General features: G+C 68.0%; 50 protein-coding genes and 1 riboswitch (1 of these 51 cut by a window edge). Of the genes, 25 read left to right on the forward strand and 25 right to left on the reverse strand.

What is annotated here, in order from left to right:
• Positions 1-2,170 (reverse strand): thiamine pyrophosphate-dependent enzyme (locus AC6LJ5_RS10705; protein ID WP_498140448.1); only part of this gene is annotated, 2,170 nt, incomplete at its 3' end.
• Between the two features lie 394 nt (positions 2,171-2,564).
• On the opposite strand from AC6LJ5_RS10705, the gene AC6LJ5_RS10710 reads away from it, so the two are divergent.
• The 6 genes from AC6LJ5_RS10710 to AC6LJ5_RS10735 all read left to right on the forward strand — a co-directional run bounded on the left by AC6LJ5_RS10710 (position 2,565) and on the right by AC6LJ5_RS10735 (position 8,807).
• Positions 2,565-3,068 (forward strand): MarR family winged helix-turn-helix transcriptional regulator, encoded by a 504-nt coding sequence (locus AC6LJ5_RS10710; protein ID WP_103272646.1) that lies wholly within the window; start codon positions 2,565-2,567, stop codon positions 3,066-3,068.
• Positions 3,069-3,290: 222 nt separating this feature from the next.
• Positions 3,291-4,862 (forward strand): ABC transporter substrate-binding protein, encoded by a 1,572-nt coding sequence (locus tag AC6LJ5_RS10715; RefSeq protein WP_103272647.1) that lies wholly within the window; start codon positions 3,291-3,293, stop codon positions 4,860-4,862.
• A gap of 59 nt (positions 4,863-4,921) precedes the next feature.
• A complete protein-coding gene (locus AC6LJ5_RS10720) occupies positions 4,922-5,911 on the forward strand; it encodes an ABC transporter permease (RefSeq protein WP_103272648.1) in 990 nt (329 codons plus the stop codon).
• Positions 5,911-6,825 carry an ABC transporter permease gene (locus AC6LJ5_RS10725; RefSeq protein ID WP_103272649.1) on the forward strand — a complete coding sequence of 305 codons (915 nt, stop codon included), beginning with the start codon at positions 5,911-5,913 and terminating at the stop codon, positions 6,823-6,825. The genes AC6LJ5_RS10720 and AC6LJ5_RS10725 overlap by 1 nt, the downstream gene beginning before the upstream one ends.
• 9 nt (positions 6,826-6,834) lie before the next feature.
• Positions 6,835-7,809 (forward strand): ABC transporter ATP-binding protein, encoded by a 975-nt coding sequence (locus AC6LJ5_RS10730; RefSeq protein WP_103272650.1) that lies wholly within the window; start codon positions 6,835-6,837, stop codon positions 7,807-7,809.
• The gene (locus AC6LJ5_RS10735) at positions 7,806-8,807 is read left to right on the forward strand and encodes an ABC transporter ATP-binding protein (protein WP_498140449.1); all 1,002 of its coding nucleotides are present in this window, start codon (positions 7,806-7,808) and stop codon (positions 8,805-8,807) included. Before AC6LJ5_RS10730 ends, AC6LJ5_RS10735 begins: the two co-directional genes overlap by 4 nt.
• 64 nt (positions 8,808-8,871) lie before the next feature.
• On the opposite strand, the gene AC6LJ5_RS10740 is transcribed toward AC6LJ5_RS10735, so the two are convergent.
• The 10 genes from AC6LJ5_RS10740 to AC6LJ5_RS10785 form a co-directional block, all read right to left on the reverse strand.
• The gene (locus tag AC6LJ5_RS10740; protein WP_212320568.1) at positions 8,872-9,501 is read right to left on the reverse strand and encodes an ANTAR domain-containing response regulator; all 630 of its coding nucleotides are present in this window, start codon (positions 9,499-9,501) and stop codon (positions 8,872-8,874) included.
• Between the two features lie 2 nt (positions 9,502-9,503).
• Positions 9,504-10,655, reverse strand: coding sequence for a transporter substrate-binding domain-containing protein (locus tag AC6LJ5_RS10745; RefSeq protein ID WP_212320567.1), 1,152 nt, complete (start codon positions 10,653-10,655; stop codon positions 9,504-9,506).
• Positions 10,656-10,683: 28 nt separating this feature from the next.
• Positions 10,684-11,676: an acetamidase/formamidase family protein gene (locus tag AC6LJ5_RS10750; RefSeq protein WP_498140450.1), complete on the reverse strand. Its 993-nt coding sequence runs from the start codon at positions 11,674-11,676 to the stop codon at positions 10,684-10,686.
• A 25-nt stretch (positions 11,677-11,701) separates the two neighbouring features.
• Positions 11,702-12,412 carry an ABC transporter ATP-binding protein gene (locus tag AC6LJ5_RS10755; protein ID WP_498140451.1) on the reverse strand — a complete coding sequence of 237 codons (711 nt, stop codon included), beginning with the start codon at positions 12,410-12,412 and terminating at the stop codon, positions 11,702-11,704.
• A complete protein-coding gene (locus AC6LJ5_RS10760; RefSeq protein WP_498140452.1) occupies positions 12,409-13,125 on the reverse strand; it encodes an ATP-binding cassette domain-containing protein in 717 nt (238 codons plus the stop codon). Before AC6LJ5_RS10760 ends, AC6LJ5_RS10755 begins: the two co-directional genes overlap by 4 nt.
• The gene (locus tag AC6LJ5_RS10765) at positions 13,122-14,168 is read right to left on the reverse strand and encodes a branched-chain amino acid ABC transporter permease (RefSeq protein ID WP_498140453.1); all 1,047 of its coding nucleotides are present in this window, start codon (positions 14,166-14,168) and stop codon (positions 13,122-13,124) included. Before AC6LJ5_RS10765 ends, AC6LJ5_RS10760 begins: the two co-directional genes overlap by 4 nt.
• Positions 14,169-14,178: 10 nt before the next feature.
• Positions 14,179-15,048 (reverse strand): ABC transporter permease subunit, encoded by an 870-nt coding sequence (locus AC6LJ5_RS10770; protein ID WP_498140454.1) that lies wholly within the window; start codon positions 15,046-15,048, stop codon positions 14,179-14,181.
• A gap of 58 nt (positions 15,049-15,106) precedes the next feature.
• Positions 15,107-16,342, reverse strand: a complete 1,236-nt coding sequence (locus tag AC6LJ5_RS10775) for an urea ABC transporter substrate-binding protein (protein ID WP_212319653.1) — start codon at positions 16,340-16,342, stop codon at positions 15,107-15,109.
• A 184-nt stretch (positions 16,343-16,526) separates the two neighbouring features.
• Entirely contained in the window at positions 16,527-17,054 is a 528-nt protein-coding gene (locus tag AC6LJ5_RS10780; protein WP_498140455.1) for a hypothetical protein, read from the reverse strand.
• A 179-nt stretch (positions 17,055-17,233) separates the two neighbouring features.
• Positions 17,234-18,031, reverse strand: a complete 798-nt coding sequence (locus tag AC6LJ5_RS10785; protein ID WP_103272653.1) for an AraC family transcriptional regulator — start codon at positions 18,029-18,031, stop codon at positions 17,234-17,236.
• Positions 18,032-18,123: 92 nt separating this feature from the next.
• On the opposite strand from AC6LJ5_RS10785, the gene AC6LJ5_RS10790 reads away from it, so the two are divergent.
• The 5 genes from AC6LJ5_RS10790 (at position 18,124) to AC6LJ5_RS10810 (ending at position 22,283) form a co-directional block, all read left to right on the forward strand.
• A complete protein-coding gene (locus AC6LJ5_RS10790; protein ID WP_392412235.1) occupies positions 18,124-19,077 on the forward strand; it encodes a DMT family transporter in 954 nt (317 codons plus the stop codon).
• Positions 19,078-19,186: 109 nt separating this feature from the next.
• On the forward strand, positions 19,187-20,857 hold the full coding sequence (gene ettA / locus AC6LJ5_RS10795) for an energy-dependent translational throttle protein EttA (RefSeq protein WP_498140456.1): 1,671 nt from the start codon (positions 19,187-19,189) through the stop codon (positions 20,855-20,857).
• A gap of 154 nt (positions 20,858-21,011) precedes the next feature.
• On the forward strand, positions 21,012-21,221 hold the full coding sequence (locus tag AC6LJ5_RS10800; RefSeq protein WP_498140457.1) for a type II toxin-antitoxin system VapB family antitoxin: 210 nt from the start codon (positions 21,012-21,014) through the stop codon (positions 21,219-21,221).
• Between the two features lie 110 nt (positions 21,222-21,331).
• Entirely contained in the window at positions 21,332-21,865 is a 534-nt protein-coding gene (locus AC6LJ5_RS10805) for an isochorismatase family protein (protein WP_103272656.1), read from the forward strand.
• Positions 21,866-22,055: 190 nt separating this feature from the next.
• The gene (locus tag AC6LJ5_RS10810) at positions 22,056-22,283 is read left to right on the forward strand and encodes a YMGG-like glycine zipper-containing protein (RefSeq protein ID WP_103272657.1); all 228 of its coding nucleotides are present in this window, start codon (positions 22,056-22,058) and stop codon (positions 22,281-22,283) included.
• A 133-nt stretch (positions 22,284-22,416) separates the two neighbouring features.
• Here the strand turns inward: AC6LJ5_RS10810 and minE are convergent, their stop codons facing one another.
• The 4 genes from minE to AC6LJ5_RS10830 form a co-directional block, all read right to left on the reverse strand.
• On the reverse strand, positions 22,417-22,689 hold the full coding sequence (gene minE, locus AC6LJ5_RS10815; RefSeq protein ID WP_103272658.1) for a cell division topological specificity factor MinE: 273 nt from the start codon (positions 22,687-22,689) through the stop codon (positions 22,417-22,419).
• Between the two features lie 3 nt (positions 22,690-22,692).
• The gene (minD, locus tag AC6LJ5_RS10820) at positions 22,693-23,508 is read right to left on the reverse strand and encodes a septum site-determining protein MinD (RefSeq protein ID WP_103272659.1); all 816 of its coding nucleotides are present in this window, start codon (positions 23,506-23,508) and stop codon (positions 22,693-22,695) included.
• A gap of 117 nt (positions 23,509-23,625) precedes the next feature.
• Positions 23,626-24,492: a septum site-determining protein MinC gene (minC, locus tag AC6LJ5_RS10825; protein WP_103272660.1), complete on the reverse strand. Its 867-nt coding sequence runs from the start codon at positions 24,490-24,492 to the stop codon at positions 23,626-23,628.
• A gap of 228 nt (positions 24,493-24,720) precedes the next feature.
• Complete coding sequence (locus AC6LJ5_RS10830; protein WP_498140458.1) at positions 24,721-26,517, reverse strand: glutamine--tRNA ligase/YqeY domain fusion protein; 1,797 nt, start codon at positions 26,515-26,517, stop codon at positions 24,721-24,723.
• A gap of 153 nt (positions 26,518-26,670) precedes the next feature.
• Between AC6LJ5_RS10830 and AC6LJ5_RS10835 the strand changes: the two genes are divergently transcribed.
• On the forward strand, positions 26,671-28,014 hold the full coding sequence (locus AC6LJ5_RS10835) for a cytochrome ubiquinol oxidase subunit I (RefSeq protein ID WP_498140459.1): 1,344 nt from the start codon (positions 26,671-26,673) through the stop codon (positions 28,012-28,014).
• Complete coding sequence (locus AC6LJ5_RS10840) at positions 28,011-29,066, forward strand: cytochrome d ubiquinol oxidase subunit II (protein ID WP_103272663.1); 1,056 nt, start codon at positions 28,011-28,013, stop codon at positions 29,064-29,066. Before AC6LJ5_RS10835 ends, AC6LJ5_RS10840 begins: the two co-directional genes overlap by 4 nt.
• Positions 29,067-29,151: 85 nt before the next feature.
• On the opposite strand, the gene recQ is transcribed toward AC6LJ5_RS10840, so the two are convergent.
• The gene (recQ, locus tag AC6LJ5_RS10845) at positions 29,152-30,981 is read right to left on the reverse strand and encodes a DNA helicase RecQ (protein ID WP_103272664.1); all 1,830 of its coding nucleotides are present in this window, start codon (positions 30,979-30,981) and stop codon (positions 29,152-29,154) included.
• A gap of 94 nt (positions 30,982-31,075) precedes the next feature.
• Positions 31,076-32,413, reverse strand: coding sequence for a fimbrial protein (locus AC6LJ5_RS10850; RefSeq protein WP_498140460.1), 1,338 nt, complete (start codon positions 32,411-32,413; stop codon positions 31,076-31,078).
• 229 nt (positions 32,414-32,642) lie between these two features.
• Between AC6LJ5_RS10850 and AC6LJ5_RS10855 the strand changes: the two genes are divergently transcribed.
• From AC6LJ5_RS10855 to AC6LJ5_RS10875, 5 genes are all read left to right on the forward strand, one after another.
• A complete protein-coding gene (locus AC6LJ5_RS10855; RefSeq protein ID WP_103276329.1) occupies positions 32,643-33,344 on the forward strand; it encodes a response regulator in 702 nt (233 codons plus the stop codon).
• 149 nt (positions 33,345-33,493) lie between these two features.
• Positions 33,494-35,029, forward strand: a complete 1,536-nt coding sequence (gene risK / locus AC6LJ5_RS10860; protein WP_498140461.1) for a sensor histidine kinase RisK — start codon at positions 33,494-33,496, stop codon at positions 35,027-35,029.
• A gap of 87 nt (positions 35,030-35,116) precedes the next feature.
• Positions 35,117-36,190 (forward strand): Holliday junction branch migration DNA helicase RuvB, encoded by a 1,074-nt coding sequence (gene ruvB / locus AC6LJ5_RS10865; RefSeq protein ID WP_103272667.1) that lies wholly within the window; start codon positions 35,117-35,119, stop codon positions 36,188-36,190.
• A gap of 86 nt (positions 36,191-36,276) precedes the next feature.
• Positions 36,277-37,254 carry a threo-3-hydroxy-L-aspartate ammonia-lyase gene (locus AC6LJ5_RS10870; RefSeq protein ID WP_103272668.1) on the forward strand — a complete coding sequence of 326 codons (978 nt, stop codon included), beginning with the start codon at positions 36,277-36,279 and terminating at the stop codon, positions 37,252-37,254.
• A gap of 81 nt (positions 37,255-37,335) precedes the next feature.
• Positions 37,336-38,247, forward strand: coding sequence for a complex I NDUFA9 subunit family protein (locus AC6LJ5_RS10875; RefSeq protein ID WP_103272669.1), 912 nt, complete (start codon positions 37,336-37,338; stop codon positions 38,245-38,247).
• 27 nt (positions 38,248-38,274) lie between these two features.
• Here AC6LJ5_RS10875 and ruvA read toward each other — a convergent pair whose 3' ends face one another.
• The 6 genes from ruvA to AC6LJ5_RS10905 form a co-directional block, all read right to left on the reverse strand.
• Positions 38,275-38,847 carry a Holliday junction branch migration protein RuvA gene (ruvA, locus tag AC6LJ5_RS10880; protein ID WP_103272670.1) on the reverse strand — a complete coding sequence of 191 codons (573 nt, stop codon included), beginning with the start codon at positions 38,845-38,847 and terminating at the stop codon, positions 38,275-38,277.
• 96 nt (positions 38,848-38,943) lie between these two features.
• Positions 38,944-39,489 (reverse strand): crossover junction endodeoxyribonuclease RuvC, encoded by a 546-nt coding sequence (gene ruvC / locus AC6LJ5_RS10885; RefSeq protein WP_212315136.1) that lies wholly within the window; start codon positions 39,487-39,489, stop codon positions 38,944-38,946.
• Entirely contained in the window at positions 39,489-41,078 is a 1,590-nt protein-coding gene (gene purH, locus AC6LJ5_RS10890; RefSeq protein ID WP_103272672.1) for a bifunctional phosphoribosylaminoimidazolecarboxamide formyltransferase/IMP cyclohydrolase, read from the reverse strand. Before purH ends, ruvC begins: the two co-directional genes overlap by 1 nt.
• Before the next feature lie 105 nt (positions 41,079-41,183).
• Entirely contained in the window at positions 41,184-41,423 is a 240-nt protein-coding gene (locus tag AC6LJ5_RS10895) for a helix-turn-helix domain-containing protein (protein WP_006217670.1), read from the reverse strand.
• A gap of 36 nt (positions 41,424-41,459) precedes the next feature.
• Positions 41,460-42,485, reverse strand: a complete 1,026-nt coding sequence (dusB, locus tag AC6LJ5_RS10900; protein WP_103272673.1) for a tRNA dihydrouridine synthase DusB — start codon at positions 42,483-42,485, stop codon at positions 41,460-41,462.
• A 125-nt stretch (positions 42,486-42,610) separates the two neighbouring features.
• On the reverse strand, positions 42,611-43,774 hold the full coding sequence (locus AC6LJ5_RS10905; protein WP_498140462.1) for a UbiH/UbiF/VisC/COQ6 family ubiquinone biosynthesis hydroxylase: 1,164 nt from the start codon (positions 43,772-43,774) through the stop codon (positions 42,611-42,613).
• A 71-nt stretch (positions 43,775-43,845) separates the two neighbouring features.
• Between AC6LJ5_RS10905 and AC6LJ5_RS10910 the strand changes: the two genes are divergently transcribed.
• The gene (locus tag AC6LJ5_RS10910; RefSeq protein ID WP_103272675.1) at positions 43,846-44,310 is read left to right on the forward strand and encodes a TM2 domain-containing protein; all 465 of its coding nucleotides are present in this window, start codon (positions 43,846-43,848) and stop codon (positions 44,308-44,310) included.
• A 9-nt stretch (positions 44,311-44,319) separates the two neighbouring features.
• Here AC6LJ5_RS10910 and AC6LJ5_RS10915 read toward each other — a convergent pair whose 3' ends face one another.
• A complete protein-coding gene (locus AC6LJ5_RS10915; protein ID WP_498140463.1) occupies positions 44,320-45,663 on the reverse strand; it encodes an aminopeptidase P N-terminal domain-containing protein in 1,344 nt (447 codons plus the stop codon).
• Positions 45,664-45,855: 192 nt separating this feature from the next.
• A riboswitch (yybP-ykoY riboswitch) is annotated at positions 45,856-46,006 on the forward strand.
• Between the two features lie 97 nt (positions 46,007-46,103).
• Between AC6LJ5_RS10915 and AC6LJ5_RS10920 the strand changes: the two genes are divergently transcribed.
• The 5 genes from AC6LJ5_RS10920 to AC6LJ5_RS10940 all read left to right on the forward strand — a co-directional run bounded on the left by AC6LJ5_RS10920 (position 46,104) and on the right by AC6LJ5_RS10940 (position 53,377).
• On the forward strand, positions 46,104-47,108 hold the full coding sequence (locus AC6LJ5_RS10920; RefSeq protein WP_103272677.1) for a sodium:calcium antiporter: 1,005 nt from the start codon (positions 46,104-46,106) through the stop codon (positions 47,106-47,108).
• Between the two features lie 504 nt (positions 47,109-47,612).
• A complete protein-coding gene (locus AC6LJ5_RS10925) occupies positions 47,613-47,945 on the forward strand; it encodes a hypothetical protein (RefSeq protein WP_103272678.1) in 333 nt (110 codons plus the stop codon).
• A gap of 501 nt (positions 47,946-48,446) precedes the next feature.
• Complete coding sequence (mgtA, locus tag AC6LJ5_RS10930; protein WP_103272679.1) at positions 48,447-51,245, forward strand: magnesium-translocating P-type ATPase; 2,799 nt, start codon at positions 48,447-48,449, stop codon at positions 51,243-51,245.
• A 49-nt stretch (positions 51,246-51,294) separates the two neighbouring features.
• A complete protein-coding gene (locus tag AC6LJ5_RS10935) occupies positions 51,295-52,410 on the forward strand; it encodes a porin (RefSeq protein WP_498140464.1) in 1,116 nt (371 codons plus the stop codon).
• A gap of 97 nt (positions 52,411-52,507) precedes the next feature.
• Positions 52,508-53,377, forward strand: coding sequence for a cytochrome c oxidase assembly protein (locus AC6LJ5_RS10940; RefSeq protein ID WP_498140465.1), 870 nt, complete (start codon positions 52,508-52,510; stop codon positions 53,375-53,377).
• A 49-nt stretch (positions 53,378-53,426) separates the two neighbouring features.
• On the opposite strand, the gene galU is transcribed toward AC6LJ5_RS10940, so the two are convergent.
• Entirely contained in the window at positions 53,427-54,278 is an 852-nt protein-coding gene (gene galU / locus AC6LJ5_RS10945) for a UTP--glucose-1-phosphate uridylyltransferase GalU (RefSeq protein WP_103272682.1), read from the reverse strand.
• 72 nt (positions 54,279-54,350) lie between these two features.
• On the opposite strand from galU, the gene AC6LJ5_RS10950 reads away from it, so the two are divergent.
• A protein-coding gene (locus AC6LJ5_RS10950) for a M48 family metalloprotease (RefSeq protein ID WP_369869759.1) crosses the window boundary here: on the forward strand, positions 54,351-55,459 show its 5' portion. 400 nt of this gene lie beyond the right edge of the window; only the first 1,109 of its 1,509 coding nucleotides appear in the window; the start codon lies at positions 54,351-54,353; its stop codon lies beyond the right edge, outside the window.

A 55,459-nucleotide genomic window follows, 5' to 3' on the forward strand; every position in this document is an offset into this window, starting at 1 on the left:
CCGCCCCGCGCACGCGGGCCAAGAACCTGTCGCCGCCGGTGGGGTTGTGGACGATATCGGCGCGATAGAACGAGGGGCACAGCACGGCGGCATGGGCCACTTCACCGCAGTTGCCGCAGCCCACGCAGCTGCTTTCCACGTGCGCGACCGGGTCTTCCTTTAGCGGATCGCCGTTGTCCTTGACGGTCAGCGAGGGGCAGCCGGACAGCCGGATACAGGCGTGGTCGCCGGTGCAGACGTCGGGGTCGACGCCGAAGCGTTCCTTGACCGCGCGCTTGCCTTCCTTGACCGCCTTGTTGAACAGCGGCTTGATGCGGCGCTGCTTGTTCAGCATGCACTCGGACTGCGCGATGATGACCTTGGGGCCCTTGACGTCGGTGGTGAGCGCTTCCTCGATGGTGGCGCGCACCTTGGCCACGTCGTAGGTGCGATCCAGCGTGCGCACCCATTGCACGCCCACGCCGCGCACGGCGCGGTCGATGGGGTTGTTGGTGGAGCGGTCGGGGTTCTCGGCGCGCGAGGACAGGATGTCCTGGCCGCCGGTGGCCGACGCGTAGTAGTTGTCGACGATGACGATGACGCCGTCGTACTTGTTGAACACGGCGTTGCCGATGCCCGAGGACAGGCCGTTGTGCCAGAAGCCGCCGTCGCCCATGATGGAGATCGGGCGCTTGGCCGCCGGCACGTTGAAGGCCGCGGCGCTGGACGCGCCCAGGCCGTAGCCCATGGTGGTGGCGCCCAGGTTGAAGGGCGGCAGGATCGAGAACAGGTGGCAGCCGATGTCGCAGGAAATATGGTGCTGGCCCAGCGTTTCCTGCGCCAGCGTCAGCGCCGAGAAGATCGGGCGCTCGGGGCAGCCGGTACAGAAGCCGGCCGGGCGCGGCGGCACCACCGCCGCCAGCCCCTCGACATGCTTGTGGAAGGTGATGGGCTGCTCGACGGGCCTGGCGGGCCGCGCGCGCGCGATCTCGACGATCTCGGGCTGGGCGGCGCTGGCGGCGGCTGCGTCGGCGGCCACGGCCGGATGCGTCTGCAGCAATTCGGGGCGGTTGCGGCGCAGGAATTCGCGCAGGCCCTCGCGCATGACCTGGGTGGTGTACTCGCCGGCCATGGGCAGCACGTCCTTGCCCGAGAGCTGCGTGGCGATGCCGGCCTTGCGCAGCACCGCGTGCAGGTTCTGCTCGATGTAGTCGGGCTGGCCTTCCTCCAGCAGCAGCACGGCGCGCTTGTCGCGGCAGAAGTCGATGACCTCGTCCTCGATGACGGGGTAGGTCACGTTCATGACGTACAGCGGGATGCGGCTGTTGCCGAAGTGGTCGGCCAGGCCCAGCAGCTGCAACGCGCGGATGACGCCGTTGTACAGGCCGCCCTGCAGGATCAGGCCGATGTCGGACTGGTCGCCGTCGAAATGCTCGTTGAGCTTGTGTTCCTTGATATAGCGGATGGCGGCGGGCCAGCGGTCCTTGATCTTTTCCTGCTCGTGCAGGAAGGACGCGGGCGGCAGCACGATGCGGCTGGTGTCGCGCGCCGGGCTTTCCAGCGCCTGCGCCAGGCTGAAGGCGGGGCGCTTGTTTTCCTTGGCGATGAAGCGGCCGTGCACGTGGCAGCCGCGGATGCGCAGCTGCAGCATCACCGGCGTCTTGCTGGCCTCGGACAGCGAAAAGCCGTCTTCCACCGCCTTGACCATGCTTTCCAGATTGGGGCGCGGGTCCAGCAGCCAGATCTGCGATTTCATGGCGAACGCGTGCGAGCGTTCCTGCATGATGGACGAGCCTTCGCCGTAGTCCTCGCCCACGATCACCAGCGCGCCGCCGGTGACGCCGCCGGATGCCAGGTTGGCCAGCGCGTCCGAGGCGACGTTGGTGCCGACCGTGGATTTCCAGGTGACGGCGCCACGGATCGGATACATGACCGAGGCCGCCAGCGTGGCGGCGGCGGTGGCTTCCGAGGCGCTGGCCTCGAAGTGCACGCCGAGTTCCTGCAGGATCTCGTTGGCGTCGGCCAGCACGTCCATCAGGTGCGAGATGGGCGAACCCTGGTAGCCGGCCACATAGCCCACGCCGGACTGCAGCAGGGCCTTGGTGACCGCGAGGATGCCCTCGCCGCGGAACTCTTCGCCCGCGCCGATGCGCAATTGCTGGACTTCTTTTTTGAAGGACCTTTCAGCCATCTCGAACCCCTAGTCGCGGACCGCTGCGCGGGTCCTTGCGCCTTGCTGCTCCGCAACATCGAATGGTCGCGGATCCATGTTCTAAAAAATACTTTAGAAGTCAACTTTTTAGCTGTCAACAAAAAAGATGAAATTTCATGGAATCAAAAAAATATCACGCTAAAACAAGGGTGTATATACTGGCTATCCTTTAGGTGTTGACCCGCCAATCCGCCCCGATACTGTGCAAAAACGGGTTGCGATTCCGGGTATACCCTGTGCTGCGCAACAGCATTGCGGCACATCATGGCGCGGCCGCGCATCGCCGTGGTGCAATGCGCGTGCCGATGGTCCGCGGCAAGCATGCGGGACGGGCATGACAATCTCGAACAATCGGGCGCGGGAGCGTACAGACATGGCGTGGCAGAAGCAGAAGAGCATTCAGGCCGGCGCCGGCGGCGGGCGTTTCGTCGACGGTTATCTGGCCTATCTGCTGGCGCAGGCCAGCCAGCGCATTTCCGCCGAGTTCCATCTGCAGGTGCGCGCGGCCGGCCTGTCGGTCACGGAATGGCGGGTGCTGGCCAGCCTGGAAGGCAGCGCCGGCGAGACCATCGGCACGCTGGCCGTGCTGGCCATCACCAAGCAGCCCACGCTGAGCAAGGTGGTGCAACGCATGGAGGCTGACGGCCTGGTCGAGCGCACCGGCGTGCGCGCCGACCGGCGCCAGACGCGCGTGTGCATCACCACCAAGGGCCGCAATCTGATCGCGGGCCTGTGCGAACAGGCCTTGCAGCATCAGAAGGCCGTGCTGGCGCCGTTCGGCGAAGAACGGGCGACGTTGCTGATAGAGATGCTGGAAGTGTTGATGACCGAGCACGTGCCGCTGGAGATGGCGACGGCCGAAACGGACGAGGATTGAGCGTCCGGATGCCGGCCGAGTTCCGCTTTCCGGGAATGTCGCGCGTCGCGTGTTTGATCGAACGCTGTTCGCTTCAATTATTTTGTTACGAGCATATGCGTCCCTGTTTTGTTCCTCTCTCTGAAAACCGTCTCCGGTACGCATAAACCCTGAATTGACGCGGGTTCCGGCGCTAGGCAATATCGCGCCGGTATTTTCAGACTACAGTCAGGAGTTGAACCTATGCGCCGCACTTTGATTGCTATCGCGATCGCCGCCGCCGTGGCCGTGCCCTCGATCGGACAGGCCAAGACTTTCCGCTGGGCCGCCCAGGGCGACATCCTCACCTTCGACCCGCACTCGCAGAACGAAGGCATGACCATCGCCGCCAACAGCTATGTGTACGAACCGCTGGTGGACTACGACAAGTCCTTCAAGGTGGTGCCGCGCCTGGCCACGGAGTGGGAGCAGGTCTCGCCCACGCTGTACCGCTTCAAGCTGCGCCCCGGCGTCAAGTTCCACGACGGCGCGGCCTTCACCGCCGACGACGCGGTGTTCTCGATCCACCGCGCCATGGCGCCGACCTCGAACTACAAGGCCTACACGACCGGCATCAAGGAAGCGCGCAAGATCGACGACCTGACCCTCGAGGTCGAAACGTCGGCGCCGAACCCGGTGCTGCTGCGCCAGCTGACCAACGTGTTCATCATGAACAAGGCCTGGGCGGAAAAGCACAACATCGCTAAGCCGCAGGATTACGTCAACAAGGAAGAGACCTACGGCGCCCGCAACACCAACGGCACCGGCCCCTACAAGCTGAAGACGCGCGAAGTCGACGTGCGCACCGTGTTCGAAGAGAACAAGGACTGGTGGAACAAGGCCGGCAAGGTCGGCAACGTGACCGAGGTGGTGTTCACCCCGATCAAGCAGAACGCCACCCGCACCGCGGCCCTGCTGTCCGGCGAGATCGACTTCGTGCTGGACCCGGCCGCCCAGGACCTGGACCGCCTGCGCCAGTCGGCCAAGGTGGTCGAGGGCAACGAATACCGCACCATCTACCTGGGCCTGGACCAGAAGCGTCCCGAGCTGCAGTACTCGAACATCAAGGGCAAGAACCCGTTCCAGGACATCCGCGTGCGCGAGGCGCTGTACCGCGCCATCGACGTGGACGCCATCAAGCGCGCCGTGATGCGCGGCCTGTCGGCGCCCACCGGCACCATGATCGCGCCGCAGGTGCACGGCTGGGCCGAATCGGTCCACAAGCGCGTGCCCTACGATCCCGAGAAGTCGCGCGCCCTGCTGAAGGAAGCCGGCTATGACGGCACGCTGAACTTCACGCTGGACTGCCCGAACAATCGCTACATCAACGACGAGGCGATCTGTCAGGCGGTGGTGGGCATGTGGGCCAAGGTCGGCGTGAAGGCCACGCTGAACGCGATGCCGCGCTCGACCTACTTCCCCAAGGTGCAGTCGTTCGACACCAGCGCCTATCTGTTCGGCTGGGGCGTGCCGACCTTCGACGCCATGTACACGCTGCAGAACCTGATCCGCACCAAGGGCGAGGGCGCGGACGGCATGTACAACCTGGGCAACTACAGCAACAAGGAGCTTGACGCCGTCATCGACAGCATCAAGACCCAGACCGACGCCGCCAAGCGCGACGCCGACATCATCAAGGTGCTGGAAGGCCACGCCAAGGACTTCGGTCACATCCCCCTGCATGACCAGGTCATTCCCTGGGCCATGCGCAAGAACGTCACCGTCATCCATCGCGCCGACAACCGTCTGGTCGCCGATTGGGTCAAGGTCGACTGATTCAGGCCAACCCGCAGGCGGCGCGCTGAGGCGCGCCGCCTGCCTGCCTTTTTCCGCCTATGTTCGCTTTCATACTCCGCCGCCTGCTGCAGGCTGTGGCGGTGATGCTCACCGTCGCGCTGCTGGCATTCGTGCTATTTCAATACGTCGGCGATCCCGTCACCATCATGCTGGGCCAGGACGCCACCGACGCCGAACGCGTCGAGCTGCGTGAGCGCCTGGGCCTGAACGAGCCCGCCGTCGTCCAGTTCGGCCACTTCGTCGCCAACGCCGCGCAGGGCAATTTCGGCATCTCCCTGCGCCAGAGCGAACCCGTTTCCTCGCTGCTGAAGTCGCGCCTGCCGGCCACGCTGGAACTGTCGCTGGTCGCGGCGGTGCTGGCGCTGGTGGTCGGCGTGCCGCTGGGCGTGTATACCGCGCTCAAGCGCAACAGCATGCTGTCGCAGCTGCTGCTGGCCGGCTCGCTGCTGGGCGTGTCGCTGCCTACTTTCCTCATCGGCATCCTGCTGATCCTGGTGTTCTCGGTGCAGCTGGGCTGGCTGCCCAGCTACGGACGCGGCGAGACCGTCAGCCTGGGCTGGTGGTCGTCGGGCCTGTTCACGGCCGATGGCTGGAAGCACCTGATCCTGCCGTCGATCACGCTGTCGCTGTTCCAGATGACGCTGGTGCTGCGCCTGGTGCGCTCGGAAATGCTGGAAGTGCTGCGTTCGGACTACATCAAGTTCGCCCGTGCGCGCGGGCTCAAGCGCCGCGCCATCCACTTCGGCCACGCGCTCAAGAACACGATGGTGCCCGTCATCACCATCACCGGCCTGCAGCTGGGCGGCATCATCGCCTTCGCCATCGTTACGGAAACCGTGTTCCAGTGGCCGGGCATGGGCCTGCTGTTCATCCAGGCCGTGCAATTCGCCGACGTGCCGGTCATGGCCGCCTATCTGTGCCTGATCGCGCTGGTCTTCGTGGTGATCAACCTGATCGTCGATCTTCTGTATTTCGTCGTGGACCCGCGCCTGCGCGCCGGGATGACCCGCGCCGGGGGGGCTCACTGATGCGCGCCGTACTCAAACGCTGGTGGGACAGCGACCTGGCCTGGGCCTGGCGCCGCGCCCCGGTCGCCATCGCCGCCACCATCCTGCTGGCGCTGCTGCTGATCGGTTCCTTTGGCGCCGGCTGGGTGGCGCCGCACAATCCCTTCGACCTGACCAAGGTGGAACTGCTGGACGCATTGCTGCCGCCGGCTTGGCAGGCCAATGGCCAGCCGACCTACCTGCTGGGCACCGACAGCCAGGGCCGCGACCTGTACTCGGCCATTCTGTACGGCACGCGGGTGTCCCTGCTGATCGGCCTGGCCGCGGTGGCGCTGTCCATGGTCATCGGCATCGTGCTGGGCCTGGTCTCGGGCTACGCGGGCGGGCGCATCGACGCCTTCATCATGCGCGTGGCCGACGTGCAGCTGTCGTTCCCGGCCATCCTGATAGCGCTGCTGATCGACGGCGTGGCGCGCGCCGCGGTGCCGCGCGAGCTGCACGAGGTGATCGCCTTCCCGGTGCTGGTCGGCGCGATCGCGCTTGCCGGCTGGCCGCAGTACGCCCGCACGGTGCGCGGCTCCACCCTGGTGGAGAAGAACCGCGAATACGTGCAGGCCGCGCGCGTGATCGGCGTGGCCTCGCCCGTCATCATGTTCCGCCACGTGCTGCCCAATGTGCTGGGACCGGTGCTGGTGCTGGCCACGGTGCACCTGGCCACCGCCATCATCACCGAGGCGACGCTGTCGTTCCTGGGCGTGGGCGTGCCGCCGACGTCGCCGTCGCTGGGCACGTTGATCCGCATCGGCAACGATTTCCTGTTCTCCGGCGAATGGTGGATCGTCATCTTCCCCGGACTGGCGCTGGTGCTGTTGGTGCTGTCGGTCAACCTCCTGGGTGACTGGCTGCGCGACGCGCTCAACCCGCGACTGAATTGAGGTTTTTCCATGAGCGCATTACTTGAAGTCCGCAACCTGCGCGTGGAGTTCCCCACGCGCCGCGGCACGCTGCGCGCGCTGGACGACGTGTCCTTCTCGATCGAGGCGGGCGAGGTCCTGGGCGTGGTCGGCGAATCCGGCGCCGGCAAGTCGCTGACCGGCGCGGCCATCATCGGCCTGCTGGAGCCGCCGGGGCGCGTGGCTGCCGGTGAAATCCTGCTGGGCGGCCGCCGCATCGACAACCTGCCCGACGAGCAGATGCGCCGCGTGCGCGGCCGCGAGATCGGCGCCGTGTTCCAGGATCCGCTGACCTCGCTGAATCCGCTGTACACCGTGGGCCGGCAGCTGGCCGAGACCATCGTCACGCACCTGGACCTGAGCTGGTCGCAGGCGCGCACGCGGGCGGTCGAACTGCTGGCGGCCACCGGCATCCCGGCGGCGCGCGAGCGCATCGACCACTATCCGCACCAGTTCTCCGGCGGCATGCGCCAGCGCGTGGTGATCGCGCTGGCCCTGGCCGCCGAGCCGCGCCTGGTGGTGGCCGACGAGCCCACCACCGCGCTGGACGTGTCGATCCAGGCGCAGATCATCGAACTGCTCAAGCGCCTGTGCCGCGAGCAGGGCACGGCCGTCATGCTGATCACCCACGACATGGGCGTGATCGCCGAGACCGCCGACCGCGTCGCCGTGATGTACGCGGGCCGCGTGGCCGAGATCGGCCCGGTGGCCGACGTGATCCACAAGCCGCGTCACCCTTACACGGCCGGCCTGATGGGCTCGATCCCGGCGCTGGATAGCCACGCCCAGCGGCTGGTGCAGATCGACGGCAGCATGCCGCGCTTGAACGCCATCCCGACGGGCTGTGCGTTCAATCCGCGTTGCGGCCAGAAGCTGCCGCGCTGCACGCAGGATCGTCCTGAATTGATGGCGGCCGGCACTTCCCGCGCCGCCTGTTGGTTGCATGAAGAAAAGGTGGCGGCATGAGCGGCACTCACCCGTTGGTAGAAGTCCGGGACGCGGCCCGCTGGTTCGACGTGTCGCCGCCGTGGCTGGAGCGCAAGTTGTCCGGCAAGCCCAAGGTCATGCTGCGCGCCGTCGACGGCGTGTCCTTCGACATCGCGCGCGGCGAGACGCTGGCGCTGGTGGGCGAGTCGGGCTGCGGCAAGTCCACCGTGGCGCGCATGCTGGTCGGGCTGTACGGCCTGACGCGCGGCGATATCCGCTTCGACGGCCAGCCCCTGGCCGGCATGGCCGAATCCGGCGGCCGGGCCATGCGCAAGCGCCTGCAGATGATCTTCCAGGATCCGTATGCCAGCCTGAATCCGCGCTGGCGCGTGGGCCGCATCATCGCCGAGCCCATGCTGACCCACACCACCATGACGCCGGCCGAGCGCACGGCGCGCGTGGGCCAGCTGCTCAAGCAGGTGGGGCTGGATCCGGCCGACCAGGGCCGCTATCCGCACCAGTTCTCGGGCGGCCAGCGCCAGCGCATCTCGATCGCGCGCGCGCTGGCGGTCAATCCGGAGTTCCTGGTCTGCGACGAGCCGACCTCGGCGCTGGACGTGTCGGTGCAGGCGCAGGTGCTGAACCTGATGAAGGATCTGCAGCGCGAGCTGGGCCTGACCTATCTGTTCATTTCGCACAACCTGGCGGTGGTGCATCACGTGGCCGACCGCGTCGGCGTGATGTACCTGGGCCGCATGGTGGAGGTCGCGCCGCGCGACGAGCTGTTCGCGCGGCCGCGTCATCCGTACACGCGCATGCTGCTGGAGGCGATTCCCGACATCAACGGCGCCGGCAAGCCGCGCACGGCGGTGGCGGGCGAGGTGCCCAATCCGCTGAACCCGCCGTCGGGCTGCACCTTCCATCCGCGTTGCCCGCACGCCAACGAGCGCTGCAAGACCGAGGCGCCGCAGGCGCTCGCGGCCGGGCCGGCGGTGGTGGCTTGTCATGCGGTGCGGGAGGGGCGGATCACGGTGTGATCCATGGACTCCGGCCATTCACGGCCGGGGCCGCTGCGCATTCGCCCTCAGGATCCGACGGCGGTCAGCCCGCCTCGCGGCGCTTGGGCTCGAACATCTCGCAGGTCTGGATGATCGAATGGCAGATGTCGTCGACCGTGACGCGGTTGGACATGGCCTGGGTGCGCAGCATCTCGTAGGCGTCGTTCTCGCCGATGCCGTGCATGCGCATGAGGATGGCCTTGGCCTGCGCCAGGTGACGGGTGCCCGCCAGCTTCTGTTCCAGCTTGGCGATGCGGTCGGCCTGCTGCCGCTGGCGCTTGGCGTGCTGCAGGGCGCAGACGATGGTCGCCAGCAGGCCGGTGGCCCGTATCGGCGTGGTCAGGACGGCGTCGGCGCCCATCTTCAGGGCCTGGTCGATGAAGCTGGGGCTTTCGTAGCCGATCACCGAGATCAGGGGCGGCGATGCCGGTCCCTGCCACGCGTCCTGCGGTTCGCGCGCGTCCAGCAGCAAGGCCCGGAACACCAGGTCGACCTTGTCCGGCAATTCGTCCGGCGGCGGCCAGAAGGCCTGGACCTGGAAGCCCATACGCATCAGGTGGCCGGTCAGCGTCGCGCCGTCGGCATCGTCGGGATGCAGCACCACCACCCGCAGGCCGCGGTTGAGGATCCAGCTTGTCAGGCTGCGCTGGACGCCGTCAGGCCGTGGATTCACCGTCATCCCCTTGTGGAGAACTTGGTGACCCAGTCTCCCCGTTTCTGCATCGCCATGTAAGGATCCGGCGGCACGGCCTGGGCGGACTGGCGGACGATGCGGAACTGGCCGTCCGCGCCGGCGCGGCCGATGCGGGAATACAGCGACATGTGGTGGTTGGTCGGATCGAGCCGGATGCGTCCCTGCGGCGCGGAGAACTCCGCGCCGTACAGGTGCGGGGTGATGACCTCGTAGTCGTCCGTGCCGGCCAGCGCCAGCGCGCGCGCATACATGTGCACCTGATAGTAGGCCGCCTCCCAGTTCATGTCGGTGGGGCATTCCGCGCCGTGGCGCTGCGCATGCAGCCGCAGGGCGGCGTGGTTCTCCGGCGTGTCCACCGACTGGAAATAAGGCGCCGAGGTGTAGTGCCCCGCGGCCGCATCCGCGCCCATCATCCGGATTTCGGTTTCCGAGGTGTTCAGGCTGCCGATCGGCATCCTGTCCGGATCGAGGCCGGCCTCGCGGTAGGCGCGGTACAGATAGGGAATGGTCTTGCCGATCACCGTGGAGAAGATGAAGTCGGGCTGCTTCTTGATGATGTCGGCCACCACGTCCTGGAACTGGGCCGGGTCGGCGGTCAGGTCCAGGTAGCGCTCCCCCAGCACCGCGCCCTCGGGGCGCTGCAGCAGCAGCTCCTGCATGGTGCGATTGCATTCGTAGGGGTAGACGTAGCGGGAGCCGACCATGTAGACCCGCGCGCCATAGACCTCGCTCATGAAGTCCGCGAGCTGCACGCCGTTCTGGTTCGGCGAGGCGCCGCTATAGACGATGTTCTCGGAGAACTCGAAACCCTCGTACTGCTGGCAGTAGATCAGCAGCCGGTTGTGTTTCTCGACCACGGGCAGCATGGCCTTGCGGCTGCTGGACGTGTAGCCGCCGAAGATCACGTTGACGCCGTCCTCCACCAGCAGCTTTTCGGCCAGCTTGCGAAAGCGCGCGGGGTCCGATTCCGGGTCGTAGTGAATCGCCGACAGCTCGCGGCCATTGACGCCGCCGCGCGCGTTGATCTCGGCCAGCGCCTGCTGCGCGCCGCGCCATTGCGACATTTCCAGTTCGGCCGTGGCCCCGCGCTGGGAGGCCAGCAGGCCGATCTTGAACGGTGCGGAACCTGTCATGGATGTGGACGGAAGGAGAAGGGGAGGATTATTTGAGGTAGTGCTTGGAGATCATCGCCCCTACGGTGTACTTCGGATCGACGAAGTTGCCCAGCCGGACTTTTCCGCATTGGCTCAAGAGCATATAGGCGTCCCATTGATCGAAGCCATAGTCGGCCGCCATCCAGCGCACCAGTTCGCGATAGGCGATGCGGGTGGCGTCCTCCAGCGGCCGCGCGCTGCCGATGCTCATCACGGCGTCGGCGTTCTCCAGGCGCGGCCAGTCGATCTGCCATTGCTTGATCAGGTCCACGCGGATGGTGGTGGTGCTGGCGTATTCGACGGCCGTGCCGCAGACCTCGCCGTCGCCCTGGCAGGCATGGGCGTCGCCGATGAACAGGCGGCCGCCGGGCGAGCGCACCGGCAGATAGGTGATGCTGCCCGGACCCATGTCGGGCACGTCCATGTTGCCGCCATGGTTGTCGGGCGTGAGCGCATTGATCGAATCGATTTCCGGCGACACGCTCAAGGTGCCGATGTGCGGCCGGTAGGGCAGGGTATGGCGCCGGCTCCAGTAGACGTTTTCCTCGTCGATCTTGATCTTGCGGACGATCTCCGGCAGAGGTTCGTTCAGCAGCGCGGTGTAGTCGGTGCCGGTCAGCGCGCCGAAGTTCGGTATCAGGCAGCAGAAGCCGTGCGGATCGGCGCCGCGCGGCGACATCTTCTCGATGTGCACCGCGATCACATCGCCCTTTTCGGCGCCCTCGACGATGATGGGGCCGTTCTGGGGATTCAGGTACGGCATGGTCAGCAGTTCCGACGGCTTGTCGGATTCTTCCTTGATCTTGCCTTCGAAGGCATCGCGCGTTTCCACCACGACGCGGTCGCCCGGCTGCACGTGCAACACCGGCGCGGAGTAAGGGCCGATCGTGTAGTGATAGGACGATTGCAGCGCCTCGGTCAGGTGATGCACCCGAGGCTCGCGCCGGGCGCCCACGCCGCGCGTCATCATGATCGAGTCTTGCAGCCACTGCGACTTCATTGCGGTTCTCCCTTTGCTGTCTTGCTCACAGCGCCAGCTGGCGGCGCATCAGTTCCATGTCCGCGATCTGTTCGCGGTCCAGTTCATTCACGATCCGGCCCTTGTCCATCACGGCGCAGCGGTCGGCCGCCTGCTGCACCATGCCGATGTCCTGCTCGACCAGCAGCACGCCGATGCCGGTGCTCGCGGCAATGCGGGCGAGCGTCCGCGCGATCAGGTCGACGATGGATGGCTGGACGCCTTCGGACGGCTCATCCAGCAGCAGCAGGCGCGGCGACGAGGCCAGCGCGCGGGCGATGGCCAGCTGCTGCTGTTCCCCGCCGCTCATGGTGCCGGCGCGCTGGCCCAGCCGCGCGCGCAGCACCGGGAAGTAATCGAGCACGGCTTCCAGTGCGGTCGATGCCGCGGCGGTCGGCGCCGCGCTCGTGCCGACCAGCAGGTTCTCGCGCACGGTCAGGGCGGTGAAGATCTCCCGGCCCTGCGGCACATAGCCGATGCCGGAGCGCGCGCGGGCATCCGGCGGCAGCGCCGACAAGGGCGAGCCGTTGAGCAGGACGTCTCCGGCCGTGGCCGGCAGCAGGCCGATCAGGGCGCGCATCAGCGTGGTCTTGCCCACGCCGTTGCGGCCGATCAAGGCCATCACCTTGCCGGGTTCCAGCGTCAGCGACAGCCGGTCGAGGACGATGCCGCCGCCATATCCGCAAGTCAGGCCGCGCACCTCGAGCAGGGCGGTCATGGCCGTCTCCCCAGGTAGATATCGGCCACGTCGTCGCGCGCCAGCACCTCGCTCGCGGGGCCTTGCGCGAACAGCCTGCCGCCGTGCAGGACCGTGACTTCCGAGGCGATCTGCTTGACGAAGGTCATGTCGTGTTCAACCACCATCAGCGTCAGTCCATCTTCGCGCAGCCGCAGCAGCAGCTCGCCGGTGTCGCGGGTTTCGTCGACCGACATGCCGGCCACGGGTTCGTCCAGCAGCAGCAGCCTGGGCTTGAGCGATACCGCCATGGCGATCTCCAGCCATTGCTTCTTGCCGTGCGACAGCGCGCCGGCCCGTTTTTCCGCTTCCGCCTCCAGCATGAACTGGCGCAGCAGCCGGTCCTGCGAGCCGGTCGCGCCGTCGCCTGCGCAATGCAGGCTCAGGCGCAGATGCTCGCGCACCGTCAGCGCGGGGAACACGCCGGGGATCTGGAACTTGATGCTCATGCCCATGCGGATGCGCTGGTGGGGCAGCACCCGGTCCAGGTCGGCGCCCAGGAAGCGCACGCTGCCCGCGCTCGGGCGATGCTCGCCGGTGAGCAGCTTGAAGAAGGTGCTCTTGCCCGCGCCATTGGGGCCGATGACGCAGCGGATCTCGCCGGCCTGGATGCGCAGGTCGATGCCGTTGATGACCTGGGCGCCGCCGAAGCGCTTGCCCAGGCCCCGGGTTTCGAGCAGGAATTGTGCCGTCATGCCCGGCTCCCCTTGCGGCCCGCGCCCCTGATATGTTCCGGCAGCCGCGCCAGCCAGGGCAGCAATCCCTGCGGCATGGCCAGCACCACGATGAGCAGGATCACGCCCATCAGGATCAGCGCGTACTGGCTGCCATAGATGGCCAGCCATTGCGACAGCCAGACCAGCGCGGCGGTGCCGAGGATGACGCCGCCGATGCTGGCGCGCCCGGATGTGGCCACCCAGATGACCGGCATGGCGGCGGCGGTCAGGCCCATCGCCGACGGCGTGATGTAGGAGCCCCATATGGTGTAGAGCGAGCCCGACAGCCCGGCCAGGGTGCAGCCGAACACGAACACCAGCATCTGGTGCCTGCGTATGTCGACGCCCAGCATTTCGGCGCGCTGCGGGTTCTCCCGGATGGCTGCCAGCGTCAGGCCGAAGGACGAGCGCAGCAGCAGCCGGGCGGCCAGGTAGGCCAGCAGCAGCAGCGTCAGCACCAGGTAGTAGAAGGGCACGCCCTCCAGCGCGTAGGCGCCGTCGCCCCAGGGCAGGGACAGCGGCGGCATGCCGGACATGCCGTTGTAGCCGTTCAACCGGGCTTCGCCGACCACCCATTGCGGGCCGGCGGTCTGCGCCATGAAGGTTTCCAGGACCAGCGTCACCGACAGCGTCAGGATGCCGACGAACACGCCCTTGATCCGGCCGTAGAAGATCATGTAGCCCAGCGCGAACGCCACCGCGATGCTGGCGGCCAGCGACAGCGCCAGCCCGCCCCAGGTCGCGCCCCAGCTGTCGCCCCAGTTCAGCGTGGCGATGCCGTAGGTGTAGCCGGAGATGCCGAAGAAAGCGGTCTGGCCAAAGGACAGGATGCCGCCGTGCCCCCACATCAGCGCCAGTCCCAGCGCGGAAAAGGCCCACACCAGGCAATAGGCGAGATTGCCGGTCGCGGTGCCGTCCAGCAGCAGGGGCAGCACAAAGGCCAGCCCCCAGGGCGCGGCGAGCAGCGCGCCGCTTGCCGACGGCAGGGCGGGCGCGGGGCGGGAGAGATTCAGTGTCGGCATGGCGCGTCCCTCATCGGCCACGGTTGAACAGGTGGCCCAGGCCTTGCGGCATGACCCGGATGACGACGATCACGGCCAGCAGCAGGCCGATCTGTCCGAACAGCTGGCCATAGCCCGCGGACAGCGTCGTCTGGATCGCGGCCAGCACCGCCGCCGCGGGCGCGGTGCCCGCCAGCACATTGGCGCCGCCCACCACCACCGATACGAAGGCCTGCACGATGAAGCTGGTGCCCATGGTCGGCACCGCGGTCATGGTGGGCGCGTAGAGCGCGCCGGTCAGGCCCGCCAGCGCGGCGCCCAGCACGAAGGTCAGCGTGTACAGCCTGTCGGTGCGCAGGCCCAGGCAGCGGGCCATGTCCGGATTCTGCATGGTGGCGCGGGCGCGCACCCCGTAGCGGGTATGGAAGAACAGCCCGTACAGCGCCGCCAGCACCGTCAGCGCCACCAGCGGCAGCACGGCGCGATAGGTCGAGAACGAATACTCGCCCAGCGTGAACGAGCCGAACGGCGTGGCGATGCCTTCGATCGAGGGTCCGGCCAGCAGCAGCATGGTCTGCTGGACGATCAGGCTGATGGCCCAGGTGGCGACCACGGAATCGAACAGGCGTCCGTACAGGCGCCGGATGAACAGCCGTTCGATCAGCGCGCCGGCCGCGCCCGCCGCCAGGGCGCCCAGCAGCATTGCGACGGGCAGGGGCACGCCGCGCTTGGCGCAGAGGATGGTGACGTAGGCGCCGCACATGATGAATTCGCCGTGCGCCAGATTGATGACGCCCATCAGGCCGAATATCACGGCCAGCCCGAGCGCAGCCAGGACCAGGTAGGCGAAGTTGTCGCCGAACTGGTAGACCACCGAATAGATTGCCGAAATGACCGTCATGACCGACTCGCTTCAATCGTCGCGGCCCGCCGGCGATGCGCCGTCGGGCCGCAAGGCTTCAGGACTTCTTGGGCGGATTGGACGGCGTGTATTGCTTCTGGTCGGGCTTGGCGGGCAGATTGCATCCCGCTTCGCCCAGCCAGTAGGGCTGCACGTCGTTCCAGACCTTCGGGATCTCGACGGAATGGTCGTCCTTGACGCGGACGAGGTAGATGGTGTGGCTCAGGTGATGGCTCTTCGGATCGATGCAGACCTTGCCCGATGGCCCGTCGGTGCAGATGCCGCCTTCTTCCAGCGCCTTGCGCACCAGTTGCTGGTCGGTGGACTTGGCGCGTTCGACCGCCGCCTTATACAGGTACACCGCGTCATAGGCGTTGGCCGCCTCCTGGTTGATGTAGGGCTCGTTCGGGAACTTGGCGCGGAAGCGCTGCTTGAAGGCGGCGCTGGCCGGCGAGTCGACCTCTTCCACGTAGTTGGCGGTGACGTGCATGTCCTTCAGCGCGGGGGCCTTGAAGCGCTTGTGCTCGTAGGCCTGGCCGACGTTGACGGAGCTGCCCATGGGCAGGTTCAGGTTGGCCGCCGCCTGCTGCTCGTAGTAGGACGCCTGGTTGGCGCCGACCAGCAGGGTCATGACGAAACTGGGCTTGGCCTTCTGGATGTTCTGGATGGTCTGGCCGAACTGCGAGACGCTTAGCGGAATGAATTCCTCGCCCACCATTTCGCCGCCGTTGCGCTTGACGATGTCGCGCACCCATTCCGCCGAGATCTGCCCGAAGTTGTAGTCCGCGGCGATGGTGTACACGCGCTTGCCGTACTTTTCCATCATCCACGGAATGAGCGTGGAGAACTGCTGCTCGGGCACCGCGCCGGTGACGAAGACGTTGCTGTCGCAGACGCCGCCTTCGTATTGATTGTTGTACCAGTAGAGCTGCTTGGCCCGGTCCATGATCGGGCGTATGGCTTCGCGCGAGGCGCTGGAGAAGCCGCCGAAGATGACGTCGGCCTTGTCGGTCTGGATCAGCCGGCGCGCCAGTTCCTGGAACTTGGTGTTGTCCGATTGCGTGTCATAGGCGATGAGCTTGATGGGGCGGCCCAGGATGCCGCCCTTGGCGTTGATTTCCTCGACCGCGAGTTCGGTCGCGTGGATCTTGCCGATGGTGGCGATGGCGAAATTGCCGGATGCGTCTTCCAGCAATCCAAGCTTGACGGGATCGGCGGCCAGCGCCATCGAGGCGGACAGGCTGAGTGCGGCGGCCAATGCCGTACGCAGCGGTCTTGAACTGTGATACAGCATGATGCGCTCTCCTTCACGGAACGTCGGGACGAAAAAAGCCCTCAACGAGCGCAAGGCTCGTTGAGGGCTTCGGTGCCGTATCCCGCCGCCGACATCGTTGGCGCGCGGCAGGAATGATGGCTGGATACTACCGATCGGAAAGTTGCACGGTCAATACAGGGAAAACGCTGAAGCCGTCGCGCGTTCAGTGGCGATGGTCGGGATCGTCGCAGTCGTGCGGATGCGCGTGGCCGTCGCGGTCGTCGTCTTCATCGTCTTCGTCCTCATCATCCTCGTCGTCCTGCGCCAGGTCCGGATCCTCGCTCAGCGCGAAGGGCAGCACGTCTTCCAGGCTGTCCGACCAGGCGGACTCTTCGCCATCATGGTCGAGCTTGACGAAGCGCTCGCCCTCGCCGAGCGTGATCTGGATGGCCCACAGGTACAGGCAGTCGTAGGTGTCGTCGTCGGCCGGCGGCAGGCCGCCGCGATTGCCCAGCAGGCGCGCGCCGGGGCCGCCCAGCTGCACATGGACCTGGGATTCGTCGGCTTCGGCCTTCTCGTCCAGCGGCACGCCGAAAGTCACCCATTCGGTGCCTTCCTCGCCCAACACGACTTCAGCCAGCACGGGCTTGCCCAGGAAGGCGCTGAGGGCGTCGGCCGTCTTGGCCAGCATGTCCAGCTCGGCCGAGCTGAAACGGGTCAAGGAGGCGGGAGGCGTGGCGGAGGCGGACATGAGGATTCCTGGGCGCGCCCGCGCTCTGATGGCGCGGCGCTGCATGAGATTGAGTAGCTTGGGGATTCGGGTCAGGCGCTATTGTCGCGCGTTCGGCCGTGCCTTGCATCGGACGCGTGGATGACGCGGTTCGCAGGGCGCGCGCCGCCAGCCGGGGGCGGCGGATCGCCCGCAATGTCCTACGCCGATGCCCGCGGCGCGTCGCCGCTGCGCCGCCGCGCGCTGTCGGGCGATTCCCCGGTCAGTCGTTGGAACATGGCGATGAACGCCGAGGGCGTGCTGTAGCCGAGCCGGCGCGCGACATCCTGCACCGGCAATCCCGCGTCCAGCATGCCCAGCGCGCTGACCACGCGCAGCCGCTGGCGCCAGTCGTTGAACGACATGCCCAGATGCTGCTGGCAGTGGCGCAGCAGCGTGCGCTCGGTGATGCCGGCGGTGGCGGCCCAGTGCGCCGCGCCGCGCTTGTCGCCGGGCTCGCGCTGCAGCGCCGCCAGGATCGGGGCCAGCGGCAGCTCGGTGGTGGACGGCAGATAGCTGGCGTAGGCGCGCGCCTGGCGCGTCTGGTCGATCACCACCTGCGCCATGCGCCGGTCTTCCGGCGTATCCGGATAGGTGATGCCGCGCCGCTCGAAATCGGCCAGCACGGCGCGCATGACGGGGCTGATCTCCAGCGTGCAGGGAGCGGCCGGCAGGCCGGCGCAGGCCGCCGCCGGGATGTCGATGCAGGCGTAGTGGACTTCGCCCTCGTTCTGGCAGCAGTGGGACACGCCCGGCGGTATCCAGATGGCGTACTGCGGCGGCGACAGGTACAGCACGCCTTCGATGCCGATCTCCATGATGCCGGAGATGGCGAAGTTCAATTCGCCCCAATCGGAGCGGTGGCGCGCCATGCTGGAATGCGGCGTGAAATGCAGGATGCGGCAGGCCAGCGGGTAGGGCAGGTGGCTGGCCAGCTGGGCGGAGGAAGCGGGGTCCATGTCCGGATTCGAGCGTGCTTTGTCTGAAATTCATTATATGCCTGGAGTCAGACAAGTCCTACACTGAGCGCTCGTTCCCGCAAGAGCGCATCATGCAGCAAGCTTCCGTTTCCCATCCTCCCGCCCGTTACCTGTTCTTCCCGCTGTTGGCGGCCCTGATCTGGTCGGTCAACATGATCGTCACCAAGATGTCCGCCGGCCTCATCGCGCCCGCCGCCATCGGCTTCTATCGCTGGGCGCTGGCCGGCGCGCTGCTCACGCCCTTCGCCCTGCCGGGCGCCTGGGCGCAGCGCGCCCAGATCCTGCGCCATTGGCCCAAGCTGGCCGTGCTGGGTGGCCTGGCGATGGCGCTGTACCAGGGGCTGGCCTATGTGGCCGCGTCGACCACCACCGCCACCAACATGGGCATCATCACCGCCATGATCCCGCTGCTCACCATCGTGGTCAGCGCGCTGGTGCTGCGCGAGCGGCCCACGCTGATGGCGCTGCTGGGCGGCCTGGTGTCGCTGGCCGGCCTGTCGCTGCTGATCGGCGAGGGCGATCCGGCCCGGCTGCTGCAGGTGGGCGCCAATCCGGGCGACCTGCTGATGGGCGTGGCCGCGCTGGCCTATGCGCTGTATGGCGTGCTGCTGCGCCTGTGGGCGCTGCCGCTGGGGCCGTGGCAATCGCTGTACGCGCAGATCGCCTTCGGCACGCTGTTCCTGCTGCCGACCTTCCTGCTGGCGCCGCCGTCGCCGCTCAATGCCGACAACCTGCCGCTGGTGCTCTACGCCGGCGTATTCCCGTCGCTGTTCGCGCCGTTCCTGTGGATCCAGGGCGTGCGTCACCTGGGGCCGAACCGCGCCAGCATCTTCCTGAACGTGATGCCGGTGGTCACCGTGGCGATCGCCGCCACCTTCCTGGGCGAAAAGCCGCATCTGTTCCACCTGGTCGGCGGCGCCATGGCGCTGGCCGGCGTGATGCTGGCGCAGATGCGCGCGGGGCGGCCCGCGAAGGCGCGGCGCAAGGCGGCGGAGCAGGATCCGTCCCTGTGCAAATCGTCCTGAGACGGGCGCGCTCGGGGAGGCACTCAAGGGCGCGCGGCCGCTGTCGCGCGCCCGCAAGGGTTCCGGCCTACAATCGACGGTTTCCCAGTCTCATATCCGATACGAGCCCATGGCCCAATACGTCTACACCATGAACCGCGTCGGCAAGATCGTGCCGCCGAAGCGGCAGATCCTGCGCGATATCTCCCTTTCGTTTTTTCCTGGCGCCAAGATCGGCGTGCTGGGCCTGAACGGCTCGGGCAAGTCGACGCTGCTGAAGATCATGGCGGGCGTGGACCGCGAGATCGAAGGCGAAGCCATCCCCATGCCGGGCCTGAACATCGGCTACCTGCCGCAGGAACCGCAGCTCAACCCCGAGCACACGGTGCGTCAGGCCGTCGAGGAAGGCCTGGGCGCGGTGGTCACGGCCAAGAAGCGCCTGGACGAGGTCTATGCGGCCTACGCCGAGCCGGACGCCGATTTCGACGCGCTGGCCGCCGAGCAGGCCGAGCTTGAAGCCATCATCGCCGCCGCCTCCCGCGGCGCCGCCGACATCGAGCACCAGATGGAAATCGCCGCCGACGCGCTGCGCCTGCCGCCCTGGGACGCCATCGTCGGCAAGCTGTCCGGCGGCGAGAAGCGCCGCGTGGCGCTGTGCCGCCTGCTGCTGTCCAAGCCCGACATGCTGCTGCTGGACGAGCCCACCAACCACCTGGACGCCGAAAGCGTGGAGTGGCTGGAGCAGTTCCTGCACAAGTTCCCCGGCACTGTCGTCGGCGTGACCCACGATCGCTACTTCCTGGACAATGCCGCCGAATGGATCCTGGAACTGGATCGCGGCTACGGTATTCCGTGGAAGGGCAACTACAGCTCCTGGCTGGAGCAGAAGGAAGACCGCCTCAAGCAGGAAGAGGCCTCCGAGTCGGCCCGCCAGAAGACCATCAAGAAGGAACTGGAGTGGGTGCGCCAGAACCCGAAGGGCCGCCAGGCCAAGGCCAAGGCGCGCCTGGCCCGCTTCGAGGAACTGTCGTCCTACGAATACCAGAAGCGCAACGAAACCCAGGAAATCTTCATTCCGGTGGGCGAGCGCCTGGGCAACGAGGTCATCGAATTCAACAACGTCAGCAAGGCCTATGGCGACCGCCTGCTGATCGACAACCTCAGCTTCAAGATCCCGCCGGGCGCCATCGTCGGCATCATCGGCGCCAACGGCGCCGGTAAATCGACGCTGTTCCGCATGATCGCGGGCCGCGAGCAGCCGGATTCGGGCGAGGTCAAGATCGGCCAGACCGTCAAGCTGGCCTACGTCGACCAGTCGCGCGACGCGCTGGAAGACAAGAAGACCGTGTTCGACGCCGTGGCCGACGGCGCCGACCTGCTGACGGTGGGCAAGTTCGAGATGTCCTCGCGCGCCTACCTGGGCCGCTTCAACTTCAAGGGCGGCGACCAGAACAAGGTCGTGGGCCAGCTGTCCGGCGGCGAACGCGGCCGCCTGCACATGGCCAAGACGCTGATCGCCGGCGGCAACGTGCTGCTGCTGGACGAGCCGTCCAACGACCTGGACGTCGAAACGCTGCGCGCCCTGGAAGACGCGCTGCTGGAGTTCCCTGGCAGCGTCATGGTCATCAGCCACGATCGCTGGTTCCTGGACCGCATCGCCACGCACATCCTGGCGTTCGAAGGCGACTCGCAAGTCGTGTTCTTCGACGGCAACTACCAGGAATACGAAGCCGACAAGAAGCGCCGCCTGGGCGACGAGGGCGCCAAGCCCAAGCGCCTGCGGTACAAGGCGCTGAAGTAAGGCGTTCTTGAAGCAGGGTGTCCTTGAATTAAGGCGTCCTGTTAGGCAGTCCGAAAATCCCGGCCCGTTCGTGCCGGGTTTTTTTTGGATGGTGGAATGAAGGCCCTCCTCGTTTGAGGTGCATCCCTGTTCACTCGCCATGCAGGAGATCGACATGCGCGCCACCGTGACGCTGGACGACGAGTTGCTTGAATTGGCGCATTCATACACGGGAATCCAGGCTACGTCAGCGCTTGTGCAAAGCGCGTTGAGGCAACTCGTGCAGAGAGAGGCCGCCAAACGCCTCGCCGGCTTGGGAGAAAGTTCGCCCACCCTGAATGCCATCCCGAGACGGCCAGGGGCAATCCGCGATGATCCCGAGTGATCTTTCAGTTTTCACCTGTAGCCATTCACTCGGCCATCGCCGGGCGCCGCGATATCATTGAGTCAACCGTGCGGCGCTCGCTGCCGCGCCCGCTTTCCTGGAGATCCCCCATGCTGCTGCCAGCCTCCGATTCCACGCTGCTCATCGTCGACATGCAGGGCCGCCTGATGCCCGTGATCCACGACGGCGATGCGGTCCTGGCGGCCAACGTCAAGCTGGCCCAGGCCGCGCGGCTGCTGGAGGTGCCGGTGGTCGCCACCGAGCATCACAGCAAGATGCTGGGCGTGACCGTGGCGCCGCTGGCCGAACTGGTGCAATCGACCTTCCAGAAAATGCACTTCTCGTCGGCGCGCGAGCCGGGCTTCGAGGGCTGGCTGCCGGCCGCGCGCAAGACCGTGCTGGTGACGGGCTGCGAGGCGCACATCTGCGTGCTGCAGACCGTGATCGGGCTGACCGAGATGGGCTATCGCGCCGTGCTGGTGTCCGATGCGGCGGGTTCGCGCAAGCCGTCCGACCATCATGCGGCGCTGCGCCGCGCGCGGGCGCATGGCGCGGATATCGTCACCACCGAAATGGCGATTTTCGAGTGGATGGAAACCTGCGAGCACCCGCGCTTTCGCGACGTGTTACGTCTGGTCAAATAGCGGCCCCGGCTGCAACATTGTCCCCAGGGAACGCAAAGATTATCTCGCTGTTTGACACAATTCCTGGGCAAACTTCACAGCGCGCAGGCGAATATTTTGCGATCCTGAAGGCTCCAACCCAAGAGGGAAGCGCGCGCTCGCAACCAGCAGGATCCAGCGCTTTTCCGGGAACAAGAACAGGAGTCCCATCATGAAAATCGCATCCATCACCAAGATCTGCGCGGCGACCGCGCTGGCTGTCACCATGGCGGGCTGCTCGTCGTGGGACAGCATGAGCCATCGCCAGAAAAGCACCGTGGGCGGCGCCGCGTTGGGCGGCGTGGCCGGCGCGGTGATCACCAACGGCGGCATCCTCGGCACGGTCGGCGGCGCGGCCATCGGCGGCGTGATCGGCGACCAGGTCGGCAAGCGGCGCTGACGCGGCGGCCGCATTCCGGCCACCCATGAAAAAACGCCCGGCGCGATGCCGGGCGTTTTGCTTTGGCCGGCCGCCGCGTGGCGGCCGAGCTTCGTTGCGCGCGGGCGGGAACTTGCGATCCCGCCGGCGGGCGTCAGGCGTTGGGGCTCGAGGTCTCGCCTTGCGGCATCTCGATCTTCACCTCCAGGACTTCCAGCGTGTCCTGGCGTTCCAGGTGCACCTTGATGTCCTCGGGGTTGATCTTGACGTACTTGGAGATCACGGCGATGAGTTCCTGCTGCAGCTGCGGCAGGTAGTCGGGCGAATCGCCACGGCCCCGCTCGTGGGCCAGGATGATCTGCAGCCGCTCCTTGGCGACGGAGGCGGACGTTTTCTTTTGACCGAGCAGAAACGACAGGAAGGACATTGCTTACTTGCCTCCGAACAGGCGTTTCAGGAAACCGGGCTTTTCGTAGTCGGTGAAGCGCAGGGCCTTGTCTTCGCCCAGGTAGCGGGCGACGACGTCCTTGTAGGCTTCGGACACGTCGGTGTCTTTCAGGTGGATGGCCGGCAGGCCCTGGTTGGACGCCTGCAGCACGGCTTCGGATTCGGGGATCACGCCGATCAGCTTGATGCGCAGGATGTCCTCGATGTCGGTCAGCGACAGCATCTCGCCGTCGACCACGCGCTTGGGGTTGTAGCGCGTGAGCAGCAGGAATTCCTTGACCGGCTCGTTGCCTTCCACGGCGCGCTTGGACTTGGCGGCCAGGATGCCCAGGATACGGTCGGAGTCGCGCACCGACGAGACTTCGGGGTTGGTCACGACGATGGCGTCATCGGCGAAGTAGGCGGCCATCAGCGCGCCGGTCTCGATGCCGGCCGGCGAATCGCAGACGATGTACTCGAAGCCCATTTCCTTCAGGTCGTTGATGACCTTTTCCACGCCTTCCTGGGTCAGCGCGTCCTTGTCGCGGGTCTGCGACGCGGGCAGGATGAAGAGGTTCTCGAGCTGCTTGTCCTTGATCAGGGCCTGGTTCAGCGTGGCTTCGCCCTGGATCACGTTGACGAAGTCATACACCACGCGCCGTTCGCAGCCCATGATGAGGTCCAGGTTGCGCAGGCCGACGTCGAAGTCGATGACAGCGGTCTTGTGGCCCCGCATCGCGAGTCCCGCGGAAAAACTGGCGCTGGTCGTGGTCTTGCCCACGCCGCCTTTGCCGGAAGTCACCACAACGATGCGTGTCATGACGATCAAACCCTTATGTTCGAATAAATCGCGTTATCGTAAAGCAAAAAGCCCTTGTAAGGCTTCTTACAGAATGTGTGTAGTTGATTTGCGCCCTTGCGCGAATCGGGTGTTGCGTCAGGCCTTCAGGGCCTCGATGCGCAGCGTGTCGCCGTCCAGTCGGACCAGCGCCGGTTGGTTGTGCAGCGAGCGGTCGAGCTTGTCCTCGACCACGCGATACACGCCGGCAACGGCCAGCAGCTCGGCGTCCAGGTGCGTGGTGAAGATGCGGGCCGTGGCATCGCCGCGCGCGCCCGCCATGGCCTTGCCGCGCAGCGGGCCGTACACATGCACGTTGCCGTCGGCGATGACCTCGGCGCCCTGGCTGACCATGCCGATGACCACCAGGTCGGTGTGGCGCGCATAGACGCGCTGGCCCGAGCGCAGCGGCTTGGTGATGACCAGCGCCGACGAGGAGTGCGGCGCGAAGGCGGTCGGGGCAGGCGCCGAGGTGGCGCTGGCGGCCTCGCGTTCCGGCATGGGGTTGGGCGAGGGCGCGGCCTTGCCGGAGGACGCGGGTTCGGCGATGTCGCTGGGCGCGGGCGCGGTCGTCACGGCGGCGGCCTGGATCGAGGGCACCGGCGTGGAGACGTCATTGGCAGGGGCCATGTCCACCGCCTGGGCGGGACGCGGGGCCGGAGTGGACAGTTCCACGGGCGTCAGGCCCGCCTTGCGGGCCGCTTCCAGGTTGGCGCCTTCGGCCACCACGCCGATGGGCGGCAGGTTGTGCCCGCGCAGCGCGGCGATCAGCGCCGGCCAGTCGATGGTTTCCTCGACGCGGCTGGCATCGACCACCACGGGTTCGTTCTCGAAGAAGCTGCCGGCGTCGGCCATGCGCTTGGCCAGCGCGGCGCTCAGGCGCTCGGGATCGGCGCTGTGCAGGACCACCCGGATCGCATACAGGGTGGCGCTCTTGAAGTCCAGGGCTAGGGATTCAGTGTTCATCTTGGTGTGGGACGGCGGCCGGGCACGGGAAAAAGGGCCCGTTCCGCCGGCGCGCGGATGTCGGGCATGATAACCCGCCGGGGGCGGTTTCTTCCGGTTTGGCTCAGGGGAAATCGGGGTGTTTTCCGCCTTTTGCCACCGGCCCGGACGCTTGCCTCGACGGCCCGGTCGGGCCTCGGAGATGCAAAAAGGGCGCCCGGAGGCGCCCTTCGGCCGAAGCAACCGGAATCAGCCCTGCGCCCACGAGTCGCGCAGGGTGACGACGCGGTTCAGGACGGGGTTTTCCGCCGTCGATTCCTTCAGGTCCGCCGTGAAGTAGCCCAGGCGCTCGAACTGCCAGGTCGCGCCCGGCGTCGCCACGGTGCCCGGTTCCAGCCAGGCCGTCACGGTCTGTTTGGAGTTCGGGTTCAGGCAGGTCAGGAAATCCTTGTCGCCGCCGTCCGGGCGGGGGTCGGCGAACAGGCGGTCATACAGATGGATCTGCGCGGGCACGGCATGCGCGGCGCTGACCCAGGTGATGTTGCCCTTGACCTTGACGCTGTCGGCGCCCGGCGTGCCGCTCTTGGTGTCCGGCAGGTATTCGGCCTGGACTTCCACGACCTCGCCGGCCTCGTTCTTGGTGAAGCCGGTGCAGCGCACCACGTAGCCGTACTTCAGGCGCACAGTGTTGCCGGGGAACAGGCGGAAGTACTTCTTCGGCGCTTCCTCGCGGAAGTCGTCGCGCTCGATCCAGAGTTCGCGCGTCAGCGGGAATTCGCGCTGGCCGGCCTCGGGGTCGTGCGGATTGCGCGGCGCCGTGCAGGTTTCGCTCTGGCCCTCGGGGTAGTTGGTGATGACCAGCTTGAGCGGGTCCAGCACCGCCACCGAGCGCGCGGCCACCGGATCCAGGTCGTCGCGCACGGCCTGCTCCAGCAGGCTGTAGTCGATGCGCGAGTCGGACTTGGACACGGCGGTGCGGTCGCAGAACAGGCGGATCGACGACGCGGTGTAGCCGCGGCGGCGCAGGCCGAAGATGGTCGGCATGCGGGGATCGTCCCAGCCGTCGACGTGGCCTTCGCGCACCAGTTGCAGCAGCTTGCGCTTGCTGGTGACGATGTAGCTCAGGTTCAGGCGGGCGAATTCGTACTGGCGCGGCAGCGGCTGCGCCAGCTTGCCCAGTTCGGCCAGGCGCGCCAGGATCCAGTCGTAGAACGGGCGCTGGTCTTCGAATTCCAGCGTGCAGACGCTGTGCGTGATGCCTTCTAGCGCGTCCTCGACCGGGTGGGCCCAGCTGTACATCGGGTAGATGCACCACTTGTCGCCGGTGCGGTGGTGATGGGCGTGGCGCACGCGGTACATGACCGGGTCGCGCAGGTTGATGTTGGGCGAGGCCATGTTGATCTTGGCGCGCAGCACCAGGCTGCCGTCAGGATGCTTGCCGTCGCGCATCTCGCGCAGCAGCGCCAGCGATTCGGCGGCCGGGCGGTCGCGCCAGGGCGAGTTGACGCCCGGTTCGGTCAGCGTGCCGCGGTTGGCGCGGATTTCGTCGGCGCTCTGCGCGTCCACGTAGGCGTGGCCGGCCTCGATCAGCGCTTCGGCGAACTCGTACATGTAGCCGAAGTAGTCGCTGGCGAAATACAGGTTGTCGTTGCCGTCGGCCTTCCAGTCGAAGCCCAGCCAGTGCACGGCCTCGATGATGGCGTCGACGTACTCCTGGTCTTCCTTCTCGGGATTGGTGTCGTCGAAGCGCAGGTGGCAGACGCCGCCGAAGTCACGCGCCAGGCCGAAGTTCACGCAGATGCTCTTGGCGTGGCCGATGTGCAGGTAGCCGTTGGGCTCCGGCGGGAAGCGCGTGCGGATCCGGGCCGGGTCGGGCTGACCCTGCTGCTGCACCGCCGCCGGGCCGGGCTTGCCCGCCCAGCGCTTGTCCTGGTAGCGGTTGGCCTGGAGATCGTCCGTGACGATGTTCAGCAGGAAATTGGACGCGGCCGCGGGGGCGGCGGCGGCCGGAGTCGGCGAGGAAGGCGGCGTCGGGGCGGAAGTCATTCTTGAAAGAATAGGAAAAAGCGGCGACAAAGCGTCAATTTTGCCATGATCCGCAAGGAGGGCCTCCGGGGGCTGGTCAAGCCGGGTTGCAAATGGCTCCCATCTTCCGGGGACAGGCTCTACACTTATGGGCCTGTCTACCCTGTTGGCATCATGGATATATCCACTCTATCACTGGCCCGTGCGCAGTTCGTGACCAGTCTGAGTTTCCTGGCGCTGTTCCTGTCCGTCGCCCTGGCGCTGGCCTGGATCCTGCTGTTCTTCAAGCTGCGCGCCCGCATGAGCGGCAACGGCGGCTGGACCGCCGCCTATCGCTTCTGGGTTCGCATCTTCGCCCTGTCCTTCGTGCTGACGCTGGCGGCCAGCGTGCCGGTGCTGATCCAGCTTGGCAGCCTGTGGGCGGGCCTGATGGACAAGATCGGCAATGTGGCCGGCCCCTTGCTGGGCTACGGCATCCTGTCGGTCTTCATTCTCAAGTCCTGCTTCCTCGGCGTCATGCTGTTCGGCCAGCGCCGCGTGTCCGACGGCGCCCATACGCTGGCGGTGCTGATGGTGGCGGTGGGCCAGCTGGTGGCGGTGTTCTGGGTGCTGGCCCTGCAATCGTGGATGCAGACGCCCGACGGCGCGCTGCTGGTGGATGGCCGCTATCAGGTCTATGACTGGGCTGCCGTGGTGTTCAATCCGTCGATCGGCTGGCGCATGGCGCAGGTGGCGCTCGGCTCGGCCCTGGCGGCCGCGTTTCTCATCATCGGCGTGACGGCGCTGCAGGCGCTGCGCCGGCCGCTGGGCGACGGCGAGCGCTGCGCCTTCAAGGCCGCGCTGGTCATCGCCGCGGCCGCCGCCTTGCTGCAAGGGCCGGCGGTGGTGGGCGCGGCGCAGGTGATGGCCAAGTACCAGCCGGCCAAGGCCGCCGCCGCCGCGGGCTACTGGGAAAGCGGCGCCAGGCCCAACCTGGTGCTGTTCGCCTGGCCGGACGCGCTGTCGCACCAGAATCAGGCCGAACTGGCCATCTCCAATGCCGGCGGCCGCTGGCTGCACCGCAATGACGACGGCTCCTATCAAGGGCTGGACAAGTATTCCGGCATGCTGCCGCCCGTGGCGCTGACCTTCTGGTCGCTGCGCGTGGCGGTCGGGCTGGGACTGCTGATGCTGGTCGCGTCCTGCGTCACGCTGATGTGGACCTGGCGGCGCGGGCTGGATCCGTCCGGCCTGCCGCGCGGATGGCTGCGGACGCTGTGCGGCATGATGTTCTCGGGCGGCATCGCGGTGGTGGCGGGCTGGTGGGTGTCGATCATCGGTCTGCAGCCCTTCGTGGTGAACGGCACCATCACGCAGACGGAGGTGCTGGGCACGGCCTCGTCCGGCGCGGTGCTGTACGGCCTGATCGGCTACGGCCTGTTGTACGCGCTGTTGCTGGCCGCGTTCGCCGGGATGCTGTTCCACGCGGCGCGCTACGGCGTGGTGCCGGTGCGCAAACTGGGCGGAGGTGCGCAATGATCGCGATGCTGGCCGCTTCGCAAGGGCTCAATCCCGACGATCCCTCGTTCTGGATGCCGCTGGCCTTCATGGCGTTGCTGTTCGTGGTGATCGCCGCCGGCGTTGTGCTGGACGGCTTCGACCTGGGCGTGGGCATCCTGCTGCAACTGGCGCCGGCCGAAGAGCGCGGCCGCATGATGAGCCTGCTCAGCCCCTGGCGCGACGCCAACGAGTTCTGGCTGCTGCTGGGCATGGGCCTGTTCGCCTCGGCCTTTCCCTTCGCCTGGGGCGCGGTGCTGGGCAAGCTGTATGGCCCGCTGACCTTCATGGTGCTGGGCGTGGTGCTGCGCAGCGTGGCGTTCGAGTTCCGCATCCGCGCCCGCAACGAGCACAAGCCGCGCTGGATCTTCGCCTTCTGGGCGGGGTCGCTGATGACGGCCTTCGGCCAGGGCATGCTGCTGGGCCGTATCGCCACCGGCTACCAGTCCGACGCCGGCTATGGCTGGTTCGCGCTGTTCGTGGGCCTGTGCGCGGTGGCGGCCTATGTGCTGCTGGGCGCGTCATGGCTGGTGATGCGGGTGGATGGCGACTTGCAGCGCCGGGCCGCCAACTGGGCCCGCCACGCCATCCGCTGGACGGCCGTGGGCATGGTGGCGATCGCGGTGACGCTGGGCCTGGCCAACGCGGGCATCTTCTACAAGTGGAGCAACATCGCCCACCTGAGCCTCGCGGCCACGGTCTGGGTGCTGATGCTGGGCGGTTTCGTCGCGGCGGAAATGCTGCTGGCGCGGCTGCCGGGGCAGGCCGACCGTTTCAGCTGGCTGCCTTTCGTGCTGTGCGTGGCGCTGTTCCTGCTGATGCTGTGCGGGCTGGCCTACAGCCTGTTCCCCTACCTGATCCTGGACGACATGACGCTGTGGGACGGCGCCGGCGCGCTCGGTTCGATGCGGCTGGTCATGGCGGGTGCGGTGATCGGGATTCCGGTGGTGCTGGTGTTCAACATCCTGGCGTACCGCTCGGTGTTCGGCAAGGAGCGCCCGCCGGTGCCGCTGCTGCCGCCGCCGTCGCCCTGACCCGGGGCGCGGAACCTGTGCGCGGCGCTTGCCGCGCGGCGTGCACAGCGCGGCGCCCGGGCGCCGCGCTTGCGTTTTGACGGCCTCAGACGATGGGGCGGGCCACCCGCTGCAGGATTTCCTCGCCGTAGGCTTCGAGCTTGCGCGCGCCGACGCCGCTGATGTGGCTGAGCGCGTCCAGCGTCTCGGGCTGGGCCAGCGCGATCTCGCGCAGCGTGGCGTCGTGGAAGATGACGTAGGCCGGCACGCCGTGGCTCTTGGCCACTTCGCCGCGCCAGGCGCGCAGCGCCTCGAACAGCGGTTGCAGTTCCGGCGGCAGGTCCACGGCGGCGGCCTTGGCGCGTCCGCTGCCGGTCTTGCTCGCGCGGCCCTTCTTTTCGGATTCGCGACGCAGCATGAGCTGGTGCTCGCCCTTGAGCACGGCGCGGCTGCCTTCGGTCAGCGCCAGCGTGCCGTACCCCTCGTTGTCCACGGTCAGCAGGCCCTGCGCCAGCAGTTGGCGCAGCACGCCGCGCCAGGCGGTGTCGCTCAGGTCGGCGCCGACGCCGAAGACGCTCAGCGTCTCGTGGCCGTGCTGCTTGGTGCGCTCGGTGGACTTGCCGCGCAGGATATCGATGATGTGGCCGGCGCCGTAGCGCTGGCCGCGTTCCTTCCATAGACGGTACACGGCCGACAGCACTTTCTGCGCCGCCACCGTGCCGTCCCAGGCCTGCGGCGGGTCCAGGCAGACGTCGCAGTTGCCGCAGGCGCTGATGTGCTGGCCGAAGTAGGCCAGCAGCCGCACGCGGCGGCATTCGACCGTCTCGCACAGGCCCAGCATGGCGTCGAGCTGCTGGCCCAGGCGCCGGCGATAGGCTTCATCGCCAGGCGATTCGTCGATCATGCGGCGCTGCTGCACCACGTCCTGCAGGCCGTAGGCCAACCAGGCGGTGGCGGGCAGGCCGTCGCGGCCGGCGCGGCCGGTTTCCTGGTAGTAGCCTTCCACCGACTTGGGCAGGTCGATGTGGGCCACGAAGCGCACGTCGGGCTTGTCGATGCCCATGCCGAAGGCGATGGTGGCCACCATGACCACGCCGTCCTCGCGCAGAAAGCGCGACTGGTTGGTGGCGCGCACCTGGGCGCTCAGGCCGGCGTGGTAGGGCATGGCGTCGATGCCCTGGTTGCACAGGAATTCGGCGGTTTCCTCGACCCGGGCGCGCGACAGGCAATAGACCACGCCCGATTCGCCCTCGTGCTCGTTCTGGATCATGTCCAGCAGCTGCTTGCGCACCTCGTTCTTTTCGACGATGCGGTAGCGGATGTTGGGGCGGTCGAAGCTGGAGACGAAATGGCGCGCTTCGTCCAGCGACAGGCGCTGCGCGATTTCGCTTCGGGTGGCCGCGGTGGCGGTGGCGGTCAGCGCGATGCGCGGCACGTCGGGCCAGCGCTCGTGCAGCATCGACAGGCCCAGGTATTCCGGGCGGAAGTCGTGGCCCCATTGAGACACGCAGTGCGCTTCGTCGATGGCGAACAGCGCGATGCGGCCGCGTTCCAGCAGTTGCAGGCAGCGGTCGGTCAGGAGGCGTTCCGGCGCCACGTACAGCAGGTCCAGCTCGCCCGCCAGGAAGGCCCGCTCCACGTCGCGGGCGACCTGCCATTCCTGGGTCGAGTTCAGGAACGCGGCGCGCACGCCGAGTTCGGTCAGCGCGTCGACCTGGTCCTGCATCAGCGCGATCAGCGGCGACACGACGATGCCGGTGCCTTCGCGCACCAGCGAGGGGATCTGATAGCACAGCGACTTGCCGCCGCCGGTGGGCATGAGCACGAGCGCGTCGCCGCCGCCGATCACCTGGTCGACGATGGCTTGCTGGTCGCCGCGGAAGGATTCGTAACCGAAGACGCGCTGCAGGATTTCAAGGGCGCGCGCGTCAGACATGGGGGTAGGCCGGAAGCATCATGGCGGGGATTTTAAGCCCCAATCCGGCGGGCGGCGGCCGGGGATGACTTTTCCGTCCGCCGCGAGGCCGGGGCTACCACTGCAGCCAGGTGCCGCGCATGAAGGTGTCCACCGGCATGCTCAGGTTGGCGCGCCATTCGTAATTGCCGGTAAGAATGTCGCGGTCCGCGCCCACCGCCAGCTTCACGGTCGGCGCCACGAACATGCTGTGCGCCAGGCCGACGCGCTGCGATGACAGCGTGGTGCCTTCGCGCAAGCCGGAATAGGTACCGCTGAGCGTGCCCCAGCCATGGATGGGCACGCCGGCGGACAGCGTGTTGCGGGTTTGCGCGGTGCCCACGCCGCCGCCGCCGTAGCTGGACAGGTCGCCGAAGCCGGCGCCGATCTGCTCGTTGGTATAGCCCAGGTTCAGGTTCTCGGACACGTCGACGTTGTAGCCGAAGCGGTAGCGCCAGGCGTTGACCGCGTCGAAGGAGCTTTGCGTGGCGCCGGCCTGGATCGTGCCGTAGTCGCCAGCCTGGTAGGTGGTGCCCATGCCGCGGGTGGTCAGGGTGGGCGCGCTCTGCATCTGGCCCTCGACGGTGAGCGCCGGCGTCAGGCCGTAGCGTACCGTGCCGCTGCCCACCGAGGCGCCGTAGTCGACGGCGCCGGAACTGGCGCCGGGGTCCATGCGGTTGAGCCGGCCGACCGACGAGGAGTAGCCGAAGCGGCCTTCCGGCAAGGCGGCGCCTGAACCTGTCCAGTTCGAGATCTGCAGGCCGCCGACCGGCGCCGCGCTGCCCCAGAACGGGGCGTTGGTATTCAGGTTGCCGACCGCCACGGCCGGGCCGCTGGTGTCGCGGTAGATCCAGTTCTGGTCGCCGTAGCGCAGCCCGCCCTGTCCGCCGACCGAGGAAAACCAGGCGCGCGAGCGCCGCGAGACGCCGGAGTACACCATCACCGGGCCGCGGGGGATGTCGGCGCTCTCCAGGTCCAGCGCATATTCCGGCGGCGGTTCGGGCGGCGCCTCCTGGCCGCAGCCCAGCGGAGCGGCGGGGGGCGCGGCGTCACCGCTGCCATCGCCGGACAGCGAGGCGCCCAGGCCGGGGATCGCGGCGCCGTCTTCCGGGGCCTGGCCAGGGGGCGGCTGCACGGCGCTGTCCTGACCGGGTTCGGCCGGCCGAAGGTCGCAGGGCGTGGGGTCCAGCGGCACGGCGCGATTGTCGAAGGACGGAGCCGGACGCACCGGCACCGGCTGCACGGGCGACAGCGCGCCGATGCCGCGGGCGGCATATTGCGGGGCGCCGGCGTAGGGCGGATAGGTTGAGGGCGCTTCGAGCGGACCGCCGACGGCCGGCGCCAGCGGGCAGGCGCAAGCCGCCGTCAGCGCGACACACGACAGCCGCCCGCGCCAGGGTGCGGGAACGGCCATAGACATGCAGTGTAGAAAATGCGCGCCGCCACATCTGTAAACGATTCTTATAAAACCGGACCAGCGGCTGCAAGCGGAACCTATTTTACGTCCGGGGCGGCGCCTGTCCGGCCGGCGCCGCCCGCGCATGGAAAGACCAGGTAAATTCGGCAAACGTCGTGCAACGGGTATATTTCAGATGATTTCCTGGCTCTTGCGGCCGGGCGCGGAGCGGCCCACTATGGCATCCATGGAAAATCCCCACACCAAATTGCTGGTTGTCGATGACGACCCGGCGTTGCGGCAATTGCTGGCCGATTACCTGAACCGGCACGGCTACGACACCCTGCTGGCGCCGGACGCCAGCGACCTGGCCAATCGCATCACCCGTTATGCGCCCGACCTGCTGGTCCTGGACCGGATGCTGCCCGGCGGCGACGGCGCCGACGCCTGCCGCCGGCTGCGCGAACAGGGCGAGGACATCCCCGTCATCCTGCTGACCGCGCGCGACGAGGCGGTGGACCGGATCATCGGCCTGGAGGCCGGCGCCGACGATTATGTCGGCAAGCCCTTCGACCCGCGCGAATTGCTGGCGCGCATCGAGGCCGTGCTGCGCCGCAAGCGCGGTCCGTCCGCGTTGACCAAGGACGCGCCCGTCGCCTTCGGCCCCTTCGTGTTCGATCCCGCGACCCGCCAGCTGTCGCGCGAGCAGGTGGTGGTGAAGCTGACCGGCGGTGAAATCAACCTGCTCGAGGCGCTGGTGCGCAACGCCGGCAAGCCGCTGTCGCGCGAGCGCCTGCTGGCGCTGGCGCGCGATGACGATGGCGGCGAGCGCAACGATCGGGCCATCGACATCGCCATCCTGCGGCTGCGCCGCGTGATCGAGACCGATCCCAAGCAGCCGCGCTGGATACAGACTGTCTGGGGCATCGGCTACCGCTTTTCCCCATAACGGATGAAGCCCACCCCCGAAGCGCTGCGCGCTTCCCCCTCGAGGGGGCGCAACTGCGGACCGGCGGAGCCGGATCCGCGTTGCCCAGGTCGGCGGGAGGGCATTGTTTGGTTGGGTGGCATATGGTGTGGCGGCGGTTTGGATAAGTGATGCGATTCTCTCTTGGGTTCCTGGTGCCGCGCTCCTTGCGTGCGCGGCTGATTCTGCTGATCCTGGGGGCGGTGCTGCTGACGCAGGCCGCCACGCTGGTCACGGTCACGTACTTCCGCCACAAGTTCATGGAAGACGTGGCCATCGGCTATATCGTGACCACGATCCGCACCTTGCGCGCGGCCGTTTCGCAGGTGCCGGCCGAGGAGCGCGCGGAATTCGTGCGCGCGGCCTCGCAGAACCAGTGGCGGCTGTGGTCGCGGGTGTTGCCGATCGAGGCGCGGTTGCAGCGCTTCGGCGGCCGCCATCCGCCGCCGCCCCGGGGCGGGCCGAGGCCGCCGCCGGTCAACGCCACGCCCGTGCCGCGCGCGCCGGGGGACATGACCCGCGAGGAAGACGAGGAACGCTCCGCCGCCCGCGCGGCCGAGCGCATGCTCGACCGCCGCGAGGGCGGTTCGCCCTATCGGTCCGAGGTCGACGATGTCCGCCGCGACCTGCGCGGACTGGTGCAGCAGCTCAATGAACGCCTGAACGACGGCACGCGCGTGGCCCTGTCGCGCGGCCCCACGCCCGAGATCTTCATTTCGCTGGCGCCCAATTCCGACAGCGAGGACGTGCCGCGCCTGCGCGAATGGCTGGTGATCCCGCTGGAGCGCCTGGATCCGCCCGTGTCCACGCCGCTGGCCGCGGCCTGGCTGGGCGGCCTGGGCCTGTTGCTGTTGCTGGCGGTCGGATTTTCCTGGCACATCACGCGTCCGCTCACGCGCCTGGCCGATGCCGCCGACCGCCTGGCCGCCGGACAGCCGCAACGCGTGGATCCGGCCGGTCCGACCGAGACCCGGGCGTTGGGCGAGCGTTTCAACGCTATGCTGGACGCGTTGGCCGAATCGGATTCCGTGCGGCGCACGCTGCTGGCCGGGCTGCCGCATGACCTGAAGGGGCCTTTGTCCCGCATGTGGCTGCGCATCGAGCTGGCCGACGATTCCAAGCTCAAGGACGGCCTGCGCGCGGATCTCCAGGACATGCAGCACATGGTCGACCAGTTCATCGGCTTCGTGCGCGGCACCGATCCGGCGGCCTACCGGTATGCGTCCATGGCGCTGCAGGACTGGCTGGGCGAGCGCGTGCGCGCCTGGCAGGGCGCGGGCACCGACATCCGGCTGCACGGCGCCGAGGATCCGGCCCTGGTGGTGCAGGCGGACGCCGTCGCGCTGGGCCGCCTGCTGGACAACCTGATCGGCAATGCGCTGAACCACGGCGCGCCCCCGGTCGACGTCAGCCTGCACCGGGAGGGGCGCCACGCGGTGCTGGACGTGGCCGACCACGGCCCGGGCATCGCGCCCGAGCGCCGCCGCGAGGCCCTGCGGCCCTTCAGCCGCCTGGATGACGCCCGCACCCGCACCGGCAGCGTGGGCCTGGGGCTGGCGCTGGCCGAGGCCATCGCCCGCGCCCACGGCGGCTCGCTGGAATTGCGTCAGGCCGACTCGGGCGGCTTGTGCGTGCGCGTGCGCCTGCCCCTGTCGGAAGCCGCCTAGTGGGCGGATCCGTCCACGGGGTGGCGCGCCCGGCCGGGCCATCTACGGTACGATGCTCGTTGCATTGTCCCTAGCCGTTTCCGCACCATGGCCATCCAGTCCGATTCGCTCTCCTCCCGTCCCGACGCCGCCCGCATCGTGGCGCCCCAGCCCGCGTCGCCCAACGAGGAATCCATCGAGCGCGCCCTGCGGCCCAAGGCGCTGCAGGAGTACGTCGGCCAGCAGCGCGCGCGCGAACAGCTCGAGATCTTCATCGCCGCCGCTCGCAAGCGCGGCGAGGCGCTGGACCACGTGCTGCTGTTCGGCCCGCCGGGCCTGGGCAAGACCACGCTGGCCCACATCATCGCGCATGAAATGGGCGTGCAGCTGCGCCAGACCTCCGGCCCGGTGCTGGAGCGTCCCGGCGACCTGGCAGCGCTGCTGACCAACCTGGAAAAGAACGACGTCCTGTTCATCGACGAGATCCACCGCCTGTCGCCCGTGGTCGAGGAGATCCTGTACCCGGCGCTGGAGGATTTCCAGATCGACATCATGATCGGCGAGGGCCCCGCCGCGCGCAGCGTCAAGCTGGACCTGCAGCCCTTCACGCTGGTGGGCGCCACCACCCGCGCCGGCATGCTGACCAATCCGTTGCGTGACCGCTTCGGCATCGTCTCGCGGCTGGAGTTCTACAACGCCGCCGACCTGGGCCACATCGTCACGCGCAGCGCGGGCCTGCTCAACGCCGAAATCACGCCGGACGGCGCCGCCGAGGTCGCGCGCCGCGCCCGGGGCACGCCCCGCATCGCCAACCGCCTGCTGCGGCGCGTGCGCGATTACGCCGAGGTCAAGGCGCGCGGCACCATCGACGCCGACGTGGCGGGCCGCGCCCTGGCCATGCTGGAAGTCGATCCGCAAGGGCTGGACCTGATGGACCGCAAGCTGCTGGAAGCCATCATCCACAAGTTCGACGGCGGACCGGTGGGCGTGGACAGCCTGGCGGCGGCCATCGGCGAAGAGCGCGACACCATCGAGGACGTGATCGAGCCCTACCTGATCCAGCACGGCTATCTGCAGCGCACGCCGCGCGGCCGCACCGCCACGCTGACCACCTGGCGTCATCTCGGGCTGACGCCGCCTGCCGGCGCGGCCAGCGGTAGCGGGGATCTGTTCGGCAAGTAGCCGTGGCGGGCCGGCCGCGCGGCGGGACGGTCCGGGCAGGTATATGATCCCAGGGTTTCGACCCCCGCGATCTGAGGACCCGTCCCATGCAGCCTGATTTGCCCACGAATCTCCCCAGCTACGACGATATCGTCCGCGCCAGCGAGCGCCTGGCCGGCCACGCGCACCGCACGCCCGTGCTGACCTCGGCCACCGCCGACGCGATCGCCGGGGCCTCGCTGTTCTTCAAGTGCGAGAATTTCCAGCGCATGGGCGCGTTCAAGTTTCGCGGCGGCTACAACGCCATCGCGCGCCTGACCCCGGCGCAGCGCGCCGCCGGCGTGGTGACGTTCTCGTCCGGCAACCATGCCCAGGCCATCGCGCTGGCTTCGCGCATGCAGGGCGTGCAGGCCACCATCATCATGCCGCTGGACGCTCCCGCGGCCAAGCGCGCCGCCACCGAGGGCTACGGCGGCAAGATCGTGACCTACGACCGCTACACCGAGGACCGCGAGGAAATCGCCCGCCGCATCCAGGCCGAGACCGGCGCCACGCTGATCCCGCCCTACGACCACGAGGACGTGATCGCGGGGCAGGGCACGGCGGCCAAGGAACTGTTCGAGGAAGTGGGCGAGCTGGATTACCTGTTCGTCTGCCTGGGCGGCGGCGGGTTGCTGAGCGGATCGGCGCTGGCCGCCTATGCGCTGAGCCCGCGCTGCCTGGTCTACGGCGTGGAGCCCGAGGCCGGCAACGACGGCCAGCAATCGCTGCGCAAGGGTGAAGTGGTCCGAATTCCCGCGCCCAAGACCCTGGCCGACGGCGCCGCCACGACCCACCTGGGCAACCTGACCTTCCCGCTCATCCAGAAGTACGTGCGCGACATCGTCACCGTGACCGACGATCAGCTGGTGGCGACCATGAAGTTCTTCGCCGAAAGGATGAAGATGGTGGTGGAGCCGACCGGCTGCCTGTCCACCGCGGCCGTGCTGCAGAACGTGGTGCCGGTGCGCGGCGCGCGCGTGGGGATCGTCATCAGCGGCGGCAACGTCGACCTGCCGGCCTACGCCAAACTGCTCTCCATTTGATTTTTCAACGCCGGCGCGCCCTTGCGGATGCGTTGACCGCAAGGCAGAATCGGGCTGAATCCTGACGAACAGGGGCTGCTCATGCGTATCCTTGTCATCGGCGGCACCGGCTTCATCGGCCGTCGCCTGGTCGCCCGGCTTTCCGGCGGCGGACAGCACCAGATCCTGGTGCCCACCCGTAGCTATGGCCGCGGGCGGGATCTGCAGATCCTGCCCGGCGTCACGCTCACGGCCGACGACGTCCACGACGACGCCACGCTGGACCGCCTGCTGCGCGGCTGCGACGCCGCTGTCAACCTGGTCGGCATCCTGCACGGCAAGGCCGGCAAGCCTTATGGCTCCGATTTCGCCCGTGCGCACGTGACGTTGCCGCAGCGGGTGGCGCAGGCCTGCCGGCGGCAGGGCGTGCGACGCCTGCTGCACATGAGCGCGCTGGGCGCCGATTCCGCCGGCGCCAGCATGTACCAGCGCTCCAAGGGCGACGGCGAGGCCGCCGTGCGCAAGGAACTCGAAGGCTGGCGCGACGGCGGCTGGACCATCTTCCGTCCGTCCGTGGTGTTCGGCCCGGATGACAATTTCACCAACCTTTTCGCCCGCCTGGCGCGCTGGCTGCCCGTGCTGCCGCTGGCGGGCGCGCACGCGCGCATGCAGCCGGTCTATGTGGGCGACGTGGTGGCCGCGATGACGGCGGCGCTGGACGACACGCACGCCTGCGGCAAGACCTATGAGCTGGGCGGACCGCAGGTCTATACGCTGGGCGAGATCGTGCGTCTGTGCGCCGCCTGGAGCGGGCATCCGCGTCAGGTCTGGCCCATGCCGATGGGCCTGGGCCGCCTGCAGGCGCTGTTTTTCGAATGCCTGCCCGGCGAGCCGCTGATGTCGCGCGACAACCTGGATTCGTTGCGCAGCGATAACGTCTGTTCCGGACCGATGGCGCCCGAGCTGCGAGTGGTGCCGACCGGGCTGGAAACGGTGGCGCCCAGCTATCTGTAGCGCCCGCCGCCGGCGCGGGTCGCGATGTCAGCGCACCAGCGCCTTGAGCGCCAGCTTGATGCCGTCGGACACGCCCACGCCTTCGGGCAGCGTCTTCAGCGCCGACAGCGACTCCTTCTCCGAGTAGCCCAGCGCCAGCAGCGCGTTCAGGATGTCCGATTGATTGTCGGGCGTGGCATGCGCCTGGGCGCCGATGTCGGCGCCGAGCTTGCCGCGCATTTCCAGCAGCAGGCGTTCCGCCGTTTTCTTGCCGATGCCCGGCACGCGGGTCAGGCGGCCGGATTCCTGCAGCGTGATGGCCTGGGCCAGGTCGGCCACCGACAGGCCGGACAGCACCGACAGCGCGGTGCGCGCGCCGATGCCGCTGACCTTGATCAGCTCGCGGAAGGCGCTGCGTTCGCCGGCCGTGGCGAAGCCATACAGGATGTGGGCGTCCTCGCGCACCGTCAGGTGCGTGTAGAGCGTGACGCGCGCGCCGTTCTCGGGCAGCGCGTACAGCGTGCTCATGGGCACGTCGATGTCGTAGCCCAGTCCGTTGACGTCCACGCAGACGGTGGGCGGCAGTTTCTCGATCAGGGTTCCGGTGATGCGTCCGATCATGGCGGGAAGATGGCGTGAAAAGTGGAGCCGCGCGGGTGCGCGGGGGGATGCGGGGATTCTATACGCGCGGCGCGGGCCGCGGGAGGGCGGGGCGGCTCAGCCGACCAGGCGGCCGTTGCGCAGCCGGGTCTGGCCGCCGCCCAGCGCCGCGCCCAGGCGGCCGAGCTTGTCCTGCAGCGGCCCGGCGTGCGCGTGGCAGATGGCGCAGGCCAGCGCGTCGGCCGAGTCGGGGGCCGGCGTGCCGTCCAGGGACAGCAGGTGCTGGACCATCATCTGCACCTGCTCCTTGGCGGCGCGGCCGGTGCCGACCACGGCTTTCTTGATCTGCAGCGCGGTGTATTCGTGCACGGCCAGCGCGCTGTCGGCCAGCGCGCACAGCGCCGCGCCCCGCGCCTGGCCCAGCAGCAGGGTCGAGGCGGGGTTGGTGTTCAGGAAGACGATTTCCAGCGCGGCCACGTCCGGCCGGGTTTCCTGCGCCACCTGGCGCAGGTTGTCCAGGATGACCTTCAGGCGTTCGGACAGCGCCAGCGACGGCGGGACCACGATGGTCCCGCTGGCGACGTAGCGCAGGCGCATGCCGTCGGCATCGACCACGCCGAAGCCGGTGCGGCGCAGGCCGGGATCGATGCCGAGGATGCGCATCAGTGGCGGAAGTGGCGGGTGCCGGTCAGCACCATGGCGATGCCGTGCTCGTCGGCCGCCGCGATGACTTCATCGTCACGCACGCTGCCGCCGGGCTGGATCACGCAGGTCGCGCCCGCCGCCACCACCACGTCCAGGCCATCGCGGAACGGGAAGAACGCGTCCGACGCCACGGCCGAGCCCTTGAGCGTCAGGCCGGCGTTCTCGGCCTTGATCGAGGCGATGCGGGCCGAGTCGATGCGGCTCATCTGGCCGGCGCCCACGCCCAGCGTCATGCCGCCGCCCACGAACACGATGGCGTTGGACTTGACGTACTTGGCGACCTTCCAGGCGAAGGCCAGGTCGTCCATTTCCTGTTCGGTGGGCTGGCGCTTGGTCACGACCTTGAGCGCGTCGCGCGGCACGTTGTAGGCGTCCGGGGTCTGCACCAGCCAGCCGCCGCCCACGCGCTTGACGTCGAAGGCGTTCTGGCCGGCGCCCATCGGCACTTCCAGCACGCGCACGTTCTTCTTGGCGGCCAGGATGGCCAGCGCCGCGCCGTCATAGGCCGGCGCCAGCAGCACTTCCAGGAACTGCGCGCTGACGGCTTCGGCCGTGGCGGCGTCGACCGGGCGGTTGAAGGCGATGATGCCGCCGAAGGCCGAGGTCGGGTCGGTCTTGAACGCCTGCTGGTAGGCGCCCAGCGTGTTGGCCGCGACGGCCACGCCGCAGGGGTTGGCGTGCTTGACGATGACGCAGGCGGGCGCCTCGAAGCTGCGCGCGCATTCCCAGGCCGCGTCGGCGTCGGCGATGTTGTTGTACGACAGTTCCTTGCCTTGCAGCTGACGGTAGTTGCCAAGCAGTCCGGCCGGACGCTGCGGATCGACGTAGAAGGCCGCCGTCTGGTGCGGGTTCTCGCCGTAGCGCAGGGCCTGCTGCTGCTTGACCTGCAGCGTCAGCGTGCCGGGCCATTCGTTGCGGGCCGGGGCGGCGTCCTGCTTGGGTTCGGCTTCGGCCAGGCTGCTCAGGTAGGCGGCGATGGCGCCGTCATAGGCGGCGGTGTGGGCGTAGACCTTGCCGGCCAGTTCCAGGCGCAGGCCATAGGAGGTGTTGCCGCCCTTGTCCATTTCGCCCAGCACGCGCGAGTAGTCCACCGGGTCGATGACCACGGTCACGCCGCCGGCTTCGGTGCCGTGGTTCTTGGCGGCGGCGCGCAGCATGGCCGGGCCGCCGATGTCGATGTTCTCGACCGCGTCGGCGAAGGTGCAGCCGGGCTTGGCGACCGTTTCGCGGAACGGGTAGAGGTTGACCACCAGCATGTCGATGCGGTCGATGCCCGCCGCCTTGATGGTGTCCATGTGCTCGGCGCTGTCGCGGCGCGCCAGCAGGCCGCCGTGGATCTTCGGATGCAGCGTCTTGACGCGGCCGTCCAGGATCTCGGGCGAACCGGTGTGGGCGGCGACCTCGGTGACGTTCAGGCCGGATTCGGCCAGCAGCTTGGCGGTGCCGCCGGTCGAGAGCAGGCGCACGCCGCGCGCGGCCAGGGCGCGGGCAAATTCAACGATGCCGGTCTTGTCGGACACCGAAAGCAGGGCGGTTTCGATTTTCATGGTGAGGGCGGAGTGGGGCGCGGGCGCCTTTCTCGTTCGGGTACTGGATGGGAAATCTGGAAGGGGGCGGCCCGTGCCGGGCGGGCCGTCCGCTGGCGTGGGGATCTATACTTGGATGTTGTGGGCGAGCAGCTTCTTGCGCAGCGTGTTGCGCGTGATGCCCAGCATTTCGGATGCCCGCGACTGGTTGCCGCCGGACCGTTCCAGCGCCACTTCAAGCACCGGGCGCTCAACGCAGCGCATCACCATGTCCCACATGTCGTGAGGCTCGGATTCACCCAGGTCTTCGAAATAGCGCTCCAGGCTGGCGCGCACGCATTCTTCCAGGACATCTTTCTTGCTCATCGGAGTACAGATATTTTTATGTTGGTGTTGAGGCGGTCATGCCGCCAGCAGGGCTTGAACGGCCGGCGCCGGATTGCGGTCGCCGTCGTTCGATAGTGCGAGGAACCATTCCGACACCGCCCGCCATTGGTCGCGGGTGTTGTCGATGAGGTTCATGCGGTCGCGGAACGAGTCCGCGTCCGGCAGGCCTTCCAGATACCAGCCGATATGCTTGCGCGCCGTGCGTACGCCGGTGTGCTCGCCATAGAAGCGGTAGTGGTCGTCGAGGTGTTCGAGCAGCAGCTCGCGCATTTCCCCATAGGAGGGCGGGGCGAGTTTTTCGCCCGTGCGCAGGTAGTGGTCGATTTCGCGGAAGATCCAGGGACGGCCCTGGGCCGCCCGTCCGATCATCACCGCGTCGGCGCCAGTGTAATCCAGGACGTGTTTCGCTTTCTCGGGCGAGTCGATGTCGCCGTTGGCGATGAGCGGGATCTTCAGCTCCGCGCGGACCGCGCGGATGGTGTCGTATTCGGCATGGCCGGTGTACAGGTCGGCGCGGGTGCGGCCGTGCAGGGTCAGGGCGGCGATGCCGGCGTTCTCGGCCAGCCGGGCCACGCGCAGCGCGTTGCGGCTCTCGCGGTCCCAGCCGGTGCGGGTCTTGAGCGTGACGGGCACGCCCAGCGGCGCGCAGGCGGCCACCACGGCGTCCAGGATGCGGACGATCAGGTCTTCGTGGCGCAGCAGCGCCGAGCCGGAGGCCACGTTGCAGACCTTCTTGACCGGGCAGCCCATGTTGATGTCGATGATCTTGGCGCCCCGGGCCGCGTTGAAAGCGGCGGCCTCGGCCATCATGGCCGGGTCGGCGCCGGCGATCTGGACCGAAATGGGGGCGATCTCGCCGTCGTGGTTCAGGCGGCGCGAGGTCTTGACGCTGTCCCACAGCTTGGGGTTGCTGGCCGCCATTTCGGACACGGCATAGCCGGCCCCCAGCTTCTTGCAAAGCTGCCGGAAAGGCCGATCGGTCACGCCCGCCATGGGCGCGACCAGTACGTTGTTGGGGAGAGTCCAGGGACCGATGCGCATGGTCACATTTTAACCGGCCTGATCGAACCCTCTTTTTTGTCCGACAACGGCTTGGTAACAAGCCTGGGCGGACGAGGCAGAGCGCGGCCCCTTTCCAGGGCCGGATCGTGGCGGCCGGCGCCGGGCTAGGTCCGGAATCCTTGCAGCAGATGCCGGGCCAGCGGCGCGCGCAGCGGCGCCGCCAGGTCCAGGCCCAGCAGCGCCAGGCCGCAGGCATGTTCCACCGGCGCCAGGCCGGTGGCGAACACGCGCGGCATCAGGTCGGTCAGGCCGGCGGTGATCAGGCGGTCGAACTGGCGCGCGCCGGCGAACTCGGCCAGCGCCGGGGCAGGGCTGGCGTCCGGGCCTGGCAGCCAGGCGCCCAGCGCCTGCGCCAGCCGGGCGGCGTCGCGCAGGCCCAGGTTCAGGCCCTGGCCCGCCACCGGGTGCAGGGTCTGGGCGGCATTGCCGATGGCCGCCACGCGCCCTTGCACCTGGGCGCGGCGGGCGCTCAGCGCCAGCGGGAAAACGTGACGCGGCGCCTGGCTGGACAGGCGGCCGAGGCGGTCGCCGAAGGCGGCGCTCAGCGCGCGCGAGAAGGCCGCGTTGTCCAGCGCGGCCAGTTCGGCGGCGCGTTGCGGCGTGCTGCACCAGACCACGGAATGGGCTTCGGGCGTGTGCGGATGGGGCAGCAGGGCCAGCGGCCCCTCGGACGTGAAGCGCTCCCAGGCCCAGCCGGGGCGCGGCAGGGCGGCGTGCGCCGTGGTCAGCACGGCGTGCTGGCCGTAGTCGCGGCGCAGGTCCTCGCCGCCCGCGCCGTCGGACTGCACCACCACCCGGCAGCGCAATTCGGTGTCGCCCTGGGCGACGCGCACGCCGTCGGCGTCCTGCTCCAGGATCCGGGCGGGCGGTCCCGACAGCAGGGTCACGCCGCACTGGGCGACGCGGGCTTCGAGCCGGGCGTAGAGGCCCGAATAGCCGACCACGCTGCCCAGCTGCGGCACGTCGAAGTCGGTATGGCGGATCAGGCTGCGGCCCAGGCGGCCGCGCTGCGAGACATGGATGCTGCGGATGTCGGCCGAGCGTTCCGGCCAGGCGTCCAGCGATTCGAGCAGCACGCGGCTGCCGTGGTTCATGGCCAGCACGCGAGGATCGGCCGCGGGCGCGGCGTCCGCCGTGGAGGCGGGGGCCGTGCCTTGCAGCAGCGCGATGCGGGCCGGATCCGGCGCCACCCGAGCCAGCATCAGGGCCAGGACGCGGCCGACGGGGCCGGCGCCGAGAATCGCAATGTCGAAGGCGGAAGCAGTCATGTGCGGAAGTTTAACCGTCCACTACAATCGCCGGCAGGCGGCGTGCGCGGTCACGCCACAGGAGCGATGACATGACGCAGGCTCAGGCTACTTCTTCGATTTCCGCTGCAATCCCGCGCCGGCCGCGGGGCAAGGTCGCGGTCGGCCTGCTGGCCTGCTTCCTGGGCTGGGCGGGCGCGCACTGGTGGTATCTCGGCCGCCGCCATGCCTGGGCGGTGAGCCTGTACGCCGCGCTGGCGCTGGCCGGCGCCTTCAGTCTTTATCCGGTCTGGTACGACAACCCGGCTTTCTTCCTGTTGTTCATTCCCATGATCGACGGCTTCGTCGAGAGCGTGGTCTTCTCGCTCATGTCCGACGAGAAATTCGACCGGCGCTACAACCCCGATCTGGGCCGCCCGTCGGCGACGGGCTGGGGGCCGGTCCTGGTGGCGCTGAGCGCCTGCCTGATCGGCTCGATCGTGGCCATGTTCGCCATCGCCATGGTGGTGGTGTACGTCTGGGTGGCGATGGGCTGGCTGGACGGCTACGTGCTGTAGCCGCCGCGCCTATTCACGCATCAGCGCCTCGATCTCGCCGGCCTGCACCGGCACGCCGCGGGTGATCAGTTCGCAGCCCTCGTCCGTGACCAGCGCGTCGTCCTCGATGCGGATGCCGATGTTCCAGTAGGCCTCGGGCACGTCGTCGGCGGGGCGCACATAGATGCCGGGCTCGATGGTCAGCATCATGCCGGCCTGCAGCGCGCGCCAGGGACGCTCGCCGCCCTGCGCGGGGCCGGGCTGGCGGTAGTCGCCCACGTCATGGACGTCCAGGCCCAGCCAATGGCCGGTGCGGTGCATGTAGTAGCGGCTGTAGGCGCCGGATTCGATCACGCTGTCCAGCGATCCCTTCAGCAGCTTCAGGTCCAGCATGCCCTGGGCCAATACCCGGACGGCGGCGTCGTGCGAATCGTTGCAGGATCGGCCCGGCGCCGTGGCCTGCACGGCGGCGTCCTGCGCGGCGGCCGTCAGGTCGTACAGCGCCCGCTGCGGACCGCTGTAGCGTCCGTTCACGGGAAAGGTGCGCGTGATGTCGCTGGCATAGCTGTCGACCTCGCAGCCGGCGTCGATCAGCACCAGGTCGCCGTCGCGCAGCACGGCGTCGCCCGCCGGGTAGTGCAGCACGCAGGCGTTGGCGCCGGCCGCCACGATGCTGTTGTAGGCCACCGACTGCGCGCCCTGGCGCCGGAATTCATACAACAGCTCGGCTTCCAGCTCGTACTCGCGCATGCCGGCGCGGGCGGCCCGCATGGCGCGGGCGTGAGCGCCGGCGGAGATCTTGGCGGCGCGGCGCATGGCGGCGATCTCCGTGGCGTCCTTGATCAGCCGCATCTCCGCCAGAATGGGGGCCACGTCCTGCTGCCGTTCGGGCGGCAGGCGGCCGCCGCGTCCGGATTCGCGGGCGGCGGCCAGCCAGCGCCGCAGCCGGCCGTCGGCGCGCCGGTTGCCCGCCAGCGGCGCGTACAGCGTGGGCTGGTCCATCAGCAGCGTGGGCATCAGTTCGTCGAGCGCGTCGATCGGATGGGCGTCGTCAAAGCCGAAGCGTTCGGCGGCGGCTTCCGGGCCGAAGCGCTTGCCTTCCCAGATCTCATGCTCGACATGTCGCGGACGGCAGAACAGCAGCGCGCGGTCGGTGGCGCCGGCGATCAGCACCAGCCAGGCCTCCGGCTCGGTGAAGCCGGTGAGGTAGAAGAAGTCGCTGTCGTGCCGGTAGGGATATTCGGCGTCGCGGTTGCGGATGGCCTCGGGCGCGGTGGCGAGCACGGCGATGCCGCCGCCGGCCGCGCGCATGCGTTCCATCAGGCGGTGGCGGCGGGCGGCATAGGGGGCGATATCGTCGGGCGGCAGGCTCATGGGCGGCCGGGGCGCACTGCCCCGCGGGTGGCGTTTGTCGGGAAGCGGCATGCGGCGGCGGGCGGCTCGAATGCCTGGACGCAGGCTGCGTTGACTTCCACTTTAACGCGGCTGGGCGGCGCTCGCGCGGTCGCGCGGAGCGTCCGCGCCGCCTGTGCGGAAATTCCCGCCCGCGCGGCCGGCGGGCTGCTACAATCGCGGCTCAGTCATTGGGGAGTAGCCATCCTTTGTTCCCCAAAGGAGTCAGCGTCAACAAACTTGGTGGTTCAGGTTGCGGAGCAACCGCTGGAACCCCATGGCGCTGACGGTTTCCATGCTCGCGGCGCGCCCGCCACATGGAACTGCCAGGCGAGACCTTTGGCCGCGTTGCGTTCACCCCTGGCCGGGCGAGCGGCAGCGTCGTGCCATCGGTATCCGCTCGTCCGGCCGCATTCGCTCCCATGTTGCTCACCCTGTTCCTGTTTTTCCTGTCCGCGGCGGTCATCTATTTCGCCTGCGAGTACTTCGTCAATGGCGTCGAGTGGGTCGGCCACCGGTTCGAGCTGGGCGCCACCGCGACGGGCACCGTGCTCGCCGCCTTCGGCACCGCGCTGCCGGAAAGCGCCGTGACCTTCATGGCCGTCGTGTTCGGCGATACCCCAGAGCAGAAGGACATCGGCGTGGGCGCCGCGATGGGCGGTCCGCTGGTACTGGCGACGCTGGCCTACGCGGTCGTCGGCCTGGCCCTGTGGCGCGCCCACCGTGGCCGCGCGACGCAATTGGACTGTATCAACGCGGACCAGCGCAGACTGGCCCGCGACCAGGCCTGGTTCATGGGCATCTTCGTCTTCAAGGTCGGGCTGGGGCTGCTGGCCTTCGCCTGGAAGCCCTGGCTGGGCATCCTGTTCCTGGTCACCTACGGCCTCTATGTGAAGCGCGAGCTGAGCAATGACGAGGAAAGCCTGGCCAGCGAAGACCTGGAGCCGCTCAAGCTGCGCCCCCGCGACACGGATCCCGCGCTGTCCTGGGCCATCACGCAGACGGTGCTGGCGCTGGTGGTGATCGCCGGCGCGTCGCATGTGTTCGTCAACCAGATCGAGACGCTGGGCGTGGCCATGGGCGCTTCGCCGCACCTGGCGGCGCTGCTGCTGGCGCCGGTCGCCACCGAGCTGCCGGAAATCATGAACGCGCTGATCTGGGTGCGCCAGGGTAAAGAGCGGCTGGCCTTGGCCAACATCTCGGGCGCCATGATGATCCAGGCCACCATTCCCAGCGCGCTGGGCATCTTCATGACGCCTTGGCTGCTGGACGCCCCCTTGCTCGCGGCCGGCCTGTTCACCATGCTGTCCATCGGCCTGCTGTGGCTGCGCTTCCGCTCTTCCGGCATCACCGTGCCGGTGCTGTCGGCGGCGGGTGGGTTCTACGCCTTGTTCGCCATCTACCTGGGCTGGCACTTCTACGCGTGAGGACGGCGCAGCGCGCTTCTGTCGGAGGACGGTGGCTGCCGCGCCATCATGGCGCGGCAGCCATGCCCGTGATCGAGGCCGGGGCGCGCTGCGGTGGAATGCGCGCGGATTCCACTTTTTTGTGCCCTTTACGCGACCAAAGTGTTGTCCATCAGTGGAAACCCGCGTAAAATTGCGCCCGTTATCCATCCCAGGAGCAGTCTTCGTGAATACCGATTCCGGCGAAAGTCGATCTTGCATCGACACCGCTGTTTAACAGGATCACGCAGCACTCCGTCTGCCGCGCCTGTTGAACAGGTTGCGGCGTATCCCAAGGTCCAGGCGTCCGCCCGGACCAACGCGCAAGCCCACGGCTTGCCGGGCATCTCCCCAACGTAAACCGCCAGAACCGTCGCTCGTCCGCAGCGCCCGCGTTCGCGCACGTCCATCGTGCCCGGCCGCCGAGCGCGGCGCGTGCGCGCATGTTCGCGAAGCCGCTCCGCCGTTCTTGCAATGGAGGTCGCCATGCGTTTCTTCGACTTGTTCCTGCGCCGCGCCGGCGTGGACCGCGCCACCGCCCAGGGCCGCCGCCGCGGCACGTCGCGGCTGACGGTCATTTGTCCGCGCGATGAACTGGGTTCCCTGCGCAAGCAGATCTGCCTGGACTTCAGCGCCGCCGGCCTGGATGTTTCGCAAGTGCAGATCGACCAGGGCTCGGATCCCGGCATGGCGTCGGCCTGCATCACCGTCAACTGCCCCCCCGAATTGCGCGGCGAACTGATGTCCCAGGCCCGTCGCCTGAGCGCCAACCCCGCCGTGCGCCACGTGCATTTCGGCGTCCAGCCGCTGGCGGCCTGAACGCCCGCGGCTGCCCGTCAACCCACAGGAGAAATCATGCCTAGTGCCTTAGACCCCGAGCCTCGATTGCGCCCCGCGCGCGGCGCCGGCATGCCTGTCTGACCCGTCCACTCCCTGCGAGCCGACCGGCCAGACGCATCCTGGTCCGTACGGAACCCGCAGCACTGAATCCCCGGCCTGGCTGACCCAGCGTCCGCCCGATCCGCCGGCACCGATTCTTCCGCTCGCTTCCCTTTCCGTTTTCCGCACCCGGCGCGCTTCTTGACGCGATCCGGACACCGGCCACATTGCTCCGGTGCTTGAACACGCCCGTACGCGGCGGATCGACGGCCTGCGCCCGCTGGCCGCGGCCGCGCACGCCCGTGCCAGGCACGCAGCCTGTCGTCCGTGTCTCCCAGAAAAAGCTCCCGCGCCGCGTCCTTCTTCGCGGTTGCGCCGTTCCCCGGGGATTCTTCCCCGGACGCTGCGCGGGACAAGAAAACAAACAACCGGAGCACTCCGATGTTGACGTTCCTGAAGTCATTCTTCTCATCCGCCGCCCGAGCGCGACGTACCGGGCGCCATTTCCGCCGCTCGCCCATGCTTGAGCGCGGCGGCGATGTGGCCGCCGTGCCGCCCGACGCGGCCCGCCACGCCAACCGCCGCATGCTGGAACTTTCCGGTCAGGATACGGAGACGCTGTTCCAGCGTTTCGGCAGCCGCGCCGGCGGCCTGAGCGAAGCCCAGGCCAGCGCCGCGCGTGAACGGCATGGCCGCAACGAGGTCGACCACGAAGCGCCGCTGCGCTGGTATGTCCACCTGTGGTACTCGTACCGCAACCCCTTCAACCTGCTGCTGACCGCGCTGGCCTCGCTGTCGTGGGTCACCGATGTCTGGATGGCCGAGCCTGACGACCAGTCCTGGCGCGGCGTCATCATCATCGGTTCGATGGTGGTCATTTCCACGCTGCTGCGCTTCGCGCAGGAGCGTCGCTCCAACCGCGCCGCCGAGGCGCTCAAGGCGATGGTGCAGAACACGGCGACCGTGCTGCGCAGCGACGCCGGCGATCCCTCCGAGAGCGAGGTCCGGCGCGCGCTGGGCGTGGCGCCGCACGCCAGCGGCTCGCGCCGCATGGAGCTGCCGCTGGCCGACCTGGTGCCCGGCGACGTGGTGCTGCTGTCCGCGGGCGACATGATCCCGGCCGATTGCCGCATCCTGACCGCCAAGGACCTGTTCGTGGCGCAGGCGGCCTTGACGGGCGAATCGCTGCCGGTCGAGAAGAGCGCCACGCAGCGCGTAGAGACGGCCAATTCGCTGGAACTGGAGAACATGGCCTACATGGGCACCAACGTGGTCAGCGGCTCGGGCACCGCCCTGATCGTGGCCACCGGCGCCGACACCTACTTCGGCCAGCTCGCCGGACGCGTCACGCAGACCGCGCGCGTGCCAACCCAGTTCCAGCAGGGCATCAACCGCGTCAGCTGGGTGCTGATCCGCTTCATGCTGGTGATGGCGCCCATCGTCATGCTGATCAACGGCTTCACCAAGGGTGACTGGCTCGAGGCGCTGCTGTTCGCGCTGGCGATCGCCGTGGGTCTGACGCCCGAGATGTTGCCCATGATCGTCACCGCCACCCTGGCCAAGGGGGCGGTGCGGATGTCGCGGCGCAAGGTCGTGGTCAAGCGCCTGGACGCCATCCAGAACCTGGGCGCCATGAACGTGCTGTGCACCGACAAGACCGGCACGCTGACGCAGGACCGCATCGTGCTGGAACGCCATACCGATGTGTACGGCGCCGTCAGCGACGACGTGCTGGCCTACGCCTACCTGAACAGCTACTACCAGACCGGATTGAAGAACCTGCTGGACGTGGCGGTGCTGCGGCACGCCGAGGTGGAGCGCAAGCTGAATCTGGCGGCGAGCTACCGCAAGGTCGACGAGATTCCCTTCGACTTCGCGCGTCGCCGCATGTCGGTGGTGGTGAACGAGGTCGAGAACGGCCGCGAACACCATGAGCTGATCTGCAAGGGCGCGCTGGAGGAGGTGTTGTCGGCCTGCACCCGCCTGCGCGTGGGCGAAGAGGTGCAGCTGTTGACCGATGCGCGCCGCGCCGACATCCGCAAGGTCACGGCCGACCTGAACCGCGACGGCCTGCGCGTGATCGCCGTCGGCGTGAAAGAGCTGCCGCCCACTCAGCAGGCCTACGGGGTGGCCGATGAGTCCGACCTGATCCTGGTCGGCTACATCGCCTTCCTGGATCCCCCCAAGGAATCCACCGCGCCCGCCCTGGCTGCGCTGAAGGAATCGGGCATCGAGGTCAAGGTGCTGACCGGCGACGTGGAGCTGGTGACGCAGAAAGTCTGCCGCGAAGTCGGTTTCGAGGTCCGCAAGGTGGTGCTGGGCGCGGAGGTCGAGGCCATGTCCGATGCGCAGCTGGCCGTGGCGGTGCGCGAGGCCAACGTCTTTGCCCGCCTGACGCCGGCGCACAAGGAACGCATCGTGCGCAGCCTGCGGGCGCAGGGCAATACCGTGGGCTTCATGGGCGACGGCATCAACGATGCGCCCGCCCTGCGCGCGGCCGACGTGGGCATTTCGGTCGATTCGGCCGTGGATATCTCGAAGGAGGCCGCCGACATCATCCTGCTCGAAAAGAGCCTGATGGTGCTGGAAGATGGGGTCATCGAAGGCCGCAAGACCTTCTGCAACATGCTCAAGTACCTGAAAATGACGGCCAGCTCGAACTTCGGCAACGTCTTCTCGGTGCTGGTGGCGAGCGCCTTCCTGCCGTTCCTGCCCATGCTGCCGATCCATCTGCTGCTGCAGAACTTGATGTACGACATCTCGCAGACCGCTATCCCGTTCGACAATGTCGACGAGGAATTGCTGAAGAAGCCCCAGCAATGGGATCCGGACGGCCTGGGCCGCTTCATGGTGTTTTTCGGCCCGATCAGCTCGGTCTTCGACATCGCCACGTATGCCTTGATGTGGTATGTATTCCAGGCCAATGCGCCCGAGCATCAAACGCTGTTCCAGTCGGGCTGGTTCGTGGAGGGCCTGTTGTCGCAGACGCTGATCGTGCATATGATCCGCACGCGCCGGATTCCGTTCCTGCAGAGCCGCGCCGCCTGGCCCTTGATGGTCATGACGCTGGCGGTGGTTTGCCTGGGCCTGTTCCTGCCGTTCTCGCCGCTGGCCGGATACTTCCAGCTGCAGGCGCTGCCGTGGAGCTATTTCCCCTGGCTGGCCGGGATCCTGCTGAGCTACTGCGTGCTGACGCAGCTGCTCAAGGGTATCTGGGTCCGCAAGTACGGGTGGCAATGAGTCGGTTCGATGCCGCGGGCAAGGCCCGCGGCGCAGTCGGGAGAAATGCATGAAGAAGTACTACATTTGCGCGGCGTTGACGGCGGCCGGCCTGGCCAGCCCCCTGGCCGCCCGGGCCGACGTAGCCGCCTTGTCCGGCACCGAGGTCCAGATCTACGGCGTGGTCGACGCCGGCGTGGCCGTCACGAACGTGTCCGGCGTGGGCAGCCGCAGCGGCATGCTCAATGGCGGCCTGACGGATTCGCTGTGGGGCCTGCGGGGCAGGGAAGACCTGGGAGACGGCTGGAGCGCGCGCTTCCAGCTGGAAAACGGCTTCGATCCATCCACGGGACGGCAGGCCGATGACCGCAGCCTGTTCAACTATGGCGCCTGGGTCGGGCTGGGGCATGACGATCTGGGCGAGCTGCGCCTGGGCCGCCAGTACACCGTGGGCAAGACCTATGGCAACGCGCTGGAGATCGCGTCCTGGAAGGAAATGGGCATGGGCGCCACCTTCAAGGCCTCGGACAACTACCAGTTCAGCAACCTGGTGAACTACTACACGCCGGAGTGGCAGGGCTGGCAGGCCGGGATCGGCTATTCCTTCGATGCCGACGCGCAGGGGAAATTCCGCACCAACGCCAACAACCGCGCGCTGAGCCTGGGCCTGAAGTACGAGGATGGCCCGCTGCTGGCCGTGGCGACCTGGGACCAGATGAGACTGGCCCAGCCGCCCCAGGGCGTTCAGGGCCGGCCGCAGGCGCTGCAGCTGGGCGCCTCCTATGACTTCGAGGTGCTGAAGGTGTCGGCGGCCTGGTCGCGCCAGCGCAACGGCTATGTCGGCCTGGACGGCGGCGATCCGGACAACCTGGGACAGAACCTCGGGCCCGCCGCCTTCGCGGCCGGCGGCACGGTCAACGCCTGGCTGCTTGGCGTGAGCGTGCCGCTTGGGCGAGGCACCGTGCTGGCCCAATGGTCGCTGGCCAAGCCGGACTGGCAATGGGCCGATGGCATGACCGCGCGCAAGGCGCAGCTGATGACGCTGGGGTATACCTACGAGTTGTCGAAGCGCACCACGGTCTATGCATTCGCCGGCTATGCGTCGAACTACACGCTGGACAACCAGTTCGACCCCGGCAATTCCCATACCACCCGCTACGCCATGGGCGTGACGCACCGTTTCTGATGCCGGGAGGGACGCTCCTTCGGGCGTCCACTACAATCGGCGGTGAGCAGCGGCCCGGCGCCTGGCGCCGGGCCGGCCTTTCCCCGCGGTCTTCCGGATGGCATGCATGGACAGTCTTGAGTGGCTCGTACCCTGGGAGTTCTCTCCCACGCTGGTGGCTTCGTTCATCGTGGCCATCGTGCTGTTCGTGCGCGGCCAACGGGTGCATCACGTGACGCTGGCGCGCCAGGTGTACTTCTGGTCGGGGATGGTGCTGCTGTACCTGTCCATGCATACCCGGCTCGACTACTACGCCGAGCGCATGTTCTTCATCCATCGCGCCCAGCATCTGGTGCTGCATCACCTGGGGCCGCTGCTGGTGATGGCGGCCTTTCCCGGACAGGTCATGCGCGCCGGGCTGCCGCTGGCCTGGCGCCTGCGGCTGCGCGACTTCCTGCGCACCGGCCCGGGCCGCGCCACGGTGGCGGTGCTGACCAACAAGATCTTCGTGCCCGCGCTGTTCGTGTTCCTGGTGCTGGTCTGGCTGCTGCCGTCGGTGCAGTTCTATTCCATGCTGGACTGGCGCCTGTACCGGCTGATGAACTGGTCGGTGGTGATCAGCGGTTTCATGTACTGGAACCTGATCCTGGACCGGCGTCCCAGCCCGCCGGCGGCCATGTCGCCAGGCGGCCGCGTGATTTCGCCCATCATCACCATGGCGCCGCAGATGGTGGCGGGGGCCGTCATCGCCTTCTCCGAAAGCGACCTCTATCCCTTGTTCGAACTGTGCGGCCGCGCCGTCGCCATGTCGGCGCAGACCGACCAGACCATCGGCGGCCTGACCATGTGGATTCCGGCCGCGCTGGTGGAGGTGGTGGGCTTGATGGTGGCGCTGGGCACCCTGATGCGCCTGTCCGCCAAGGGTCGGCTGCGCAAGGCCGATCGCGATGCGCGGGCGCGGGCCAAGGCCCGCGCCGTCTCGGCCTGATCCGGCCATTCAGCGGAATCAGTCCGTTTCGTCCCGAACCGGCGGTGGCCTACTCCGGAATCAGCCCGTGGTACTTGCGTCCCAGCGCCACGGTGGCCTGGAACATGCCGGCCTTGCTGCCGCAGTCGTAGCGCGTGCCGTCGTAGCGGTGCGCATAGACCGCGCGCTCGCGCATCAGCGACGCGATGCCGTCGGTCAGCTGGATTTCGTTGCCGGCGCCCATCTTGGTCGAGCGCAGGTGATCGAAAATGGCCGCTTCCAGCACATAGCGGCCCACCACCGCCAGCGTGGACGGGGCGGCCGCCGGATCGGGTTTTTCAACGATATGCGTGACGCGCTCGGTGCGGCCGTTGGCGCGGGCGTCGCCGTCCTGGGTCGCGACGATGCCGTACTTGCGGGTGTCTTCGCGCGGCACGTCCTGCACCCCCAGCACGCTGGCGTTCTGCGCGACTGCGATGTCGACCAGCTGCTTCATGGCGGGCGTGTCGGCGTCGATCAGGTCGTCGGCCAGCAGCACGGCGAAGGGCTCGTCGCCCACGGCCGGCGCCGCCGACAGCACGGCGTGTCCCAGGCCCAGCGGGGCCGATTGGCGAATGTAAAGGCAGTTCACATGGGCGGGTAGAATGCCACGCACCATGGCCAGCAGCTCGTGCTTGCCCTTGCTTTCCAGGTCGGATTCGAGTTCAGGGGCGGAATCGAAATGATCCTCGATGGCCCGCTTGTTGCGCCCGGTGACGAAAATCAGGTCCGTGATGCCGGCGGCCACGGCTTCTTCCACCGCGTACTGGATCAGGGGCTTGTCGACGACGGGCAGCATTTCCTTGGGCATCGCCTTGGTCGCGGGCAGAAAACGGGTGCCCATGCCGGCAACGGGAAAAACGGCTTTACGGACGGGACGCATTGAAACCTCGCATGGGGAAACGGTGAAACATTTTAAGCTGATCGCTATCATAGGCTTATGAAACGCAGGAACATGTCCTCCATTTGCTCGATTGCGAAACAAGGCGTCAGCGCGGCGCTCAGCGCTGCGCTGGTCTTACAGGCCCTGCCGCTGGCGGCCCATGCCCAGCCCGTCGGGCTGCCTTCCATGGGCGCGGCGTCGTCGGCCGAGCTTTCCCCGATGCTGGAACGCAGCCTGGGCGAGGCCATCATGTCGCAAGGGCGGCGCGACCCCACCTATGTGGACGACACCGAGCTGAGCCAGTACCTGACCACCATGGGACGCAAGCTGGCCGCGTATTCGCCGGGCGCCGTGCCCGAAGTGGAAATGTTCGGCGTGCGGGATCCCGAGATCAATGCGTTCGCCATGCCTGGCGGCTTCATCGGCGTGAATACCGGACTGATCGTCGCCTCGGCCAGCGAGTCCGAGCTGGCCGCCGTGCTGGCGCACGAAATCGGCCACGTGGTGCAGCGCCATATCGCCCGTGGCATGACCCAGCAGAACCAGAACAGCATGGTGATGCTGGCCAGCCTGGCCGGCGCGCTGCTGGCGGCGCTGGCTGGCGGTGGCGGCAATCTGGCGATGGGCGTGGCCGCGTTCGGCCAGGCCGCCGCCATCAACCGCCAGCTGGGTTTTTCGCGCGACGCCGAGCGCGAGGCCGACCGCGCCGGTTTCCAGATGCTGACCAAGGCGGGCTACGACCCGCAGGGCATGTCCGACATGTTCGGACGGCTGATGAACGCCTCGCGCCTGAACGAGGGCATGGGCGGCGGTTCCTGGGCCAGCACGCACCCGCTGTCCATCGAGCGCATGTCCGACGTGCAAAATCGGGCGCGCTCGCAGCCGCCGACGCGGCACGTGGACAGCGATGATTTCTGGTACATCCGCGCCAAGATGCGCGTGGTGCAGGGGCGCGACGCGGTCAGCCTGCGCTCGGCCGCGCAGCAGCTGCAGGACGAGGCCCGGGCGCTGTCCGGCGTGCGCAAGTCGGCGGCCTACTATGGCCTGGCCTTGCAGGCCCTGCAGCGCAACAGCCTGGCCGAGGCGGAGCGCAACTGGACCCTGGCCTCGGAAGACGGACGGTCGTCGCCGCAGCTGGCCAAGCTGAGCGTGGATATCGCGCTGGCCCGCAAGGACAATGC

This window comes from Achromobacter sp. 1011791174 (assembly GCF_059760925.1).

Excerpts from the sequence above, each read along its gene's own strand:
- AC6LJ5_RS10840 (WP_103272663.1), top strand. The coding sequence starts at position 28,011 with ATGATCGCGATGCTGGCCGCTTCGCAAGGGCTCAATCCCGACGATCCC.
- ruvB (WP_103272667.1), top strand. The coding sequence starts at position 35,117 with ATGGCCATCCAGTCCGATTCGCTCTCCTCCCGTCCCGACGCCGCCCGC.
- ruvC (WP_212315136.1), bottom strand. The coding sequence starts at position 39,489 with ATGCGCATCCTCGGCATCGATCCCGGCCTGCGCCGCACCGGCTTCGGC.
- risK (WP_498140461.1), top strand. The coding sequence starts at position 33,494 with ATGCGATTCTCTCTTGGGTTCCTGGTGCCGCGCTCCTTGCGTGCGCGG.
- galU (WP_103272682.1), bottom strand. The coding sequence starts at position 54,278 with ATGCGTCCCGTCCGTAAAGCCGTTTTTCCCGTTGCCGGCATGGGCACC.
- AC6LJ5_RS10915 (WP_498140463.1), bottom strand. The coding sequence starts at position 45,663 with ATGAGCCTGCCGCCCGACGATATCGCCCCCTATGCCGCCCGCCGCCAC.
- AC6LJ5_RS10765 (WP_498140453.1), bottom strand. The coding sequence starts at position 14,168 with ATGCCGACACTGAATCTCTCCCGCCCCGCGCCCGCCCTGCCGTCGGCA.
- AC6LJ5_RS10755 (WP_498140451.1), bottom strand. The coding sequence starts at position 12,412 with ATGACCGCCCTGCTCGAGGTGCGCGGCCTGACTTGCGGATATGGCGGC.
- minD (WP_103272659.1), bottom strand. The coding sequence starts at position 23,508 with ATGACACGCATCGTTGTGGTGACTTCCGGCAAAGGCGGCGTGGGCAAG.
- AC6LJ5_RS10710 (WP_103272646.1), top strand. The coding sequence starts at position 2,565 with ATGGCGTGGCAGAAGCAGAAGAGCATTCAGGCCGGCGCCGGCGGCGGG.
- AC6LJ5_RS10925 (WP_103272678.1), top strand. The coding sequence starts at position 47,613 with ATGCGTTTCTTCGACTTGTTCCTGCGCCGCGCCGGCGTGGACCGCGCC.
- AC6LJ5_RS10770 (WP_498140454.1), bottom strand. The coding sequence starts at position 15,048 with ATGACGGTCATTTCGGCAATCTATTCGGTGGTCTACCAGTTCGGCGAC.
- AC6LJ5_RS10725 (WP_103272649.1), top strand. The coding sequence starts at position 5,911 with ATGCGCGCCGTACTCAAACGCTGGTGGGACAGCGACCTGGCCTGGGCC.
- AC6LJ5_RS10895 (WP_006217670.1), bottom strand. The coding sequence starts at position 41,423 with ATGAGCAAGAAAGATGTCCTGGAAGAATGCGTGCGCGCCAGCCTGGAG.
- AC6LJ5_RS10745 (WP_212320567.1), bottom strand. The coding sequence starts at position 10,655 with ATGACAGGTTCCGCACCGTTCAAGATCGGCCTGCTGGCCTCCCAGCGC.
- AC6LJ5_RS10905 (WP_498140462.1), bottom strand. The coding sequence starts at position 43,774 with ATGACTGCTTCCGCCTTCGACATTGCGATTCTCGGCGCCGGCCCCGTC.
- purH (WP_103272672.1), bottom strand. The coding sequence starts at position 41,078 with ATGAAAATCGAAACCGCCCTGCTTTCGGTGTCCGACAAGACCGGCATC.
- AC6LJ5_RS10875 (WP_103272669.1), top strand. The coding sequence starts at position 37,336 with ATGCGTATCCTTGTCATCGGCGGCACCGGCTTCATCGGCCGTCGCCTG.
- ruvA (WP_103272670.1), bottom strand. The coding sequence starts at position 38,847 with ATGATCGGACGCATCACCGGAACCCTGATCGAGAAACTGCCGCCCACC.
- AC6LJ5_RS10810 (WP_103272657.1), top strand. The coding sequence starts at position 22,056 with ATGAAAATCGCATCCATCACCAAGATCTGCGCGGCGACCGCGCTGGCT.
- AC6LJ5_RS10940 (WP_498140465.1), top strand. The coding sequence starts at position 52,508 with ATGGCATGCATGGACAGTCTTGAGTGGCTCGTACCCTGGGAGTTCTCT.
- AC6LJ5_RS10850 (WP_498140460.1), bottom strand. The coding sequence starts at position 32,413 with ATGGCCGTTCCCGCACCCTGGCGCGGGCGGCTGTCGTGTGTCGCGCTG.
- minC (WP_103272660.1), bottom strand. The coding sequence starts at position 24,492 with ATGAACACTGAATCCCTAGCCCTGGACTTCAAGAGCGCCACCCTGTAT.
- mgtA (WP_103272679.1), top strand. The coding sequence starts at position 48,447 with ATGTTGACGTTCCTGAAGTCATTCTTCTCATCCGCCGCCCGAGCGCGA.
- ettA (WP_498140456.1), top strand. The coding sequence starts at position 19,187 with ATGGCCCAATACGTCTACACCATGAACCGCGTCGGCAAGATCGTGCCG.
- AC6LJ5_RS10735 (WP_498140449.1), top strand. The coding sequence starts at position 7,806 with ATGAGCGGCACTCACCCGTTGGTAGAAGTCCGGGACGCGGCCCGCTGG.
- dusB (WP_103272673.1), bottom strand. The coding sequence starts at position 42,485 with ATGCGCATCGGTCCCTGGACTCTCCCCAACAACGTACTGGTCGCGCCC.
- AC6LJ5_RS10870 (WP_103272668.1), top strand. The coding sequence starts at position 36,277 with ATGCAGCCTGATTTGCCCACGAATCTCCCCAGCTACGACGATATCGTC.
- minE (WP_103272658.1), bottom strand. The coding sequence starts at position 22,689 with ATGTCCTTCCTGTCGTTTCTGCTCGGTCAAAAGAAAACGTCCGCCTCC.
- recQ (WP_103272664.1), bottom strand. The coding sequence starts at position 30,981 with ATGTCTGACGCGCGCGCCCTTGAAATCCTGCAGCGCGTCTTCGGTTAC.
- AC6LJ5_RS10760 (WP_498140452.1), bottom strand. The coding sequence starts at position 13,125 with ATGACGGCACAATTCCTGCTCGAAACCCGGGGCCTGGGCAAGCGCTTC.
- AC6LJ5_RS10730 (WP_103272650.1), top strand. The coding sequence starts at position 6,835 with ATGAGCGCATTACTTGAAGTCCGCAACCTGCGCGTGGAGTTCCCCACG.
- AC6LJ5_RS10835 (WP_498140459.1), top strand. The coding sequence starts at position 26,671 with ATGGATATATCCACTCTATCACTGGCCCGTGCGCAGTTCGTGACCAGT.
- AC6LJ5_RS10920 (WP_103272677.1), top strand. The coding sequence starts at position 46,104 with ATGTTGCTCACCCTGTTCCTGTTTTTCCTGTCCGCGGCGGTCATCTAT.
- AC6LJ5_RS10780 (WP_498140455.1), bottom strand. The coding sequence starts at position 17,054 with ATGTCCGCCTCCGCCACGCCTCCCGCCTCCTTGACCCGTTTCAGCTCG.
- AC6LJ5_RS10790 (WP_392412235.1), top strand. The coding sequence starts at position 18,124 with ATGCAGCAAGCTTCCGTTTCCCATCCTCCCGCCCGTTACCTGTTCTTC.
- AC6LJ5_RS10785 (WP_103272653.1), bottom strand. The coding sequence starts at position 18,031 with ATGGACCCCGCTTCCTCCGCCCAGCTGGCCAGCCACCTGCCCTACCCG.
- AC6LJ5_RS10715 (WP_103272647.1), top strand. The coding sequence starts at position 3,291 with ATGCGCCGCACTTTGATTGCTATCGCGATCGCCGCCGCCGTGGCCGTG.
- AC6LJ5_RS10830 (WP_498140458.1), bottom strand. The coding sequence starts at position 26,517 with ATGACTTCCGCCCCGACGCCGCCTTCCTCGCCGACTCCGGCCGCCGCC.
- AC6LJ5_RS10855 (WP_103276329.1), top strand. The coding sequence starts at position 32,643 with ATGGAAAATCCCCACACCAAATTGCTGGTTGTCGATGACGACCCGGCG.
- AC6LJ5_RS10720 (WP_103272648.1), top strand. The coding sequence starts at position 4,922 with ATGTTCGCTTTCATACTCCGCCGCCTGCTGCAGGCTGTGGCGGTGATG.
- AC6LJ5_RS10750 (WP_498140450.1), bottom strand. The coding sequence starts at position 11,676 with ATGAAGTCGCAGTGGCTGCAAGACTCGATCATGATGACGCGCGGCGTG.
- AC6LJ5_RS10805 (WP_103272656.1), top strand. The coding sequence starts at position 21,332 with ATGCTGCTGCCAGCCTCCGATTCCACGCTGCTCATCGTCGACATGCAG.
- AC6LJ5_RS10775 (WP_212319653.1), bottom strand. The coding sequence starts at position 16,342 with ATGCTGTATCACAGTTCAAGACCGCTGCGTACGGCATTGGCCGCCGCA.
- AC6LJ5_RS10800 (WP_498140457.1), top strand. The coding sequence starts at position 21,012 with ATGCGCGCCACCGTGACGCTGGACGACGAGTTGCTTGAATTGGCGCAT.
- AC6LJ5_RS10935 (WP_498140464.1), top strand. The coding sequence starts at position 51,295 with ATGAAGAAGTACTACATTTGCGCGGCGTTGACGGCGGCCGGCCTGGCC.
- AC6LJ5_RS10910 (WP_103272675.1), top strand. The coding sequence starts at position 43,846 with ATGACGCAGGCTCAGGCTACTTCTTCGATTTCCGCTGCAATCCCGCGC.